This window comes from Vibrio sp. 2-Bac 85, assembly GCF_037546705.1.
Classification (GTDB): Bacteria; Pseudomonadota; Gammaproteobacteria; order Enterobacterales; family Psychromonadaceae; genus Psychromonas.
Genome location: NZ_JALAAB010000009.1, coordinates 1 through 57671 on the forward strand (window position 1 = coordinate 1; position 57671 = coordinate 57671).

Below are 57671 nucleotides of genomic sequence, written 5' to 3' on the forward strand. Positions count from 1 at the left end.
TGTGTCCTTGTGGTATCCCGACAGCAATTTTCCCACATCATCAAGCATTCTGCGAAACAGGTAGATACCAAACACAATCACCAAGCTTGTATAATATTTAGAGCAACCCTGTTGACTGACGTTAGCAGGGATTTTTTCGTTTAATGCTTTTAGCGCTTTACATAAGTGCAAATGATAGGGATGATAGCATCGTTTAATAAGTGGGCTAGGCTCTGTCTATGGCGGTTCCAACTGCAATAGTTCGCGAATGGTGGAATGCTGCGGTATCTTTCCGTCGACAATATCCCCTACAAATCTGCTAGATGTCTAATACAATCATTAGCCTTAAATAGTATTGTTAAATCTTCAGTGGATAGTAGTTATAAATACATCCAATTTAATAATAATGAGAGGGTTATCCACATTAATACGACTAAGGGAATACCAATACGTAAAAAATCAGAAAATTGATAACCACCTGCGTTCATCACTAATAGGTTAGTTTTATAAGCCATTGGAGTTGCATAGCTTAAGTTAGCCCCAAATAATACAGCAAGTATAAATGGTTCTGGTGAAAGATTAAGCTGAGTAGCAACAGAAATGGCAATGGGGGTTCCAATAACTGCAGCAGCGTTATTAGAAACAATATTAGTTAAGATCGCTAGCAGTAGCATCAAAGCCGATAAAACTCCGCCTGGTGGAAGATCAGAGGATACTGCGACAAAGACTTGTGCAATATACTCTGCTCCTCCTGTAGACATCATCGCAGCACCAAGTGCTAAAGAGGCGGCGACTATTAAAATGACTTGGGTACTTAAGGCGGAAGAAGCTTCTTCCCAGTTTAAACATTTAGTTATTAATAATACTAGTACGCCACATACTGAGCTAATTTCAATTGGTAATAAATCGAATGCTGAAGAGAGCACGACAGCAAGTAATGTGCCTAACGCTAATGGCGCTTTACTAGTTTGTGGTAATTGCTCTGCACCATCTATGATTAATAAACCTTGTTGAGATTTTAGTCGTTCTATTTGTGTTGTTTTACCCTGTACTAATAACACATCAGCAATTCTTAAAGAGGTATTTGGAATACCACTACGAGCAGTTTCCATGGGTTTTCCTGCTCGATGTAATGCAATTACTGATATATCGTTTCTATTAAGAAAATTCGTTTGTTGTAAAGTTCTTCCTTCTAGCCCAGATCCTGCGATGATCACAATTTCAGCTAGTGTTTGATCTCCTGCTTCCAAAGCAGGTAGCTGCTCAGTCTTATCCGAATCAGAAAATAAAGTCGCCCCCAATACAGATTCATACTCTTTAATATTATCAGGATAATCGTGTATTTTTAAACGGTCACCTGCAATAAGCACTGTATCTGGTAAAGGGATGATATTTTGCTGGTTTTGATTACGTTGGATTCCTCCAATTTTGATCACGCCATCGGTCAGTTTAATTATTTCTGTAATGGTTTTACCATTAGCAGTGCTGTCTTCATTGATATTTAAATACGCCGTAAATAATCGTGGTGAAGTATCTGGCATTGAAGGTGTACGAGTAGGTAATAATTTAGGGGCTATAAGTCCTAAATAAAAAACTGCGACAACGGCAGCGATCAATGCTGGTTGAATAAAATCAAATAACTCAAATTCAATAACCCCCATATTTTTTGCAATACTAACGACTAATAAGTTTGTTGACGTTCCTATGGTTGTTGCCATACCCCCAACTAACGTAGCTAATCCCATTGGTAAAAGTAATGGTGATGAATCTGTTTTAGTACGTAACGAGACACTGATTAAAATGGGCAGTAATAGAACAACAACAGGTGTGTTATTAATAAATGCACTTAGCGCACCCGCTAAGATTAACGTTAATAATAAAGATAATTTTGGGCTTATTCTCCATAGTTTGGCTATGTATCTACCGATAGGCTCTAATGCGCCAGTTCGGACAATACCATGGCCAATAATCATTAATGCGCAAACCGTGACTAAAGCTTCGTGCCCAAATCCTAAAAATAATGAACTTGGTTCAAAGTAATGGGCGACTTTCTCGTCGTAGAAAGGGAAGAAAACAAATAATAGACAGAGGGCCGCTATGATTGAAAGGGAGGATGTTTCTAGAGGGATATCTTCACGACGAAATAAATATAATGCGAGTACGGTGATCAATAACACTGCAAGTGCATGATTATTAGGTAGATCTGGAATATTCAAATGCCATCTCCTTAATAATGTATTGTTACTATTTTATATATTAGATGTATGCAGCTTGTGATGTTTGGGTGGCATTGATATGAAATACACATCTCGACTAGAGTAAAAACGATATCATCAATATTTTAACATAATGCTTTTGTTTTTTTGCGGTGTGAATCATGATTGTGAAATATCGCTATTTTATTGTTCTTTATTGTTAGAAACAAAAAATATGGATTTAAAAAAACCGCAATTAAGCGGTTTTTTATTGTTGTATTATTATACGATTAACGCGTACCAAATACTACGATTGTTTTACCATGTGCAGAGATAAGGCCTTGTTCTTCTAACATTTTCAAAATACGTCCAACAGTCTCACGTGAACAACCCACGATTTGACCAATTTCTTGTCGTGTAATTTTGATTTGCATACCATCTGGATGTGTCATTGCATCAGGTTGCTTAGCTAAATCTAATAATGTGTTTGCGATACGACCTGTTACATCTAAAAATGCTAAGTTACCTACTTTTTGACTAGTAACTTGTAGTCTGTTCGCCATTTGACGAGAAAGACGCATTAGAATTTCAGGGTTTACTGTAATTAGCTGAGTAAATTTTTTGTAAGAAATTTCAGCTACTTCACATGCTGATTTGGCTTTTACAGAAGCACTACGAATTGGTTCTTCTTCTTTGTCGAATAAACCTAATTCACCGATGAAATCACCTTGGTTTAGATAAGATAGGATCATTTCTTTTCCATCTTCATCTTTAATTACAACAGCAACAGATCCTTTCACAATAAAGTACAGCGTGTCAGCTTTTTCACCTGCATGAATTAACATACTTTTTGCCGGATATTTGTGCGTATGACAATGTGATAAAAACCATTCTAAAGTAGGATCGGTTTGAGGTTTGGTAATGATCATAAACTTCCCTTTATCTGTATTGAATAGCTAATGGCTATTTCTTTTCATTTGTTGCACGAATAGACTTGTATATGAATTGTATCGCTTTTTTTTCAAACTCTATAATGTTTCTCAACATTAGTTGTGCAATAAATTAGATCTTGGTCATAAACAAGATTTATTTATTATGGTTTTGATTCGTTTTGCACTTTTGCTCTCGGAATTTACCAAAGATCTATGATTTATTTATCTATTTTGAGTCTGTTGGAACTCTTGCTTACTAATTAAAGTAACACTCTCATTTAGCTCCGAATACATGATAAATATTTCTTCATTTTTTATTTGAGCTAAAATTTGTTGTGTTTTTTGTTGTAATGAAAACTCTACTTCTCCGTAATCAGTACCCTCACGTAAAATATATTGTTCTATTAAATTGTTTAATGTCATTGCATCAAGTTGTTGGTAAGGTATTAACATAAAAGGGCTCATCTAGGCTTTTCTTTAACAATACATTAATTTAAAGGTGAAGTATGAGTTTGTTAAATGATTTACTTAAAAATAATAAGCAATGGGCTGAGGATATCTTAAAAGAAGATCCTGAGTTTTTTACACATTTAGCTGAGCAGCAATCACCAGAGTATTTATGGATTGGTTGTTCCGATAGCAGAGTGCCTGCCAATCAATTATTAGGTCTGATGCCGGGTGATGTTTTTGTACATCGTAATATTGCTAATTTAGTGATTCATACCGACTTGAACTGTATGTCTGTGATTAAATATGCTGTTGATGTATTAAAGGTAAAGCATATCATAGTAACTGGTCATTATGACTGTGGTGGAATACGCGCAGCGATGGAAAAACAATCTTTTGAATTGATAGATGGCTGGTTAAGAAACATTAAAGATGTGTATGTAAATCATCGTCATGAATTTTTAGAGTCAATGACTGATAAGCAGAAATTAGATCACCTTACTGAGCTTAATATTATTGAACAAGTCAAAAACGTTTGCCATACCACCTGTGTCCAAAACGCATGGCTTAAAGGTCAAGATCTAACGGTGCACGGATTGATTTATTCTGTAAAAAACGGACGTTTAAAAGATTTACAAGTGAATTTTGATAATATCGACAGTATTAATGATTTATATCATATTAATTAATAGCCCTGTAGTAATAGGCTAGTTGTACAAAAATAAATAGTGAAATTCAAATGGAGTGGAATATGAACAAAAAATTAATTGGTTTGTTGTTAGTTGGCCTGCCTTTTTTTGCAAGTGCTGCGGATATTGAGGCTGGTAAAGCAAAATCGGCAGTTTGTGTAGCTTGTCATGGTGCAGAAGGTATTTCTGCTGTACCTATTTATCCTAACCTCAAAGGGCAAAAAGAAGTGTATTTAGCTTCTTCTTTAAAAGCGTATAAAGCTTCACAACGACAAGGGGGGATGTCTGCATTGATGATACCGCAGGCTGCAGCTTTAAGTGATACTGATATCGCTAACCTAGCTGCTTATTATTCTTCGTTGAAATAAATATATTCATGTTACACCTCGATTAAAAATGGCCTCAATGAGGCCATTTTTATTCATAATAAAAGATAGTTAAATATCAATATTATAGGTCGTCAGAGTGACCTGATAAGTATTTTGCTACGCCTTCTGGAGTCGCTTCCATACCTGCTTTGTCTTTAGCCCATTGCGCAGGACAAACTTCACCGTGCTCTTCGTGGAATTGTAATGCATCAACCATACGTAACATTTCATCAATATTACGACCTAAAGGTAGATCGTTAACTACTTGATGACGAACAACGCCGTTTTTGTCAATTAAGAAAGAACCACGTAATGCAACGCCAGCTTCTTCTAATTCAACATCGTACGCTTTACAAATTTCGTGCTTAACGTCTGCTACTAGTGGATATTGAACTGCACCGATACCGCCATCATTGATAGCAGTGTTACGCCATGCGTTGTGAGTGAATTGTGAATCAATTGATACACCAATAACTTCAACACCACGTGCTTGGAAATCACCAAAACGTTTGTCGAAAGCAATTAGTTCTGAAGGACATACAAAAGTGAAATCTAATGGGTAAAAGAAGATAACTGTTTCTTTACCGTTTGCGAATTCTTTTAGGTTAAAACTATCAACAATTTCACCGTTTCCTAATACTGCTGCTGCTGTAAAATCAGGAGCTTGCTTACCTACTAATACCATGAGATTTTCCTTTATATAGATTTAAATGAAGCCATGCACAATTTTTATCAGGCATAACTTCTGTAGAATGCGTTAAATGGAATAAATATGCGAATTGTTTATAGCGATTAATTTGATAGTTTTTAGCTATTGAAATGTTGTTTTTATGTTCTGAATGAATAAACCCGCTTATTAAGGCGGGTTTATTCAGATATTTATTTGTGCTTGTACTAGTTGCTTAGTCTAAGCATTAAGGGTTTCGTCCATATTTACTGAAGTCAGGTTTACGTTTTTCATTAAAGGCATTTCTTCCTTCTTGTCCTTCTTCACTCATATAAAATAACATGGTTGCGTTGCCAGCTAATTCTTGTAATCCAGCTTGACCATCACAATCCGCGTTCAGTGCTGCTTTTAAACAACGTAATGCCATTGGGCTGTTTTGTAATATTTCTCGGCACCATTTCACGGTTTCTTTTTCAAGGTCAATCAATGGAACGACTGTATTCACTAAGCCCATATCAACTGCTTCTTGAGCATCATACATACGACAAAGAAACCAGATTTCACGTGCTTTTTTCTGCCCTACAATACGTGCCATATAACTGGCTCCCCAACCACCATCAAAAGATCCTACTTTCGGGCCTGTTTGACCAAACTTTGCATTATCCGCTGCAATCGTTAAATCACACATCATGTGTAATACATGACCTCCCCCGACAGCATAACCAGCAATCATTGCGATAACAGGTTTGGGGCAAGTCCGGATCTGACGTTGAAAGTCTAAAACATTAAGATGATGGCCGCCTTCTTCATCTTTATAACCTGAATCACCACGGACACTTTGATCACCACCTGAACAAAATGCTAAATCTCCAGCGCCAGTCAGAATAATTACGCCAATCTTTTGATCATATCGTGCGTCATGTAAAGCTTGCATCATTTCATTGACCGTTTGAGGACGAAAGGCGTTCCGAACTTGTGGTCGATTGATGGTTATTTTCGCAATACCTTCGGTCTTGTGATAAATAATATCTTCAAATGGTAAAGAACTTTCGTTCCACGTTATCGCTGCATAGAAATCTGCATCAGTCATATAGGCTCCAACTTAATGTTTAAAAATGCTCTGTTAAGAATAGTTGTTTAATATTATTGGCGTAGTTTATGGGATCTTGTTGGTGAGTGTTATGACCTAAACCATTAAAACAGTGGGTTTTTATATTGTTTGTTTGTGGAATAAGTTTGGCTATCTGCGTGAATTTGGTGTCTTTTTGCCCATAAAAATAACTAATCGCTAACGTTGTTTTGCTTAGAAAGTATTGTGCACAGTATTGTTGGGATAAACTGGTTGAAAGCAACATGTTCGCTAAGAAAACACCATAATTGTGGCTTCTTTTCTTTATTATTGTTTGTTTTTGTTGCTCACTTAAATCATTAAAAATGGCCTGTGTATACCATTGTTGTAAACTCTCTTCGATAGATTGAGTTGAAAATTTTTCTGCCCAGGCTAGATCAAATTGATAGCGACTTTGCTTGGATGCTTGATCCGTTAATCCGATATGACATGATTCCAAAATCAAATGCTTTAAACGAGGGTCCTGTTGGCTTCGAGCGTAATCTAATGCAATCCGCCCACCCAGTGAGTATCCGACTAGACAAAACGAGTTAATGTTAAGTGATGCCAAGGTGAATTTGATTAATTGATGGCAGTGTTCAAAGCCGCCTTCTAAAGGCGCTACATTAGCAACTGATGAACCATGACCTGGCAAATCGATGGTGACACAATGAAAGTCATTTTTAAGATGTTCAATGGTCCTTTTCCAATCTTTTCTATTGCCTAAAAAACCATGTAAAAAAACCAAAGTAGGGTGGTCTGGTGAGCCTTGCTGTTCACTATATAATGGCATTTTGTAGTTGCTCCTTGATCTCTTGTAACTGCGTCGGTGTTATCAAATTACTAATACAGATCTCAATCAGTGTCGCTTTATTTTCTGTGTTTATTGAAGCCGCATGTTGGTAATTCTGTTTAAAGTCTGACAACGTTTTAGGCTGTTGATAAGCTATTGCAAATTGCGCACAGGTTTGGGCAAACGTTAAACCATGTGGTAATTGATAAAATGCTTGCTGTTGTGCTTTAGGGACGGGCAATAGATTGAAAATACCCCCACCATCATTATTTAAAAGTACGATCACAAATGGCTGATTTAATTGTGTTAATAAAGCTAAGGAATTTAAGTCATATAAAAAAGAGGTATCGCCAATTAATAGCGTCGTTGCCCCTTGTCTCTTTTTTGCAATACCCACTGCCGTTGCAATCACTCCATCTATACCACTTGCACCACGATTGCTATAAATCGTTGCATTTGTATTGGCAAACATATCAGCTAAGCGGATCGCGAGGCTGTTTCCTAGCATAATATTATCTTTGCTGTGATTTAATACATGGGCAGTACTATTTGCTTCACTAATCTGATCATCTAGTAAATACGGATTAATAATGTCTGGTAATCGATCTTGATATATTTTTACTTTTTCAAGCCAATTTTTATCTGTTTTTTTATTATTGTAGGTTTTTTTTATGAAGTTTTTTGCGTTGCTTACAAAACGTTGAGTGACACAATGTGCGGGATCTATGCGTTGTGTATATTCAGAAACCACCCAAATAGGAACGACTGTTGAGCCGATATATTGTGTTAGCCTTTTGCTTACTAAGTGATCTGAAAATTGTATAATCAGATCTGCTTCATCAATGTGTTGCTTAAATGATGGACTGCACAGTAATAAATCGTAGCCGATTATATTATTTATTGCTCCCTGCAACTGAGATTGAACATCTGCGAACATTAAGAGATCAAATTGTTGGCAAAACTGTGCGATTGCCATTGCCTGCTGCTTATTACTGATGCGCCCTACAACCACTAAAACTTTCTCTGCATTCAAGTTAATATTTTTATCTACAACTTTATCGTGTTGTGTTGAATGGTAAGTCGTGTAAAGACGATGATGACTATCCCATCCCTTTAAACTACTGAGATAATTTTTGAAGTTAATGGTTTTGTGTTCGGGATAAAAAGGTTCAGCAATTGCCATATTAAAGTGAATAGGGCCTTTATCTATATGTTGCTGAAATAAACCTTGGTTGAGCGTTGTTAATAAATAATTACTTTTAATAGATTCCGTCGGCGTTGGGATTTGTGCAAAAAATATTGGGTAATCGGCAAAAATTTTATACTGATCTATTGCTTGATTTGCTGCGCAATTAATTAGTTCAGGAGGCCTATCTGCAGAAATAATGATCAGTGGAATATGGCTTTGTTTTGCTTCTATCACTGCTGGATATAAATTAGCCACTGCGGTGCCTGATGTAGTGATGATTACAACCGGCTTTGATGAAGCTTGGCTCAAACCTAATGCAAGAAACCCTAAGCCTCGTTCGTCAAAATGAACATGTGTTATTGCTTTGGGGTGATTAGCAACAGCCAGCGTCAATGGGGTTGAGCGAGACCCCGGTGCAATACAAAAGTCACTGATACCATATCGAGTTAACTCTTCAATAAACAGGCTAGACCATAATAAATTAATATTATGATGCTGATGGGGAAAGGTATATTGGTGATCTACCTGTGTCATTGCATGCCCTCTAATATGTTCCCAATATGGTTAATATTGTTCGAATCTTATTATCTAACTCTTGCCACTCTTGTTCTGCAATAGAGCCGGTGACAATGCCTGCCCCTGCAAATAATTTAATACAGTTTTGAGTCACCAATGCGCTTCTTATGGCAACACTAAAATCACTTTCATGTTCAGTTATACAACCAACAGCACCTGCGTACCAACCTCGTTGATAGGGCTCATTATCATTAATGAATTGTAATGCGGGTAATTTAGGTGTGCCACCCACTGCAGGAGTAGGGTGTAATTTGTATAACAGATCCCTATCTTCAGTTTCATCAAGTAGTTGAGCTGTGATCGGCACACATAAGTGTTGTACATTGTGTAGTTGCATAACCTGAGCTGGTGCGCAATTTACTTGTGCTTTGAGTTGCTTTAAATTAGCAATAATAAATTCTTGGACAATATGATTTTCACGGTCTATTTTTTTATCATTTAATAAACTTTGTAATAAAAGATCATCTTCACGTTTATTTATACCCCTATTCACTGTGCCTGCTAAAGCTTCAGTTGTTACCGTTCGCTGCCGACGAGAGAAAAGGCGCTCCGGAGAGCAGCTAATAAAACTCTGCTTATTAGATAGTTTTAAAACATAATGGAAACTATTAGGGTTAGCTTGCTGCCAAAGTGCCATCATATCCCAGGTATTGATGGGGGTATCAAAGCATAATTCAGTTTCTCTTGATAACACGACTTTGGGTAATAAAGCTTTATATTCTATGGCAAGTTCAACTAATTTAGCCCATTGTTGCTGGTTAGGGCTATCTTGACGTTTCAGAAATTGTGAATTAAATGCGACTAAAGGCACTGTAGGTTGTAATAATTTAACACTATCAATTGTTTTTATAATGCTATTGGTTCCATTAAAATGGAAAGTGACTTGTGTTTGTTCTTTGTCTTCGTCAGTCGCTCTTAATTGTTCAAATGCCATTAACGGCCTGATGAATAGAATGGCTGGAAAGTCAGGCCATTGTTGACCTTGCTGTTGGAAAGCTAAACCACCTATATAAAATGCTTGTTCAGTGGCTTTGGGGATATGATGTAACGTTTCAATAGCGCCAAAACAGGCAAGAGTTTTACTTTTTTCTTTATTTTGCCAATAGATATGCGGTAATAAAGGTAAGTTTTCTTGGCCAGCCAATCTTTGTCCTTTTAATAAAGGTAATAAACTGATTGGTTCAATAGTTACTGTTAAATTGGTACTCGGAAAGTGTCCGTGAATAAGACTAAATGATTGTAATTGCTGTATTAATGTTTTTTGTAGTTGTTGAAGTTGGTTCATATCTTCGACTATAACCCAGTGCTATATTTATCTATTCATGTTTGCTAATGTAGCGCGATATTAACCTTATTCCTAGTGCCGTTATCAATTATCACCATTTTTATAGGACTTTTAGTGAAATCATTTCAAGTTTGGATTCAAGCGTGTCGATTACGTACCTTACCGCTAGCTGTTGCTTCTATTATTGTTGCCGCTGGCTTAGCGGTACAGCATCAAGTTTTTAGTGCGAGTATTTTTTTATTATCTATATTAACTGCTTTATTACTACAAATATTGTCTAATCTAGCCAATGATTACGGTGATGCGTTAACGGGTGCAGATGATCAGAGGACGGGCCCAGAAAGGGCGATGCAAAGTGGTTTGATTAGTGCCGCATCGATGAAAAAGGCAATAGTACTGGTCACAGGGTTATGCCTCATTTCTGGACTTTCATTATTAAGCGTTTCGTTTGCCGGCGATTTAACTCGTTGGCTGGTTTTCTTAGGGTTAGGTGTAGCTGCTATTATTGCTGCAATTACTTATACCATGGGTAAATTACCCTATGGTTATCGTGCCATGGGCGATATTGCTGTTTTCTTATTCTTTGGGTTATTAGGTGTACTCGGGAGCTTTTATTTACAAGCGTTAACGCTGCCTATTTCTTTAATATTACCTGCTATCAGTGTTGGTTTATTAAGTGCAGCTGTTTTAAATATTAACAACATGCGTGATGTTTATAGTGATAAAGCGGCTAATAAAATCACTTTAGTGGTTTTATTAGGGCGTAAAAAAGCATTTGTTTATCACTTAATGCTTATCAGTACTGCAATGTTATGTAGTTCACTTTATATTTATCAGCTTGAGGGAAGCCAATTTTGGCAATATCTATTTTTATTAATTACTAGCCCATTAGCGAAAAGCTGCATTCAAATTGCTGAAGCAATCAAGAAAGATGATCGAGAAGGTTCGATTTTTAATGAACAACTGAAAAACACTGCAATCAGTGCTTTTGTATTTTCATTATTATTTGCAATTGTTCTTATCGCTTAAAATCGATTAATTATTATTCTAATCACTGGTTTTAAAACCAGTTATTAGGGTTTATTTTGCTATTTTCATAAAAGATGACAAAATAAAGTCGAAAAAAACAACATATTTCCGCTTTTTTCTAAATACTGTGTTCTGTTTAACTACAAAGATTGTATAATGCCGCGGGAATATAGCCTCCAATTTTTTAAATACAGAGTATAAAAAATGACAGATTTAAGTAAATACAGAAACATTGGTATTTTCGCGCACGTTGATGCGGGTAAAACTACTACTACAGAGCGTATCTTGAAACTTACTGGACAGATCCACAAAACTGGTGAAGTACATGATGGCGAATCTACAACTGACTTCATGGAACAGGAAGCTGAGCGCGGTATTACTATACAATCTGCTGCTGTAACTTGTTTCTGGAAAGATCATCGTTTTAACGTAATCGATACTCCTGGACACGTTGACTTCACTGTTGAAGTTTACCGTTCACTTAAAGTATTGGATGGCGGCATCGGTGTATTCTGTGGTTCTGGTGGTGTTGAACCACAATCAGAAACTAACTGGCGTTACGCGAATGACTCAAAAGTTGCACGTATTATCTTCGTAAATAAATTAGACCGTATGGGTGCTGATTTTTACCGTGTAGTTAAACAAACTAAAGACGTTTTAGGTGCTAACCCACTAGTTATGGTTCTACCTATCGGCATAGAAGATGACTTCTGTGGTGTTGTAGATCTATTAACTCGTCAAGCATTCGTTTGGGATGAAACAGGTCTTCCTGAAAACTACTCTATCCAAGATGTTCCTGCGGACATGGTTGATAAAGTAGAAGAGTACCGTGAAATGTTGCTTGAAGAAGCACTAGGTCAAGACGATGACTTACTTGAAGCTTACCTTGAAGGTGAAGAGCCATCTCTAGAAGACATTAAACGTTGTATCCGTAAAGGTACGCGCACAATGGAATTCTTCCCTACTTACTGTGGTTCTGCGTTTAAAAACAAAGGTATGCAAAACATCCTTGACGCTGTTGTTGATTACCTACCTTCACCTACAGAAGTTGATCCACAACCTCTTACAGATGAAGAAGGCGAGCCTAACGGTAAATTCGCACTTGTTTCTGCTGAAGAAAGCTTTAAAGCACTAGCATTTAAAATTACAGATGACCGTTTTGGTTCATTAACTTTCGTACGTATCTACTCAGGTACATTGAAGAAAGGCGATACCATCATGAACGCTGCTACAGGTAAAACTGAGCGTGTTGGTCGTATGTGTGAAATGCAAGCTGATGATCGTAACGAACTTACTTCTGCACAAGCGGGCGATATCATCGCTATCGTTGGTATGAAAGGTAACGTTCAAACTGGTCACACATTATGTGATCCAAAAGATCCAATCATTCTAGAAGCAATGGTTTTTCCTAACCCAGTAATCTCTATCTCTGTTACACCAAAAGATAAAGGTTCTACTGAGAAAATGGGTATTGCGATTGGTAAAATGGTTGCAGAAGATCCTACATTTAAAGTTGAAACTGATATCGACTCTGGTGAAACAATCCTGTCTGGTATGGGTGAGCTTCACTTAGATATCAAAGTTGATATCCTTAAACGTACATACGGTGTTGATTTAGTTGTTGGTGAACCTCAAGTTGCTTACCGTGAAACAATCACACAAGCAATCGAAGATTCTTACACACATAAGAAACAATCTGGTGGTTCTGGTCAATTCGGTAAAATTGATTACCGTATCAAGCCTGGCGAACCTGGTTCTGGTTTTGCGTTTAAATCAATTGTTGTTGGTGGTAACGTACCTAAAGAATTCTTCCCAGCTATCGAGAAAGGCTTTAAAAGCATGATGGATACTGGTGTACTTGCTGGTTTCCCTGTACTTGATGTTGAAGTTGAACTTTTTGATGGTGGTTTCCATGCCGTGGATTCATCTGCAGTAGCATTTGAATTAGCAGCTCGTGGTGCATTCCGTCAGTCTATCCCTAAAGCAGGCGCACAACTTCTTGAGCCTATGATGGCTGTAGACGTGTTCACTCCTGATGATCATGTTGGTGATGTAATCGGTGACCTTAGTCGTCGTCGTGGCATGATCGCTGGTCAAGAGCCTAGTGCTTCTGGTGTTCGTATTAAAGCTGACGTACCTCTTTCAGAAATGTTTGGTTACATCGGTTCACTACGTACAATGACTTCAGGTCGTGGTCAGTTCTCTATGGAGTTCAAAAACTACATGCCTTGTCCTGCTTCAGTATCTGATGCTGTGATTGAAAAAGTTAAAGCTGATAAAGCAGCGGCTAAAAAATAATTTCTGTCCTAAATTAGGATAAAGAAATATTTTTAAGTTGATAAACCCTTGCTATGAAAATAGTGAGGGTTTTTTTATGCTTATTGTTTTAATTAAGTAATAAAAAGATTCGACTGAAACAGTCCGATAAATACTATCCAGTAGTGACTTCTATATCGAGTTCAAAATACCATGCCCTTGTGCGTCAACTGTATCTGATGCCCTAATACCCAGAGTAAGTCGGATAAGTCGAGGAAGTTGATAAAGTCTATTAAAGTAAGGCAGGCAAGGACTAATTAATATTAGTGTGCTTTGCTTTTAGCAAATCCTTTTGTCATGAAACGCGCACTACTTTTTGCCATCAATAGGCCATCTACATATAACTCACCTTCTACTTTATAAAGAGGAGGACGAGAAGGCAGAACTTTAGCTGTCATCAAAATATCACTATTGATCTTCATTTCATGTAAAAAACGAATATTCATATCCGCTGTTACAGCTTCAATATCTTGATTGAAAACTGCTTGGCACATGCTGCTATCTAATAATGCCGCTAAAAAACCACCATGCAATATACTTTCATAACCCTGTTGGTGAATTGAGCTTTTAAAATGAGCCCAGACTTGCTGATTAGGATCACTGTAAAAATCTAATTTCAAACCTAATACGGCATTTGGCCCACACAACATGCAACCTTGATGACTTTTTTTCTTGCGTACTAAGGTTAGTGGCTGAGGGATATTATTGTTATTAAGTGACTGTAATTCTTTTAATAATTGTGTTTTTTCTGAGTCATGAGTAGCAGACATATTGACCTCTATCATTCATTATTGACAATAAAGTAATTGGCATATGCTAATTACTTGGTTAAGATAACATATCAAAAGGTAATTGATAACTGATAACTGAAATTTAGAACTAAGGATTGATAACTGTAAATGAGACCTAAAATAAAGCGACATATCTGTGCTGAAAAATTTGCTAAATGCAGTCTATTTAAACCCAATGGCATTCCAGTAACTAAGCTAATCAAAATCAGCATTGAAAGTGATGAATTGGAAGCTGTCCGCTTGGTAGATATTGAAGGGCTTTCGCAACAGGATGCAGCCAAAAGAATGCAAGTTTCACGACAAACCTTTGCCAATATTTTAAAAAAGTCACGTTTTAAGATAAGTAATGCATTGATTAACGGTCATGCATTAGTGTTACCCAATGAATTAGTCAACCTAGATAATTAAGGAAAATACCATGATTTATGCTGTCGCAATGAGTAATAATAAGCTCTCTCACCAGTTTTCAAAATCTGAGAACTTCGCCTTTTATAATGAAAACAATCAGATAATAGCTGTGCATGATAATCCAGCTTTAGGCCTTAGCGGTTGTTCTGCAAAGTTATTGATTATTCAACTCTTACAAGAAATGCACTGCGATGTTGTGATTGTTAGAAAAGTAGGTGAGAAAACCTTAGCAAAACTACTGAATGCAGGTTTAAAAGTAGAGCAAGGTAATACAAGGGATGATATTGAAACATTATTGGAAAGTGCTAAATTACTTCGTCGTTCTTTAAATACACCTGAGCAAGGGGTGTTGAAAAAAGCATCACATAAAAATGCTGGTGGTCGATGCTGTAGTCATCATTAGATAATATATTCGTTATTCATCAATTTTATAGCTTAGATCTACATGCTTCAGGCCTTGAGGATTTTTGCATTTTGAATGCTAAAATGTTGAGTTAGCTTTAAATAATAAGTGGTTTAGTTTATTGGTTTAAATCACTTAATTACTTCCTGCCCATTACTAAATAGAAACACGATTAAAGGGTTAAGGTCTTTTTTGCTTAATTCTCTTCACCTGTTTAACTTGATTGCTTTTTCTTCTATACTGCCTGCATCTTGTCGGAGTGCTAATGGGAATGTCCCAAAGGCTGAGACCACATTAAATAATTTTTTAATACATGGTACTAATCAGTGTTAACAAAATTATGTGGGATCCGTGGAACCTGATTGGGCTAATACCTACGAAGGGAACAAGTAGAAAATTTCATTCCATTGATCTTTTTTAACTTCCACACAAATTCGACAAGCACTCTTCTAATTTTTTATAAGCTTTTTATAATAAACAGGTAAAGAATGCTATGTCTAAAGATATTAACTCAACATTAAAAACAACCGATCGTAAAGGTCTATCACGCCGAGAATCACGCCAAGCTGCACAAGACTATATTCAAAATTTGAATAATGAGTCTTACCCCAACTCTGAAAAAATCTTTATCGATGGGGATATCCATCCTATCAAGGTCGCGATGCGTCAGATCCACCAAACCGATACGTTTGTTGGCGGCAGTGAAGATAATCCAGTTTATGAACAAAATGAGCCCATTCCTGTTTACGATACGTCAGGCCCTTATACTGATCCGAATACTAAAATAGATGTTCATGCGGGGTTACCAAAACTACGTCAAAGCTGGATAGAAGCGCGTGATGATGTTGAAAAACTTGACGGAGTGACGTCTGCGTTTGCACAAACACGTTTAGCGGATGATTCATTAGATGAATTACGCTTCGCAAATTTACCTAAGCCTTTGCGTGCGAAAAAAGGGCAGTGCGTAACACAAATGCACTATGCTCGTCAGGGTATTATCACACCAGAAATGGAATATATTGCGATTCGTGAAAACCAAGGCCGTGAGCGTATTAAATGTGAAGCATTACATTCACAACATGCAGGGCAAAGTTACGGGGCGAATTTACAGGAATCGATCACACCTGAATTTGTACGTTCAGAAGTGGCGAGAGGCCGTGCAATCATCCCATCAAATATCAACCATCCAGAATTAGAGCCGATGATCATTGGCCGTAACTTTTTAGTTAAAGTTAATTCTAATATCGGTAACTCTTCTGTCTCATCTTCCATCGAAGAAGAAGTGGAAAAATTAGTGTGGTCAACGCTGTGGGGCGGAGACACGGTAATGGACTTATCAACGGGTCGTAACATTCATGAAACACGTGAATGGATCATGCGTAATTCTCCAGTACCAATTGGCACTGTCCCTATCTATCAAGCTCTAGAAAAAGTGAATGGGGTGGTCGAAGATTTAAGTTGGGAAGTGTTTCGCGATACGTTAATTGAGCAAGCAGAGCAAGGGGTGGATTATTTCACTATTCATGCCGGTGTATTGTTACGCTTTGTTCCGATGACGGCTAAACGTGTGACTGGTATTGTGTCTCGTGGTGGTTCAATCATGGCGAAATGGTGTTTGACCTATCACAAAGAAAACTTTGCTTACGAATACTTCCGTGAAATCTGTGAAATTTGTCAGCAGTATGATGTGTCGTTATCACTCGGTGATGGCTTGCGTCCAGGTTCGGTTGCTGATGCAAATGATCAAGCACAATTTTCTGAATTAGAAATATTAGGTGAGCTGACTAAAGTAGCGTGGGAATATGATGTGCAAGTGATCATCGAAGGCCCAGGTCATATACCGATGCAGATGATCAAAGAAAACATGGATAAACAGTTAACAGAATGTTTTGAAGCCCCATTTTATACCTTAGGTCCATTAACCACGGATATTGCACCGGGTTACGACCATATTACTTCTGGTATTGGCGCTGCCCAAATCGGCTGGTATGGCTGTGCAATGCTCTGTTATGTGACGCCTAAAGAGCACTTAGGGTTACCGAATAAAGATGATGTAAAAGTGGGTTTGATTACTTACAAAATCGCTGCACATGCTGCTGATTTAGCAAAAGGTCATCCTGGTGCACAAATTCGTGATAATGCACTATCAAAATCACGTTTTGAATTCCGTTGGGAAGATCAGTTCAATCTAGGTTTAGATCCCGTAACATCACGTGAGTATCATGACGAAACCCTACCGCAAGAATCGGGGAAAGTTGCGCATTTCTGCTCTATGTGTGGTCCTAAATTTTGCTCAATGAAAATTACCCAAGATGTACGCGACTTTACTGCGAAGTTAGATTCAGGTGAAATATCGATCAAAATATTAGGTGAAACCATTGTTATGACTACAGAAATGACAGTGGAACAAGGTATGGCGCTTAAAGCTAAAGAATTTAATGACAATGGTGCTGAAATTTATCAACCAGCTTTTGTGGATAAAATATAAAGCTTAGATAAAGTATGATGGCAAAAATTATCGGCGATTAGTCCTTTACTGATCGCCGGTTTACAAACAAGTTTAAGGTTAAATATGAATAACATAGTGTGGACAATAGCTGGATCAGACTCTAGTGCCGGTGCAGGGATCCAAGCCGATCTCTGTACATTTCATGATTTAGGGGCTGATGGTTGCTCTGTGATCACCGCTGTGACTGCACAAAATTCTCAAGCCGTGCAGTTAGTTGAAAGTGTTTCAGAAAAAATGTTCACACAACAGTTAGCTAGCTTAGCGGAAGATATGCCCGCTAAAATCATTAAAATAGGTTTGGTTGCAAGTGTTGAGCACGTCAAAATACTAGCTCAACAGTTAGCTTTATATAAGCAAACTTGGGCGCATAAGCCCTTTGTTATTTACGACCCTGTCGCCGTCGCTTCAACGGGTGATGAAATGGCTGAAGAGGGAATTCTTGAGGTCATTAAAAAACAATTATTACCGCAAATTGATCTTCTAACACCTAATGCAAATGAAGTCCTTACGTTATCTGGTCATGCATTAATTTCTGGTGAATCCTTTAAACCGGCAGCGGATAAGTTAATCAGCATGGGTTGCGCTAGTGTTCTGATTAAAGGGGGGCACTTTGAGCTGGTGGATGATATTGCACTTGATTATTGGAGTGATGGAAGCAGAGAAATCGCATTAACCAGCCCACGTTTAGATAATGTTCATACACACGGGACAGGTTGCACCTTAGCCAGTGCGATTGCTGCAGCAATGGCACTCGATTATTTTATTGAGGATGCTCTCGTTATTGCAAAAGCTTATTTAAACCAAGGTTTAAAAGCATCTAAAGCCCTGGGTGCTGGTGAAGGCTCTGTTGCTCATTGTGGCTGGCCAACACTAAGAGAAAACTTTCCTGAAGTCGTTTTACCTGAATCCTCTATTGGTTACGAACTTGACCTACCTGGTAACTTAGAAGCGGGTCCTGGTTTCGAGCCTTGTGATACGACTAAGCTAGGTTTATATCCTGTTTTAGACTCTGTGGAGTGGGTCGAGCGAGCTTTAAAAATGGGGGTGAAAACACTACAGTTGCGTATTAAAGATAAACAGCCTGAGCAAGTAGAACAACAAATTATTGATGCTATTGCGTTAGGTAAAAAGTATGACGCAAGATTATTTATCAATGATTATTGGCAGTTAGCGATTAAACATAATGCTTATGGAGTACACCTAGGCCAAGAAGATATGGATGTGGCTGATTTGCCTTTAATTGCCGATGCAGGATTGCGTTTAGGACTTAGTACACACGGTTATTATGAAATGTTACGTGCAAGACAACTCAAGCCAAGTTATATCGCACTAGGTCATATTTTCCCAACACAAACGAAAGATATGCCTTCCGATCCACAAGGGTTAACACGTTTGTCTAAGTATGCGAACTTGATGTCAGATATGGCAACCGTTGCAATCGGAGGCATTAGTTTAGAACGTGCTCCAGCAGTATGGCAGACGGGAATTGGTAGTATTGCGGTTGTAACAGCAATTACATTAGCAGATGACCCTAAACAGGTGATTAATCAGTTTAATGAGATCATGTGCTAGTAGTGAATAAAGGATAAAAATATGTTGAATGACGACGAATTATTACGTTATAGCCGCCATCTTTTATTAGAAGATGTTGGAGAAACGGGTCAACAGGCTCTCAAGAATGCCAAAGTACTGATTATTGGGATGGGTGGGTTAGGTGCACCTGCTTCACTATATCTTGCGGCTGCAGGTATTGGGCATATTGTGTTGAATGATTTTGACCATATTGAAGTCAGTAATTTACAGCGTCAAATCGCATATCAAAGTTCAGATATTGGTGAGTCCAAGGTTGAAGTGACTAAGCGTAAATTACAACAAATCAACCCAGAAATTAAAGTTCGAAGTATCAATAAAGAAATGCACGAGATGCAATTGACCATGGAATTGACCATGGCGGATTTAGTGTTGGATTGCACTGACAACATGGCGAGTCGACAGTTGATTAATAAAGCCTGTGTTAATGCAAAAGTGCCTTTAATTGTCGGCGCCGCGATCCGCTTTGAAGGTCAACTAATGTTCTTTGATCATAGTGAAGTAAATTCACCTTGTTACCATTGTTTATTTCCAAGTTCAGAAGAGCAAGCACTCAATTGTAGTAACTCAGGCATTATTGGCCCTGTGGTTGGTACCATTGGGACACTACAAGCATTAGAAGCGATTAAATACTTTGTGGGTTTGCCTTCAGGGATTAAAAATAAATTAAAGTTATTCGATGGAAAGTCACTAGATTGGCAAACTTTTACGGTTAATAAAGATCCAAAATGCAAAGTATGTGGACAGCATTAATCTGGTTACGCTCATTAAATTGCACTGATAGAAAAAGATTAATTGGACGGTAAGTAATGAAAATACAAATTAATGAACAAGTAGTAGAGCTCGCAGAGAATACCAATATCGAGCAATTATTAGCACATTTAAATAAACCTCTTATGGGCAGTGCTGTTGCGGTTAATCAAGACATTATCAGTCGCTCTCATTGGGCCGACACTATTCTTAACGAGGGTGACAATATCTCTCTATTCCAAGCGATTGCAGGTGGGTAAATCATGTTATTTGATGAAATGAATAAAAATGACCAATTAATCATTGGTGATAAAACGTTTTCTTCTCGTTTATTTACAGGGACTGGAAAATTTAACGACCAAAAAACTATGGTGGCAGCCTTAAAAGCATCGCAATCAGAATTAGTCACAATGGCGTTAAAACGTGTGGATATGCAACATCGAGATGATGACATTCTTGCGCCGCTCATTAAAAATGGCATGAACCTATTACCAAATACCTCTGGTGCCCGTAATGCCAAAGAAGCCGTATTTGCTGCAGAGCTAGCCCGTGAAGCATTGCAAACGAATTGGGTTAAATTAGAAATTCATCCCGATCCAAAGTATTTACTACCCGATCCAATTGAAACCTTAAAAGCAGCCGAAATGTTAGCTAATAAAGGTTTTGTTGTTTTGCCCTATGTTCATGCTGACCCTGTTTTGTGTAAGCACTTAGAGGCAGCAGGTTGTGCTGCTGTGATGCCATTAGGCGCTCCGATTGGCTCAAATAAAGGCATTAAAACTGGTGATTTTTTAGAAATTATCATTGAACAAGCCAATATTCCTGTGATTGTTGATGCCGGATTAGGTAGCCCATCTCATGCGGCTTTAGCGATGGAAATGGGCGCTGATGCGGTATTAGTGAATACGGCAATTGCCGTGGCTGGCAATCCAGTTGCTATGAGTGAAGCGTTTGCTAGAGCGGTTCAAGCTGGTCGTCAAGGCTATTTAGCTGGCTTAGGCGGACAAAGCTCACAAGCTATTGCTTCAAGCCCGTTAACGGCATTTCTTGAGGCAAGTCTATGAATTTCAGTGACAAAATAAAAGAGTATCAATGGGACGATATTCGCTTATCTATCTACGCTAAAACAGATACAGATGTACAACGTGCCTTATCAAAGCCGCGTTTAGATTTAGAAGATTTTAAAGCGTTAATAAGTCCAGCTGCTGAACCTTATCTAGAGCAAATGGCGCAAAAATCACAGCAGTTAACTTTGCAACGTTTTGGTAAAACGCAGCAGTTTTATATTCCACTTTACCTGTCTAACATGTGCAGTAACATTTGTACTTATTGTGGTTTTTCAATGCACAATGCATTGCGTCGTAAAACTCTCGACATGCAAGAAATTGAGAATGAATGCCTCGCCATTAAAAAAATGGGGTTTGATCATATCTTAATTGTGACCGGGGAATCTGAACGTAAAGTAGGTATGGATTATTTCAAGCAAGCTTTACCTGTTATCAAAAAACACTTTGCAAACATCACCATCGAAGTACAACCACTTGATCAAAACGAATACAGTGAATTGATTGAATATGGAGTCAACGCAGTATTGGTGTACCAAGAAACTTACAATCCAGTCACCTATGCTGAGCACCATCTTAAAGGTAAAAAATCTGATTTTATCTACAGATTGGATACGCATGATCGACTAGGTAAAGCGGGTATTCATAAAATGGGATTAGGAAGTCTGATTGGCCTAGAAGAATGGCGTACGGACTGTTTTTATGTAGCGGCGCATTTAAGTTATTTGGAGAAAAAATATTGGCAAAGTCGTTATACTATTTCATTTCCGCGTTTGCGCCCCTGTGAAGGTGGAATGGAAATAAAGTCAGTGATGAACGATAAAGAGCTAGTACAGTTAATCTGTGCCTATCGTTTATTTAACCCCGAAGTTGAATTGTCATTATCAACACGTGAATCTGAACACTTTCGCAACCATGTTTTACCCTTAGGTATTACCTCTCTAAGCGCTGGTTCAAGTACTCAACCAGGCGGTTATGCAGAGCAATCAGAGGTGGCATTAGAGCAATTTGAGATCAGTGATGAGCGTTCACCTGCTATGATGGCGGAGATTGTTAAAAAACAAGGTTATGAAGTGGTCTGGAAAGATTGGGATCATAGTTTAACTGCAAAATAATGGCTATTCCCGTTACCATTCAAGTGCAAAAATAATGTATTTTGATGAGTAACGGATATAAGGAAAATAAAGATGACAGAGTTCGAACAAGAAGAAGAGATTTATGCGACGTTAGTAGAAATTAAGCGTGAACCGATCGAGTTATATAAAATATTAAAAATTGAAAACCTTGTTTCCGGTGGTGGCGAAGCGAAGCAAGTGATCGCAGAAGGTTATGTTTCATTGAATGGAGAAGTCGAAACTCAAAAGCGTAAAAAAGTTTATGCGGGCGATCTAATTTACTTTAATGAGCAATATTTTCAGATTGCCGTACAAGGTGAAACAGCTGATTATGAGTTTGTAGAGCAGGAGCAGCCGATTACGAATAATAATGGCAAACAAGATAAGCAATCAGAATTACCACAAGCTGCTAAAAAAAATCGAAAACCAATTAGCTTTTAAGGATTACAATAGTTAATTGTCGTTGATAAAAATTACACTTTTTTATTTATATTTCAATAGTTTAAATTTGAACCTTTTTATTTGTGTGATGCCGATCACCATTTTGGTTTTTTATATCATTTTTTCATGAATTTCTTTGGAAACTTATATAAGTTAGGGGCGTTACTTAACAGGGACACGGATCGTCTACATTTTTGACTAAAGTAATGGTGCTTATTCGAGCACTTATCTCTCAAAATCATCAATAAAAATGATTCTAAACTATAGGAAAATGAATATATGACATTCAATAAATATTTAATTGCCGTTGCCTCTGGTGCTATTCTCTCTGCTCCGCTTTCTGCTGCTACTATTTACAAAAACGATGCCCAAGAATTCAATGTAGGTGGACGTGTAGAAGTACGTGGTAACCTAACTGATGGCGAATACACTGATAAATCTCGTGTACGTTTGAATGTAAACGGTAAAAACAAGTTAAATGAAGATTTGACTGTTTTTGGTCGTTATGAATTTGAAATTAAAGAAAACAAAGATGACAATGAAGCAAACCTAACAACACGTCATCTTTATGTGGGTGGCGATACTCAATTTGGTACTGTTATTTACGGTCATCAAAGCAATGCGGTTACCTACCTAACTGACTTTACCGATGTAGCTGAAACGTTTGGTGGTTATATTAATGACAACACAGAAACATCAGCTGACCGTTCAAAGAACACATTACGTTACATCTATGAAGCTGATAAGTTAACTTTTCAGGCATCTGGCACTCAAAATGCAAATAATAACGCAGATGGTTTTGGTGTAATGGCAGCGTATAAAATCTCGCCTGAAGTAGAATTAGCTGCAGGTGTAGCAAGCAGCGACCAAGAATATGATAATGGTGTGGAAAAAAGACAATCTGATTCTTATATGCTCGGTGCACGATACTCAAAAGATAATGTTTACCTAGCAGCGACAGGCATGACAGGTAATATCTCTGCTGCTGGTATTGCAGATTCTGATTTTGTTGCTGCGGACGCTTATGCAGGTTACTACTTTGGTGAAGATAATGGTAACTTGGTCAATATTGGTTATAGCTACTATTCAGCCGATGACATCGCGTCGTTAGAGACTAACTTTGTTGCTGTTGAATATGCACGTTACGTCGGTAACTTTGCTGTATACGGTAGTTATAAATTAGCACTAAATAACGATATGTCTGCTGGTAACGACAAACGTGAAAATGAACTACAACTAGGTGCTCGTTACGGCTTCTAAGTTATTGTTCACGATATAGTTCATTCAGAAAAGCACTCTTTTTGAGTGCTTTTTTAGTTTTAGTTGGAGATAATTAAAGATGAAATTTTGGAATGTTTTGAGCATCGCAATGGCCTGTTGCATAAGTTCACAGGTGTTAGCGGATATCCAGTTAACCATACCTTCACAAGTTAAATTACAGCTTGTTAATGGTGAAAAGTCATCTAGTGCCTCACCGGTATTATTAAAAAATGGTCAAAATCAAATCGCATTTCGCTATCAAGATCGTTATCGCGTAGGGGGGGATGATGTATTTTATTCTTCTGATATTATCATTATGAACTTTGCGGGAAAGGATGATAATTATGTGATGGCTATACCTAAATTAACATCACAAGCTGAACGTGATGCTTTTAATGAAAAGCCCAGTATTAGCTTAAAAGATAGCCAGTCACAGGACGTATTATTTGAGCAGGGCAAACTATTGAAAAACGGTATGCAGTTTGACCGTGATTTAGTGGCAGAAATGAAAGATTATAATCTGACCTCTCAACCTGCTTCATTACAACAGCGTGTGACCATTATTACCACTCCAGGTACTCAGTCTGAAGTAGATGTTGCGGGTAAAATGTTAGATTATTGGTACCAGAAAGCAGATCAAAAAACGCGTGAACAATTCAAACTACGTATTAGTCAATAATATACCGTTTATGCACTCAGCTTGAATACGAACGGTCATCGTAGATTAGGACTGCTTAAAGAATAAGAAAGATAAGCTTGTTAAGCTGCGCTTTATTACCTTATCTTTTATGTGTTTAATATTCTCTTTTATCTGCCCAACACTGCTATAAATTGTGTTTATAATATTGATAAAACGTCAGCACCTTGGAAACATACTTTTGTGTCTCCGGATAAGGTGGAATCTGACGTTTATATCGTCTTACAGCCCCTTCCCCTGCGTTATAAGCCGCTAATGCTAAATCCTTACTACGAAATTCTTTTAGTAATGTTTTTAAATAAAGCGCCCCAGCAAAAATACTTTGCGTGGGATCGAATGGATCGTTAACACCAAATCGCTTTGCTGTTTCAGGCATTAGTTGCATTAACCCTTGAGCACCTGCTGATGATATTGCTTTTCGTTGATAAGCAGACTCCGCAGTGATCACTGCATGTAAAAATGCCGGCTCCAGTTGATGCTTGTTGGCTGCATTAACAATAATCGGATGATATTTTCTCTGTAGCGTTTTATTACGTGGAATGGCGATATTGGTATAACTCTTAGCTTTCCAGTTTTTAAAACTAGGTGGCGCTCTATTGCTATCACTGCGAAGTAATAACTTATAATTTTTGTTTTCCTTCCGCTCGGAGAAAAATTTGTTACCACTTTTGTCCGTATACATATAAATATCGGCGCTTGCAGTGGATACAAATACACTTGTAATTAAGCTCAATAAGCAGATAAATGAAGGTAATATCAGCTTTAACTTTATCTTCATTTGAGAGAGTAATCGTGACTTTAAGAGATTTCTCAACATATTACTGAGAAACCTCATTATCACTATTGATTGGGTCAGAAGCCATCTTGTTAATACTGAGCTCATTACTACTTACATCTGCTTTTTGTGAATGTGTTGTTAAAGCCGTTGAAACTGGGCTTGAAGCTGATTTTTGTACTACATCTGCATTTTTTAAACCTTTATCTTTGGGATATAAAAATCGAGCATATTGTAATGTTTGAAGTGCTTTTTCTGGTTGTTCGTTGTGTTTATAAGCGAGATATAAAATATGAAAGTAAAAAGGTTTTGGAGAGCGATAAACAGTTGTCTCTAATTCGTTAATAATTTGTTTTATTTCTGCTTCATTACCACTTTGTATGGCGCCATTTAAGCGAAAGTTATAAAGGTGGAAAGTGAAATTCGTATCAAAAACTAATGGGTTAACAATATGCATTAAGATTCTAATATCTGGATTTTGACTACGTTCAAATGCGGTTATTTTTGCAATAGTAAATAAATTGGTCACCATAAAAATAGCAGTGAAAAGCGGAATCAAGGTGCCAGTAACACGCAGGAAAAAAGTCGGGGTAAAGCGTTTTTGATGCGTTGTTTCGGATTCGTAATCGACATAAAAAACCAATACTATCAATACCAACCAGTGTAAGGCGGAATGATAGAGGGGGTATTCTGTTTGAGTATGTACTGCAATCGGCACGACTAAAGCCAATAATGCTAAAGCTTTGTTTAACTTAAATGAGCACAATAAAAGTATAAAAGTGAATACTAGCAGTAATATACCCAGTATAGGGGCAACACCACCTTCAATTGCCCAAAAAAGTAGATCATTGTGTGGATGTGTCAGTACTGCACTTTCAGGTTTTGATTGGCCATTCTTTACTTTTTCAGCAGTTGTCACTAAATATGATTTTTCAAAACTACCATATCCATAACCGAGTAAAGGTTTTTCTTTGATCATGTCCCAGCTATTACTGTAGTGAACTAGACGTTGGCCTCCTTCTGCAAGGCTACTTACATTACGAGCGCCTAATGCATCACCTTTCATTGAAGCAAAGCCTGTACCTAATATAATCGCCAGTAAAAATAAGCCTAAGCGCTTTTTGTTAGTTTGCCATGCCCACGGTGCAATCAATACAAGCGCAATTGCAGTACCTAAATAACCAGTGCGAGACATGGCAACGGTGATCACCCAAATATTCAGCATTGCAGTGAGTAATAAGAATATATGAAGCTTTTTATTGTCTATTCTCTGCAGTAAATAGCCACTTAAGATAAGCGTTGTCGCCATAAAGCTAGCTAACACATTCGGTTGTTGGAAAATGCCATAGGGGCGCCCATAACCTACGTTGTAACCAAAGTAGTTATCGGCGGATAATAAATAGTCCTGCATCAGGCTATAACAAGCTTGTATTAAACCTGCTAATACAACTAACAATAAGATCTTTTCAACTTGTTGCCGAGTGAAGTTAAATTGCTGCAGACTGAGAAACAGTAAAATGCCTGCAAATAGACCCAATAAACGCGTATAACTTTGATCTGCTAAGACATTGTTGGGGTAGAAAACAGGTACAAAGAATAATCCTAAGGCAATAAAAATAATGGCAGTATATTTAGAGTAAATTATTTTTTGTTGTGCACTTATTTTCCATAGTCCTAATCCGATTAACAGAGAGAAAAATATCCAAACGACATTATTAACCGCAAGTTCTAAGCCACTTCCCCCTTGATTATGTTGAAAGTAATGCGCTCCGAATCCCATTAAAAGTGTAAAGCTAATAAAAAACGTACGTGTTAATTTTTGTTGTAAATCCATTTATCTCTCATGTTTATTTAGGATTGTTTGTGATGCGATTATTTATTGAATCCAAATAATAAATAATCGCTATTGAGTTACTTCTTCTTGTCTAAAAGCGCTTTTAAGAATTGTCCCGTATAACTGCCTTTTACTTTTACTACCTCTTCCGGTGTGCCCGTTGCAATTATTTCGCCGCCGCCATTACCGCCTTCAGGGCCTAAATCGATGATCCAATCTGCCGTTTTAATAACATCCAAATTGTGTTCTATTATCACTAAAGTGTTACCTTTGTCGCGCAGAGTATGGATCACTTTTAGCAGTTGAGCAATGTCATGGAAGTGTAATCCTGTGGTTGGCTCATCTAGAATATACAGCGTTTTGCCGGTATCTCGCTTAGACAGCTCCCTAGCTAACTTAATACGTTGCGCTTCACCACCCGATAAAGTCGTCGCTGCTTGTCCTAATCGAATATAGGATAGACCAACATCCATTAATGTTTGTAATTTTCGTGCGATAACAGGCACCGGCTCAAAGAATTTAAATGCATCTTCAACAGTCATATCTAAGGTTTCATGAATATTTTTACCTTTGTATTTCACTGATAAGGTTTCACGGTTATAACGTTGTCCTTTACAGGCGTCACAAGGCACATAAACATCAGGTAAAAAGTGCATCTCTACTTTGATCATGCCATCGCCTTGACATGCTTCACAGCGTCCGCCTCTAACATTAAAACTGAAACGACCTGGTTTATAACCTCTAGATCGAGATTCAGGTGTGGCTGCAAATAGCTCTCTAATTGGTGTGAAAATACCAGTATAAGTCGCAGGATTTGAGCGTGGTGTTCTACCGATTGGACTCTGATTGATATCAACCACTTTATCTAGTTGTGATAAGCCACTAATACTCTTATGCTTAGCGGCTTGTATTGTGGTCGCTTTATTGAGCTTGGTTTGCGCTAATGGAAATAGAGTATCGTTAATCAATGTCGACTTACCAGATCCTGATACGCCCGTTACGCAGGTTAAAACACCAATAGGTAACGCTAAATCCACAGATTTTAAGTTATTTGCACTTGCAGCATTAAGTTTTACCCATTTACCAGTGAGTGGCGTTCGTTGCGCTGGGATCTCAATGGCTTTACGGCCACTCAAGTAATCGGCAGTTAGTGAGTTTTTAGCTTTTAATATTTTTTGATAATTACCCTGCGCAATTATTTCTCCCCCGTGGATACCAGCACCAGGGCCAATATCAATAATATGATCCGCTTGACGAATTGCATCCTCATCGTGCTCTACAACAATCACGGTATTACCTAAGTCACGTAAATGGGTGAGTGTTTTTAATAAGCGTTCGTTATCACGTTGATGTAACCCAATGGAAGGTTCATCTAATACGTACATCACTCCCATTAAACCCGCACCTATTTGACTCGCCAAACGGATACGTTGTGCTTCGCCGCCTGATAAGGTTTCTGCGCTTCGCTCTAGGCTGAGGTAATTAAGGCCGACATTTACCAAAAAGCTGAGACGTTCTAAAATCTCTTTTAATATTTTTTCTGCTATTTGCGCTTTCTGACCTTGCAGTTGGATGTTTCTGAAAAATTGCTCTGCATCTGAAATAGAAAGCTCGGAAATATAAGCAAGATTGACGTCATTGATAAATACATTTCGTGATGACTCTTTTAAGCGAGAGCCATGGCAACTTGAACAAGGTTGACGGTTCATGTATTTGCTTAAATACTCACGCATGGCAGAAGATTCTGTTTCTTTATAGCGACGCGAACGATTAGGAATAACACCTTCAAAGGAATGCAGGCGAGAGACTTTATCACCTCTGTCATTGCTATAAGTGAAGGAAATTTTATCTGCGCCAGAACCATTCAAAACGATTTGTTGTTGCTTTTTGGTAAGCGATTTAAAAGGAATTTTTACTGAAAAATCATAATGTGCTGCGACTGCTTGTATTATTTGATAATAGTAATTAGATTTACTGCTCCATCCTTCAATGGCACCATCTGCTAAGCTGAGTGAGCTGTCGGTCACCACTCGTGCTTCATCAAAATACTGCTCGACCCCTAAACCATCACAGGTTTCACAAGCGCCAGCAGGACTATTGAATGAAAAGATACGAGGTTCTAATTCTGCAATGCTATAACCACAATGCGGGCACGAAAAGTTTGCAGAAAAGAGTTGTTCTGGGTGGTTATTATCCATGTCAGCTAATATCACAGACCCATGACTTAAGTCTAATGTGGTTTCAACGGATTCAGCTAGTCGCTGTTTAAGGTCACCTCGTACTTTAAAGCGATCCACAACGACTTCTATATTATGTTTTTTATGCAATGCTAATTTTGGTGGATCGCTTAAATCACAAATATCGCCATCAATGCGAGCCCGTAAAAAGCCTTGAGCCGCTAAGCTTTCAAATATTTTTGCATGCTCGCCCTTACGATCTTTGACAATCGGAGCGAGAAGCATCATTTTACTTCCTTCTGGGTGCTCCAAAATAGCATCTACCATTTGGCTCACGGTTTGCGCATGTAATGTGACGCCGTGAGTTGGACAACGAGGGTCGCCAATACGCGCAAATAATAAACGTAAATAATCTGATATCTCGGTAATAGTGCCGACCGTGGAACGAGGATTATGAGAAGTTGATTTTTGCTCAATTGAAATCGCCGGTGATAAACCTTCTATATGTTCTACATCTGGTTTTTCCATTAATGATAAAAATTGGCGAGCATAAGCGGATAATGATTCAACATAGCGACGTTGACCTTCTGCATATAAAGTATCAAAAGCTAATGAGGATTTTCCTGAGCCTGAAAGACCGGTGATCACAACTAACTTATCGCGAGGAATGGAAAGGCTAATATTTTTTAAGTTATGCGTTTTTGCGCCGCGGATTTCAATGTTGTTCATTACTTCTCACTCGCTAATTATGTTGAATAATAGATATATTCTAGTGGGTTGAGGGTGTTATTTGTTAACCGATTTTCTTATTTAAATCATAATACACTGTGAATTATTACAGTGGTAGTCAAGATTGAGTCGGAGCAAACGCATATTTTTGAAAATATATTACTTGTTACTAAATTTTTACTTTAAAATCATCTTTTTATTTTGTATTTTGAAGTTTAAAGCAAACCGGATGGTTTTTTATGTTACGTATTTTTTTGATTATATACTCACTTTTTTTGAGTTCTGTTTCTTTAGCCCATAACTACCAACCACTGCAAGTTGCACAAGCTAATTATCTAGCTGAGAATTTCCCATTACATTTATATATTGATTACTCTAAATCAATGACCATTGATGATATCAGTGAGCTTAATCTAGATGGAAATAACAGCACTTCACGCATTAATATATCCGTTGAACGTGCCAATTATTGGTTTGTATTTCAAATGCACAACCAAAGCGAGCAAGCGATAGAGCGGATCGTTAAGTTTGATGAAACCTTTCTCTATCAAGCAGATATTTACTATCGGGTTAAAGATTCGAGCTCAACTAAAAAGAAACATAAGAATACGCGATGGTTTCATGATCAAAGTGGTTTAGCTATCCCTGTTGCGGAGCGTAATATTCATAATCGGCTACCGAGTTTTAGTGTGCCATTACAGCCTGGCGAAATAAAAACGATATATGCCAAGATCAATACCGAGATTAATTTGGTGACTGTCGGGCTTGAGGTAAAGTCTCCCTATCAATATGCGCAGGATGAGCAAATAGAGATTGCCGGATACTGGTTATTTTTTGGTATGTCCTTGGCTATGTTTATTTATAATTTGTTCTTATTGATATCATTAAGGGACAAATTATATTTTCATTATGTACTGTACTGCGTTACTTTTATTATTTTTGTCTTTATGTACAGTGGCTTTGATCTATACGTCATTGAATCTGCATCAGTGCATTATTTATATATAATTTCAATTTCCGTCTCGTTTGTTTTTCTATTGCAGTTTGTTCGAACATTATTACAGACCAGTAGTAATTTGCCAAAAATAGACTTTTGTTTACAGTTCTTGATGGCATTGTTTATCCTGCAAAGTGTGGTTAGTGGTATTAACACTCATTATTATTATTTAATTATCTATATCGCCATGCCAAGCACTTTATTTCTATTATTAGTAAATATCATTGCATACTTTAAGAAAGTACCACTCGCTAATTATGCTCTGTTTGGGTTGAGTTGGTATGCATTAGGTGTGTTTGCTGTTGCAGGCGTTAATGCTGGGGTTTTACCCTTTAATTTCTTTACTCGTTATGGCTTTATGCTTGGATCGTTGATTGAATTAGTTGTCTTCTCATTAGCCTTAGCTTATCGAGTACATGATTTACAAGTCAATAAAAGCACACTGTATTTGAATTTGTACAAAGCTAAATATCAATTAGAAAAAACGGTTAAATCACGTACCGCTGAACTAATTGCTGTTAATAAATCATTGCAACAATTATCGCAGGAGGATGGTCTTACTGGATTATTTAATCGTCGTTTCTTCGATCAAACTATTGCCAAAGAATGGATGCGTCTACAACGAGAAAAAGGCTCACTTTGTTTAATTCTTGCTGATATCGACTTTTTTAAGCAGTTTAACGATATTTATGGGCATCAACATGGCGACCACTGCTTGCGTATTACCAGTGCCTTGATCAAACAATCAACAACACGTAGTGCCGATTTAAGTGCGCGTTACGGAGGTGAAGAGTTTGTGATTTTATTACCCAATAGTAATGCAGAAGATGGCCGGAAAATTGCCAATAAAATAAAACAAGCGTTAAAAGAAAGTCACATTATTCATTCTCATAATCCAGGGGGAATTATCACCATGAGTTTTGGCATTAGCGCTGTAATACCAGATCAAAATAGCTCAGTAGAGCAACTTATTAAGCAGGCGGATGATGCCTTGTATCAGAGTAAAGAGAACGGTAGAAACTGTATTACTATTCATAACGAAAGCGTATAAATGGCTGATATTAAAGTCAAAGAAAAACTCACCTTGATCGATAAGGTTAGCATCATTAGTTATCGTGCTGGCATGATCTTTTTCACTATTAGCTTATTAATAATAGCGTTGCAGCAATTGTACTATCCAGTATGGTACAAACATGGCTTAGTGTGGATGGCTTTTTCGGTGTTCTTAATGGCGGCTAATCTACATATCTATGATAAAAATATTCGTTATATTCTAGTCACTAGTGCTTGGTTAGGTGTGTGGTTAGTTTCTTTAAGCTTTATTAGTAGCGGACAAGTCGCCACTCATTTAAGCCTAGGGGCGCTATTAATTTGTTGTGCAGGTGTGAGTTACAAAGAAAGCTTTTGTTTTTCATTAATGATAGTGAAAATAAATCCCTTATTATTGTGTGTTTTCTATTATGGGGTGGTTTTTTCAAAACCTATAATTGCAGCCACTTTTGCAATAGTGAGCGCATTGATCAGCGCTTACATGGCCTACAAAAAACTACGTATGCCGTTGCATTATGACCTTGGTGATCGCAGTAAATATCAACACTAAACACCAACATTAAACACTGCGGTCATTTATCCTAAAATATAGATTTTGGCTGTTACTTACTTTTAGTCTGCTTTTTAGAGTTTTGCAGAGAAGATAACAAAAAAGTCGCAAAAGCGACTTTTTATGAATAACTGTAAAACAATAAAGGATTTATTCAGTAAGTAATATAACAGCATTCTTACCGCCATCATTCATACCATTATCAACGTAGTTATCAGCACCATCAGGTAGCAGTATTGATTCTTCACCTGCTTCAGAAGTTACTTTGTAAATAAACTGTAAACCTTCACGTTCTTCAGTTGAAATATTCTCAGCAACCTTGAATTTACCATTTTTAAACTTTTTCAGTTCAATGGCTTGCCATTGATTATGCTCAGACAACAAATCGATACTTGCTGCCCCGTTTGCGATCTCTTTTGTTACTTCAAAGGTCACTTTAACGATTGGTTTATTTTTTAAAAATTGTTTTTTAATGCTCATACTTGTTGCTCCCTAAAGGTATTATCCTGTATTTAATTTACTTTAAACACTGTATAAATTCTAGTCATCTATTCGATGAAAGTTAATTTAGATTAAATTGATGGTTAATAATGTCCTGCGTAAACGCTTTCTTGAGGTAAAAACCACGAGGGCGGACTTTAATGAGTTGTCCTTGTGCACCATATGCATCGGTAACACATTGACCATTTGCTGCTTTTGGACGTAATTGTAATACTTGTCCATCCCGAGCACTAATCGTCTCTATCTGACCCAATGCTATTTTTTCCATTAACTCGTCCCAGTCCTGCTGCATTAATTGCTCTTGTAATGTTGAGGCTGTCCATAAAAAACCGTTACCAACAATACGTTCTGAAAGAGGGATTTTTCGTTCACCTTGTACAGGAAGCCATAATACTTTGCTTAACTTATTACGTATATTACTGTTATGCCAAGTTAAGTGTGTTGTGTGTAGAATGGGAGTACTACAAACAAAAGTTGTTTCTAAAACTTTACCCTGACTATCAATGGGGATTGTTTTTAATTCAATCCCTAAGTGTTTGAAATCTTGTTCTGGTTTGCTGCCTGCCGCCGCACCCAAGTGCCATTCAATAAGTTGTCCAACCCAACCTTTATTTTTACGCAAGTTTTCAGGCACAATAACATTCGCAATGTCAGCTAATTCCGATAATGAATAACCAGCAATAGCTTCGCAATAGGCTAATAGTTCAGCTTCTGATTGGGGTGTTGGCCTCATAGGTACTCTCTTAACCGCTTAAAAACATAGACCCATTTATTATACGTGTTTTTTTTATTTGGGGTTATTCATAGTTGTAAAATGAACTTACACAGAGTTATGCACAATTTTAGTGGATAACTGAATAGATCATAAGATCCTAAGATTTATTTTAAAAAAGAACTTAAAGTAGGCTAATAAATTGTTTTAGTGTTTATTTTTTAAACAAAAAATGGCACTCAAATAGATAATGACTATTTTTTAAACGTGTAAGATATTCACATTGGGTTGTGAATTAAAAACACTGGATCTAATGACAGGGTCAAAAGGTGGTAGTTTATCTTTAAAAGATAACTTATTGTTTTATATTGAAAATTTTGTTGGTAAAATAATTAAATAAAGATCTTGAAGTTTATGTTGTTTTCTAGATCTTTTATCAAATTTTAATTGTGCACATAGTTATGCACAGATTTAGTGGATATATTTCACAGTACACTTTCCGTAAACGTGATGCAGGTAGTATCGATTAATTTTTTTAGCGTTTATCGGTTTGATGGTAAAGGGTTTCTGTGAAAGAATGCATCCATAATTATAATTTCATCCATCCCGTGTTATCGCCTATTTACTTGTGTATAAATGAAGATGGATCTTAACCTTATTAAGGTTTTTAATGATTGATGCTGATGGTTATCGTTCCAATGTAGGTATCATCATTTGTAATAAAAATGGTCAAGTTTTATGGGCTAAGCGCTTCGGTCAACATTCATGGCAGTTTCCACAAGGTGGAATTAAAGAAGGTGAAACACCTGAACAAGCTATGTATCGAGAGTTATATGAAGAGGTCGGCTTAAAACCTGAGCATGTAAAAGTAGTCGTAAGTAGCCGTCAGTGGCTACGTTATAAGTTACCTAAACGTTTAGTACGCTGGGAGTCTCCCGCGCCTATATGCATTGGCCAAAAACAACGCTGGTTTTTATTACAATTGATAACAGAAGAAGAGCAAATTGGATTTGACACATGCGGCCATCCCGAATTTGATGATTGGCGATGGGTTACTTATTGGTACCCGGTTCGTCAAGTGGTTTCATTTAAACGCGATGTATACCGAAGAGCACTCGCTGAATTTTGTCATGCAGCATTTTCGTTAATGCACAAATCAGATAAAAAGAGAAATAAACGACCTCGCCGAGGTTCCTTCAAGTAATTGCTTCTTCCCTTATTAATAGGAGAGTTTTATGTTCAGCCAACTTCGTCAAATCGTAGAGCAATTCGGTGAGGCAAGTACACTTTCTGATGCTATGAACTTATTAGTAGAACAAACCAAAAGTACAATGATCTTGGATTGTTGTTCTATTTTTATTACTAATAAAGAAACTCAAAAGCTGACATTGATGGCAAGTGAAGGTCTAGATAGCCAAGTCGTTGGTGCAACGCATTTTAATTTTAATGAAGGTATTGTTGGTCTGGTTTATCAAAAAGGTGAACCGATTAATTTAGCAAATGTTTCAGAACATCCTCAGTTTAAATATCTACCATCAAGTAATGAAGAACAATTTAGTTCATTTCTCGGCGTCCCTATTATTCATAAACGTCAAGTTTTAGGTGTATTAGTTGCTCAGCAGCGATTACCACGATTGTTTAATGAGTTAGAAGAATCATTTTTAGTGACCTTAGCTGTCCACCTGGGCAGTGTATTAGGTGGGACTTTATTAGATTTACCCGATGAAAAAGCACCCAAAAATCGCTCGGTGCATTTACAAGGTAGCCCTGCGAGTTCCGGCATATCGATCAATAAAGCACATGTTTTACAAGCTCATTTATTACTGAGTGATGTTAGTATCGAGTTAAGTCAAGATCCTGATTTGGAGATGCAATCTTTTAGTAATGCGGTACAAGCTTGTGCAGATGAATTTTCTAAAGTTTCGATTACACTTAAAGAACAAGTGTCTAAAGATGCTTTTATGTTATTTGATGTATACGGCCATTTATTAAAAGATAAAGCATTACTAACGGCAGTTGAAGTGCAAATCAGGGAACAACATTTAACCGCTAAAAGTGCCGTTAAAACCGTAGCAGAAACTTATATTCAACAGTTTGAGAGCATGAGCGATCCGTACTTAAGAGAACGGGCTGTTGAGATTAGAGATGTTGGCCAGCGATTATTATACCATCTTTCAAATCGTGATGATGAAAAGCAAGACTTTACTGAAGAGATTATACTCGTTGCTGAAGAAGTCACTATTTCGATGCTAGCAATGATCCCACCTGATAAACTAAAAGGTATCGTCTCGGTACGAGGTGGTTTGAGTTCTCATGTCGCCATTTTATCCCGAGCATTAGGGATCCCTGCTGTATTGGGTGTGTCTTTAAGGGTTAAAAATCTAGCGCATAAAAATATTATTATTAATGGCTATGCCGGCACTATTATTATTGAGCCAGAGCCTTCTTTAATTGCAGAATATCAAATACTGCTTGATGAAGAAAATGAGATGAAAGCGCTGGTTGAACTCGTTGCAAATCAAGCGGCAATTACCCAAGATGGCTGTGAGATTGAAGTGCTTCTGAATACGGGACTCAACACCACACCGGACGTGTTTATAGAACAAAATTTTTCTGGTATTGGTTTATACCGTAGTGAGCTACCTTTTATGCTCAGTAACGCTTTCCCGACTGAACAAGAGCAAGTCAGCACTTATCAACTTTTATTTGAACAATACAAAAATCTACCGGTAACCATGCGTACTTTGGATATCGGTGGCGATAAGCAACTTAGTTATTTCCCAATCACTGAAGAAAATCCATTTTTAGGTTGGCGTGGTATTCGTTTAACACTGGATCACCCTGAGATATTTCTGATTCAAATCCGTGCTATGTTACGTGCCAGTATTAATACACAGAATTTGCGCATTATGTTACCGATGGTCGGGTCTGTAGGGGAAGTGGAAGAATCGAAGCGTTTAATTGAACAAGCATGGCAAGAGATTTGTTGGGAGCAACATTTAACCGCCGAACAATTTCCTCTACCTGATATTGGTGTAATGATTGAAGTGCCTTCGGCTATCTTTATTATTGATCAATTAGCTCCGCTGGTGGACTTTTTATCCATTGGGACCAATGATTTAACACAATATTTATTGGCTGTTGACCGAAATAACAGCCGTGTTGCAGACCTGTTTGATAGTTATCATCCTGCAGTACTACAAGCAATGCAGTTTATTTTAAAGCAGAGCCAAAAAAATAACATTGAAGTGAGTATTTGTGGTGAGCTTGCTGGGGATCCGATCGGTTTATTAATGTTGTTAGGTTTAGGGTATCGCAAACTAAGTATGAATGCTTTTAATATTAATAAGGTTAAATATTTACTTAATAAAGTGACCATTCCAGAGTTAGAAGCATGCACGCAAGTTGCTCTAAAAGGACATGATGGTGCATTTATTAAAAAAACCTTTATTGATTATTTAGATACCAAAGGTTTGGGTGGTTTTGTTCGAGCAGGTAAAAAGTAAACTTTAATATTGAAGGTTCACTAACACCTTAAGTCAGCAAAAAAGTATATAACAAAAACAAAAAACCGAGCATTGCTCGGTTTTTTTATTTGAAGCCAATTATTTTAAATTAACTTTTGATGCGATTAAAACTTAACTATTTGCAGCTAACTCTCTTGCTTCTTCGGCGCGACAAGCAGCTGTAGTGAAAATAACATCCGTTGAACTGTTTAATGCAGTTTCAGCTGAATCTTGTACCACACCAATGATGAAACCAATTGCAACCACTTGCATTGCGACTTCATTAGGAACACCAAATAAGCTACAAGCTAACGGTATTAATAATAAAGAACCACCGGCAACACCTGATGCACCACATGCAGAAATAGCCGCTACAACACTTAATAAAATAGCAGTTAGAATATCAAACTCAATACCTAGGGTATTTACTGCTGCAAGTGTCAATACTGTAATAGTGATCGCAGCACCCGCCATATTAATAGTTGCACCTAATGGGATAGATACAGAGTAGGTATCTTCATGCAGTTTTAATTTGTGACATAAAGCCATATTAACCGGAATATTAGCCGCAGAGCTACGTGTAAAGAATGCAGTCACACCTGATTCACGTAAACATTGAAAGACTAATGGGTAAGGATTCGTGCCTAATTTGATATACACAATAATGGGGTTTACAACTAACGCAATAAACAACATTGAACCGATTAATACGGCTAATAAATGTGAATAACCAATTAACGAATCAAAGCCTGTTTCTGCAAAAGTTGCTGCCACTAAACCAAAGATACCGATCGGAGCTAAGCGAATAACCAGCTGTACTATTCTTGAAACACCGTGTGCTAGGTCATGTAATATATCTTTAGTCGATTGGTTAGCATGTCGTAGTGCTAATCCTAAGCCTACAGCCCAAGCTAAAATACCAATGAAGTTACCTGTTAATAACGCATTAACAGGGTTATCTACTATTTTAAATAGCAGTGTATTTAATACTTCTAAAATACCTTCTGGCGGAGTGGCGTTAATATCAGTAGTAATCAGTACTAACTCTGTTGGAAAAGCGTAACTAAATAAAACTGCTGTAATTGCTGCTAATAGAGTGCCTACTAAATATAGGTGAATAACAGGCTTAAGATTAGTATGTGTACCTTTAGTCTGGTTGGCAATTGATGATGCAACCAAAATAAAAACAAGGATAGGAGCAACAGCTTTTAATGCACTAACAAAAAAGCCACCAAGAAAAGACACTGAAGTTGCGGTGCTTGGTGAAATAGATGCAAGGCAAACACCTGCGATAATGCCGACAACAATCTGTAAAACTAAGCTGCCATTCATCATACGTTGGATGAGAGTGGGGGTTGAACTCATAAATATTCCTATTTTTATTTTAAAAGCGATTAAGGCATAAATGCTTAATTTAGACATTCAGCGATAAGTAATACCAACCACACTTATTAAATTAATTGGTATAACGTTATTTTTATAATGATTGATTTAGGGTGATTGTAACAACTCATATATGTCAGGAATTATTACAGATCAGAATTTGGCAAAGAAAATAGCATAATTAACGGCGATATAGTGCTGTAATTACTAATTTTTAATTAATAAGGTGATAGAGGTAGTAATACGCTTAATTGCTGAAGTCCTTATGAAGAAATGTTGCAATAAATTTATCTGTCGATTGCTTTATTTTTATACAAGTGAAGAAAGAACACTTAAAATTTTTGCTGAATAGACCTTGAATTTAGATAACCGTTAAATAGCTATCTCATATCAGTGTTACAACTATGAGCACAATATATAAGTCAACAATAAGATCTAGGGCAATAAAAGGGTTTGAGTCAATATTATTGGTAGCAGTGGATTTAATGATAGCAAGTGGATTTAAAACTGCAGCGTTGGACATTGACTTTACCTTTCAAAATATCATAGACAAAAACGGCTTAATGTAGAGAGAGGATTACGTTATGATATCGTCATTAAAATCACTAACCAGAGTATAAAATGTCATCATCTCATTATGTATTACCCCATATCGACCCGATCGCTATTAGTCTTGGCCCCTTAGATATTCGTTGGTATGGCCTGATGTACCTAGTTGGATTTGCTTATGCCTTTTGGATGGCGAATAGAGTTTGTGATAACTCCAATGGTGTATGGACTCGTGAACAAGCAAGTGATCTTTTATTTGCTGGTTTCATGGGGGTTATTCTCGGCGGACGTATTGGCTATGTTTTCTTTTATCAATTGCCTAGCTTCTTAGATAACCCATTATACCTATTTAGGATTTGGGAAGGTGGCATGTCATTCCATGGTGGCGTAATCGGTGTGGTTACTGCGATCATTATTTATGCTAAACGTCATCAACGTTCAATTTTATCCGTTGGCGATTTTATAGTGCCATTACTACCAGTCGGCCTAGGAGCTGGTCGTATTGGTAACTTTATTAACTCTGAACTATGGGGAAGAGTAACCGATTCACCTTTTGGTGTCATTTTCCCAAATGCAGGGCCTTTAGCACGCCACCCCTCACAGCTTTATGAGTTTGCATTAGAAGGTGTATTACTTTTAATTATCTTATTATTATTTATTCGCAAACCAAAACCCGCAGGTTCTGTCGCTGGTTTATTCCTATTAGGTTACGGTATATTCCGCTTCATTATTGAATTTGCTCGCGAACCAGATGCACAGCTTGGTTTATTAACGTTAGGATTGAGTATGGGGCAAATTCTGTCTTTACCTATGATCGTGATTGGGTCTTGTTTGATGGTTTATGCTTACAAAACCAATCCAGTTGAAGTAGCGCAAAAGCAACCTAAAAAAAATAAAGGTAAGAAATAATGAAACAGTATTTAGCGTTATGCCAACGCATTATTGATCAAGGTACTTGGATTGAAAACGAGCGCACTGGGAAACGTTGCTTAACGGTGATCAATGCAGATTTAGAGTATGACGTTGGTAATAATCAATTACCCATGATCACCACTCGTAAGAGTTTTTATAAATCTGCTATTGCGGAGTTTTTGGGTTATATCCGTGGTTATGATAATGCTGCAGATTTCCGTGCTTTAGGCACAAAAACGTGGGATGCGAATGCTAATTTAAATGAGGCATGGTTAAATAATAAATACCGTAAAGGTGAAGATGATATGGGGAGAGTCTATGGCGTGCAAGGGCGCGCTTGGGCAAAACCCGATGGAACTACCTTAGATCAACTAAGAAAAATTGTTGATAACTTAAGAAACGGTATTGATGACCGTGCTGAGATACTTACTTTTTATAATCCCGGTGAATTTGATATGGGCTGTCTTCGTCCATGTATGCACACGCACACTTTTTCATTATTAGGCGATACGCTGCACCTGACTAGCTATCAGCGTTCGTGTGATGTGCCTTTAGGCCTTAATTTTAACCAAGTACAAGTCTTTGCTTTTTTGGCTTTAATGGCACAAATCACCGGTAAAAAAGCGGGTAAGGCCTATCATAAAATTGTTAATGCACACATTTATGAAGACCAATTAAGCTTGATGCAAGAGGTACAATTAAAAAGAGAGCCTTTTCCATCTCCACAATTAAAGATTAATCCGAATATTAAATCCCTTGAAGACTTAGAAACGTGGGTAACGATGGATGACTTTGAAGTGCTTAATTACCAATGCCATGAGGCGATTAAATATCCTTTCTCAGTATAAGCATTTCAAGACGTTAATCGTGTAATACACGAAACAATAAACTCAAGCTCACTTCATAGTGGGCTTTTTATTAGCTATTTTCTCTTAGCGACTGCCTTGGCAAAACTCATTTAATGAAATTAGGATTTATTTTTTACATTAACGATGGCATTTCTAACTACCTTTAGATTTATACCTGAGTATTAGTTCACAAATACTACAAAACATGAAAGTTATTTACCTACATAAATCACAGAAGACAAATAGCCTTAGTATTTGTGTATATGAAAGGCGCTCTATTTGTATTACTATTAAGTGACTTTATTAAAGGAAGATACCTTATGCATAATGCATTTGAAGAAATCGCTGGAGGGAAACGTAGCCTACATGTGCAAGTTGCACGTGAGATTGCGCGTAAAATCCTTTCAGGAGAAGTAGCTCAAAATGAAATAATTCCAGGTGAAATGATACTATGCGGACAGTTTAAGGTCAGCCGAACCTCACTGCGTGAAGCAATTAAGTTGCTGACATCAAAAGGGCTGTTGGAATCAAAACCTAAAGTTGGAACGCGTGTAACAAGTCGGGAAAACTGGAATTTTTTAGACTCTCAATTGTTAGATTGGTTGACAGGTATTGGTGATAATAATGCTGTTTATCGTGATTTCTTATCACTACGCAATGCATTAGAGCCTGAAGCTGCAGCATTGGCGGCTGAAAACGCAACCGCAGAGCAGCGTATTTTATTGTCTGCTACGTTTCAACAGATGGATTATATATCTAAAAACTTCGACCTTGAGCGTTGGACTGAAGCTGACATGGAATTTCATCGATTGATATTTTTGTCTACGGGAAACAGTTTTTATTTACCGCTTGCAAACGTTCTCTGCACCATGTTTAAAAGCTTTATTGCTCATTCTTCAATTAAAGGCAGCACCTGTATTGGAGAGCATCGAGCTATCTATTCTGCAATAATGGCAGGAGATGCAAACAAAGCGCGGCAAGCAAATGTAGAGCTGTTAAGTAAAAGTAAGCGCCGCTTACCAAGTACTGAATAATAACTTTTTTATTTTTATTTTTATTGTATTACAATATTTTATTAGGATTTTGACTTGTAAGATAAAAGTTAGTTTTTAGTCTTAGCGTACTTTAACGATTACTGAACAGTAATTAGAGGATCTAGTAGGATCTCTAGGCTCTTAGAATAAGTGTCTGTTTAGCTAGATGCCTAAATATTTATATACCCATCGGTCTAGATGTTTATACCTAAACTGTCAAAATTGCTATGCCTGAAAACATTTAGTTCAGTACGCTTGAAAGTAGTTAGTGCGCTGAAGACAGCTAGTATGCTTAATAAGAAGCAGACAATAATTTAATTAAATTTTAAAGCCGCTCTCTTTCGCTGTTTCTTGTAAGCTTGCCATCTGTTTATATAACATTACTTTATATAAACTTACTCAATTACATAGATTGTATCTTATACAAGTCACTTGAAAATAACCTCGGGAAATTCACTGCTCTAGAGATGGTTTTTGGGTTTAATCTATTGATGCCATTTAAAGGACTATTTATGCCTCAAACTTTAATCCCCAATGTTCATGACTTCATCGCAACCATTGACCCCTTTGATAAATTGCCAAAAGATTTACAGCGTAAAATAGCTTGTTGTATAAAAATAACTTATTTGGCGAAAGGTGAGCAAATTCAATTTGGTGGCGATCAGGAGCTGCGTTATCTATATGTGATCCGTACTGGCTCCATGGAACAGCGTAAGCATAATGGTATGTTGCGAGCCAAATTAGGGCCTGAAGATCTGTTTGGTTTTACTTTTTTAGATAAACATAAAGAGTCTCAACAAGATTACAATGCCATTGCCATTGAAAATACCCTGCTTTATTTGGTGCCGCATTCAGACTTGTTACGCTTACTAGAAGAGTATCCTGATTTTGCAGAACACTTTGCTGGTAACGTTCAAGTACGCTTGCATTCTGCACTCGATGTTGTCTGGTCAGATAGTGAGAAGGGCATTTTTGTTAAAAAAGTCTCTGAAGTCGCCAGTGATAAAATTGTAGTCGCAGACTCCAGTACACCAATCAGAAAAGTCGCTGAAGAGATCATGGCAGTGTGCTCACCAACGGCGGTGATCACCGAAAACGGTGAAATTGTTGGTTTGATAACTGACCGTGATATGACTAAACGGGTAATTGTCGCTGGATTAGATTATAACCGCCCAGTCAAAGAGATCATGACTCCGAATCCCCTAACTATTGGACCAAATGACTTAGTACTTAAGGCATCATCAATCATGATGCAAAATAATGTACGTAGTTTACCCGTGGTTGAGGGGAATAAAGTACTTGGTGTACTGACAACAACACATTTAGTTCGAAATAATAGAATACAGGCAGTATTCTTAATTGAAAAAATTAAATACGCCAATAGTGTCGCAGACCTGACAAAACTGACACCCGAGCGACAAGCTATTTTTGAAGCATTAGTGGAAGGTAAAGTTAGTGGCGATATTATTGGTCATGTTATGACCATGATCATGGATGCTTATAATCGCCGCTTATTACAAATAGCAGAAGGCCATTTTGGCAAACCCCCCTGTGAATTTGCTTGGATTGTGGCAGGTTCCCATGCGCGTAATGAAGTGCATATGTTGTCAGATCAAGATAATGCAATTATTTTGGCTGATGATGCAACGGCGGCAGATCGTATTTATTTTCAAGGAGTTGCAATGTGGGTATGTAATGCGTTAGATGCCTGTGCTTATCCTTTGTGTAGTGGTAAATTTATGGCCGTTAATCCTAAATGGTGTGTGCCATTAAAAGTGTGGAAAGCCTCTTATAGTAAGTGGGTAGCTAATCCAGAGTACGAGAGTCTTTTGAATGTCACTGTTTTTTTAGAAACACGTTGGTTATATGGCAATGAAAGCTTCAACAAAGAACTTCAAGCACATCTATTTTCCAGTATTAAGGCTTCAAATGTTTTTCTATCTTCAATGGTGAGAGACTCAGTATCAGTGAGTCCACCACTAGGTATTTTTAACTCATTAGTATTAGAGAAAAGCGGTGAAAATTCTAAAACCTTAAATATCAAAAAGTTTGCGATTAATTTGTTGGTTGATTTAGCGCGTATTTACGGATTGTCATCTGGCTCAGAAAAAGCAGAAACAATGGCTCGTTTTGAACATGCTCATGAACATAATTTATTAAGCGAAGATATGCTTAAAAATGTACAAGGTTCATTTCAATTCCTGACACAAGTACGTTTGTCACATCAGTTAAGTGCCTTACAGGAAGGTAAAGTACCTGATAATAATATTGTTCCTGAAACTTTTGGTAGTTTTGAAAGAAAGCACTTAAAAGATGCCTTTAGGATCATTGCAGACTTGCAAGATTACACCAAGCTAAAGTTTAATGGTTAGTAAAAAGACTTATGTTAGGGTTATTGATTAATAAAAGGAAACTATGCGTCTGATTTTAAAACATTTTCATCCACTCAATAAATTAAAGCGAGAGCGTGAACGTTATCTCAATAAACACCAAGTGCCTGATAATATAAAAGCGCTATTATCCGCACCTTTACCTGATTTAGACGAAGATATTTTTTCGCTTGATTACCTCTCTGTGGATTTTGAAACCTCGGGTTTTGACCCTAAATATGACTCTTTATTGAGTGTTGGTTACTTACCATTAATTAATCAACAATTGTTACTATCTGAAGCTGTAGAAACCTTAATTAACAGTGCAGAAAATATTAAAGCTGAAACCGCAGTGATTAACCATATTGTCCCTGAAATGCTTGAACAAGGTAAACCTTGGGCTGAGGTGCTTGATACATTATTAGATGAACTGGTAGGAAAAGTGCTTATCGTGCATGGTAGTGTCGTGGAAAAGCGTTTTCTAAACTACTACATTGCGCAACAATATCAATTACCGCCTTTACCTTTGTTATGGGTTGATACCTTACAGATGGAGAAATCCTTACATGCTTATAAAGATAGCTCTGGTGCTGATGACTTTAGATTAGGGTCTATTCGTGCTCGACACAATTTACCCGAATATTCAGCACATGGTGCACTGGTAGATTCTTTAGCCACAGGGGAGTTGTACTTAGCATTATTAAAAAAATGTTTTGAAGGTGCAGATTCGAGGGTACGTCATATGAAATTTGATTACAGCAGAGTATTTTAACTTTTTCATACACTTAATGAAATGAGGTGTGATACTTGCTCACTTAACAATATGCTCGAAACACTTAACTACATGCTCGAAACACTTAACAACATGTTGAAACAACTGAGTACACATTAATAAGTTGATATTTATAATTTGCAAAAAAGGCGACTCACTTTACGTAAGCCGCCTTTTAAGGACCCAAATCATTTTATTGCTTTAGAACTTATATTTAATACCAGCGCGATACTTAGCTTGTCTTTTACTTGAACTTGAACCTTCATCTATACTCCAAATTTCTGCAAATGGACGCCAGTTGCCGAATTGGTAGCCGACAACAATACCTGCATCGTATTCCCAATCTTTATTATCAAATTGTTTAACTTTATCCCATGACTTAATGTAGTTAGCTTCGTAACTTAACTTTAAGTTAGGTAAAGATTCAAATTTATAAGAACCCGTTAATGTCACTTTAGACTTAGTTGGATCGTTTACCTTTAAACCTGTTTCAACGTTGGTATCACCATCCGTAGGATCTGAATAGTTTGCAAATTCATGGCGGTAACGTAATGCAGTGGTTAAACCAAAATCAGATTTATAAACAACACGAATTTGTGGTTTAAATGTTGTTTTACGATCTGTTAAAGCAATGGGCATACCTGGTTTAATTTGCCACTTACCCATTTTGTAAGTTAAACCTAAGTCTAACTCTGTTTCCGTCAATTCTGTATTGCTCAGCGTTTTAGTTCTGTCAAAGCTGGCAAACTTCATCTCAATACCAACGTTTGCTTTTAGGTTATCAACACTCTCAATATTGAAGCCAGTGCCTAATTTTACGCGACTTGCTTCTTTATTATCATGCGAACGCCATTCATGACGGAAATCGATTTGTGCAGCAGAAGCTGCACCTGATAATAAGGTTGTTGCAACAGCAAATATTAATTTATTTTGTAATTTCATTGTTATCATCCATGTTGATGTTGATATGTTAAATTTATGTTTTAGTTTTATTGCTAATAAGTCGATTGTTGTTACATTCAATTAAAACCAAATAGGTTTTGTTACATCTTGAGCAGTAAAACTTAAATCTCTTATTCCATACCGATTCTTAATTAGCATTTCATAATACAAATAGGATACATAATTTTTGTTGTTTTGTTCTGTGATAGGGCTCTTGTTTTTATGGTTAAATTATTTTCTGTATTTCAACTTATTTTAAATTTGTTTTATATCAATGACTTGTGTTTAATTTCTTTGTTTTTAAATGTAAGGTATTGGTATTTATAGAGAGGTGTATAACATTTATTGGATTTAATTTGTGTTACTTTTGGGTGGTGTGTTGTTTTTGTGTTTTTTATGTGGCAAAGCCTTCTTATTGTTAATGACATTATTATAAATACTTCTTTTCTTCTTTTTTTATTCATATGCCGCAAACTATCCAAACTTTATTTTTAGCCTTTTATATTTAAATTCCATTAGCGTAAGGTTAATAAAAATTAGCTTTAACATTCTTTAATTATAATTAGTCATTGTTTTTTAATGTTATTTTTATTTTTTCATTAAAATAATTGCAGCAATTATTTTTAAGCTTTTGCTTTGTCATTGGATTTATTTCATTTATTAAGAAGCCGCTTGAATTTGATCTAAGTTAGGTTATTTGTAAACAGTCATCATTAAACATGATTCTAATCACATACTTCTACTATTGTAATACAAATAAGCATAACTCTGTTATATGGTCTACATAATCTTATTAACTCTAAAGGACATCAATATGGATTTTAATTTATTAGTAGTAGGAGTTTATTTCCTATTTCTCATTGCCATTGGCTGGATGTTTAGAACATTTACAACCAATACAAGTGATTACTTTCGTGGGGGCGGTAACATGCTCTGGTGGATGGTAGGTTCAACTGCCTTCATGACACAATTTAGTGCTTGGACATTTACTGGTGCAGCCGGTAAGGCATATAACGATGGTTTTACCGTAGCGATTATCTTCATGGCTAACGCATTCGGTTACTTTATGAATTTCGCCTATTTTGCTCCTAAATTCCGCCAACTACGTGTTGTAACGGTAATTCAAGCAGTTCGCCAACGTTTTGGTAGTAAAAATGAGCAAGTGTTTACTTGGACTAGCATGCCAACCAGTGTTATTAATGCTGGTATTTGGTTAAACGCACTCGCTATCATTGCTTCTGGTCTATTCAACGTTGATATCGAATATACTATATGGGCTACTGGACTTGTAGTATTAGCAATGTCTGTAACAGGTGGCTCATGGGCGGTTATCGCATCTGACTTTATGCAGATGGTTATCATCATGGCAGTAACTATTACTTGTGCGATTGTGGCGCTTAATCTTGGTGGTGGTATTTCAAATATCATTGATGGTTTTGAGCAAACACGTGAAGTAACCTTCCTTGTTGGTACGCAGATTAACTACTTAAGTATCTTTGCTATATGGTCATTCTTTATTTTTGTTAAGCAGTTCAGTATTACTAATAACATGCTTAACTCATACCGTTACCTTGCAGCAAAAGATTCAAAAAATGCTCGTAAAGCTGCACTATTAGCTTGTGTCTTAATGACTATGGGTCCATTAATTTGGTTCCTACCAAGTTGGTTCCTTGCATCTACTGGTGTTGATTTATCAGCTATGTACCCTGACGCGGGCAAAAAAGCAGCTGATTACGCTTACCTATACTTTGTTGATGAGTACATGCCTGCTGGTATGGTTGGTTTACTTATTTCAGCAATGTTTGCGGCGACAATGTCTTCAATGGATTCAGGTCTAAATCGTAACTCAGGTATCTTTGTTAAAAACTTCTATCAAGTTGTAGTTCGTCCTAAAGCAACTGAGAAAGAGTTAGTAACTTGTTCTAAAATCACCTCGACTGTGTTTGGTTTAATTATCATTGGTGTTGCATTATTCATCAACTCTCTTAAAGGTTTGAGCTTATTTGATACGATGATGTATGTAGGAGCCTTGATCAGTTTCCCTATGACAGTACCTACGTTCCTAGGTTTCTTCATTCGTAAAACACCGGACTGGGCTGCATGGGCAACACTACTAGTGGGCGCTTGTGTATCTTACTACGTTGGTTTAGTTATCACTGCAGGAGATATTCAAAACTGGTTTAATCTAGATACTGCTTTAACGGGTCGTGAATGGAAAGATCTTAAAGTTGCTCTTGGTCTAATCGGTCATATTGTTATTACTGGTGGTTTCTTCATCTGTACGATGGCGTTCTACAAACCTTTAGCAGAGCATCGTGAAAAAGATATCGATACTTTCTTTAATAACTTAGCAACACCTTTACATAATACGTCTAGTGCTCAAGCTCACCTTGATAACAAACAACGTACAATGCTAGGTAAATTAATTGCGATTGCTGGTATTGGTATTATGGGAATGTTCTTCTTGCCAAATACATTTAGCGAAAGTTTAATCTTTGTTTTATGTGGCGGTATCGTGTTCGCTATAGGTCTACTACTAGTGAAAGCTGTTAGTGTTGTTAATGAAGATGATGATGACGATAATAACGATAAATTGCCTGAATTGAGCTAATTTCATTCGTATATAATTTTAATCTTACTTTCTAATATAAAGCGGTTAGTTTATCTAACCGCTTTTTTTTTGCGTTAAATAAACGCTGCTTTAACTTCAGTTTTACATCCGCTATCACCTTAAATCACTCGTTTGCTGTTATTTGAAACAAACCTCATGCCTCTATTTATATCGGTCTCCATCAAGATACAAAAATTAGTTAACGCTTCGGTGAGTCGGTTCAATAAACATAAAGATCTAACGGATTAAATTGTTGCTTTATTACCCTTTTATAATAGGAATAAGGATGTGTGCATCACGGCTTGCCCTGTGGAACACTAACTCTTATTTTAAATATAGGATGACGTTGTAATATTCGATAAGCACTAAGTAAGCATTAAGCACTGAGAATTAGGTATTTAAATAAAATACCTGTTTTACACTTTCAGATGGAAAGTTAATGCACCAAATGCCCAAGGCACATCATGCCACATCGCATGATGTTAGAATTGATGATTGAATCATGCCTATTGATTGGTAACCGGTATATAAGTTATGGGAGGGCTAAAAGCTTAATAATCTTTATGAAAATGTATGCAGTAGATTAAAGTTTTGCTAATTATCAACATCTTGAGTACTTTGATACAGTCGAGAAGAGGGGGGATAAAACCTGTTACTGATACTCTATGTGTAACTAGCTCAATAACAGGTTGTTCATTTCAATATAATAAATATTTTTTAGCTTAAAGTAAGTGACTTATCCTGAAAATCTTGTTATTAATTAAGGGTTTAATGCTGATTATCTAAATAATAAAAAGTGGCCTGAACAAACTCATCATTCTCACCGGTATTATTTTGGTTGTAGACACCCGCTTTAAAATACATGTATTGACCAGCTTGATCATAACCGCTATTTGTCATATTAATAGAGGCTGTTACCTCTGCTTTATCTTCTCGCATAATAGTCACGGTTAAGTTATTACCAACGGCTTTAATTTGATAAAAGAATTTTTCATTGAGTTCGATACCATTACTTGGTTCGCTAGCGTTGTCACTTCTACTACCAATCATTTCCACCCAAACTTCGTCGCCTGTTCTTGGCTCATGGGCAAAATAGATAGCACCTTTGCTATGTCCTGGCAATAAACGATAATATAGTCGCACCGGTTCGTCATCATTGGCGTGTATTTGCCCAATGACAACTCGGCCAACTTGATAATCAGCTCCCGTTGTAGTGACGTTATTAACCGCTAAAGTAGCATTTAATATACCATCGACCGCACCCGCTTTAGCTTGCTCGCTATTAGGAGCCGTTGAGAAAACCCAATTATTTTTATTAACACCTTGGGTATCAATATCGGTATTTTCTTCACGCAACATCTCACGTAATTCGGTACGCGTATAAGATGTGTTGGTAGAGGTTTTAAAACCATTAATATAATCTTTAAAGACCATGCCACCATCGATGCCGGTATAAAAATAGTCGCTCGACTCGTAACCATCGCTTAATTCACCTTCTTTAATCGAGTCCGCCGTACCACTGTTGTCATCATCAATGGGCACACTCAAATACCAATCATTTAAGATGAAGTTATCAGAGGGTGGTAAAGAGGGGTTTAAGGTTGCTATTGGTAACTTGTTATTATAAATCAGGCTTTTAAATTGCACGATACTATTACCATTTTGATATTGGTTGTAGACACCTGCTTTAAAATAACTGTAAAAGTCAGACCAGTAACTAATATCAAAATCTACTTTTTGATAGTCATCAACGTTGATGATTAATTTACTGTCACCTACTTCTATTCCAAACTTAGTTGGGCTATTAGCATTGTAATCAGCTAGATAATAATAGTTATATGAATCGGGGCAGTTAGCATTGTAATTCGGGTTGTCTTGATTTTTACATTCTAATGCATTGGTTTTAATGATCGCCCAATATGCATTCTTGTAAGAATCACCTGTACTATCGTCGCTACGGTTTTCTCCATCCCAAATTATGCGCAACAAAGGATGCGATAAAACGGTATCATCGGTGTCCCCATTTTTACCTTTATTATGCACTTGTAATAAAGTTATCTCTTGCCCGTCATTACTTTCTATTACCGACTGAGTGGGATTAATGGGCAGTATTTCGGCACTTAATGTATAAGTCTCACTGTTGTCACTTTTAAAGTTGTCTATAAAGCGTAATTCCGAACGGTTACTTTCACCATTCATTTCAAAAGTAAGCCAGCCTGATTTTTTATCAATATAAAAGTAATCATTATCGTAGTATTGATATTGGCCTGCTTTTACTACATCACTTTTTGTTCCATCGGATGGTTCACTCTGTTGTAAGTTTGCCATTTTAAGTGCATTGATATATTGCGGGTAATCATAAGGGACGCCGGTATATGAGGCATTATTACCTGAACTAACAGAAGTGGTTTTTGTGCTACCTCCACTTCCACCTCCTCCACACGCGACAAGGAATACAGAGAATAAAGCGGTACTGACTAATTTATGTTTCATTGTGGAATTCCATGTTCATGATAATCGATAGAGAGGTATATATTTTGAGGAAGAATATTTTTATTTTTGCATCTGATTAATAAAGCTAGGCTTTATATTTATACATTTCATGCATATAAAAGATGCTGTATTTTTAATTGTGAGCTTATGCCCCCTAATTAGGAGGGCATAAGCTAAGCCTTATAAACCGAACAAAGCTGCTCGTTCTATAACTTGTGCTTCAGTTAATGCAACGTTCCAAGTTGCAATATTGTCTAGATCTCCATCTAAGTTTTTATCTGAACTGCCAGAACCACCGCCAACGATAAATTTATCAGTTGCTTCATTTTCGACTGGGACAAAGTTAACATCTTTAGTCACTTGCTCTACACCATTAATATAAATAGTTAAAGAACCATATGTCCCTGAATCTGCCGCATCTGCATCATATACTGTGACGATATGGCTCCAAGAATTTGTTGCTAATGGTGATGATGTAACGGCCTCTGTGGATTGATTTTGTCCATCGATAACACCACCATATATTTTAAACTTAACGACACCCTCATCGGCATCAGAGCTTTCTATGTAAGTTTTGAATCCTAAATAGTTACTGGTATTAGCGTAATCAATTAAAGCTACATCGCTCGCAATCGCACGGCTTGAAAGATTTATAACCGCTTCTAAAGTAAATGAGCCTGTAATTTGATCTGCACCAGAGCCTTCTGTGCTTGTGTAAGATAAATATGCATAAGGTTCTGAGCTTTCTTCTTCAAAAACTGAACTACCTTGAGCAAGATTTAGCGCCATATTTTCAGCTGAAGTTGCACCTGCTGTGTTTGATATTACATTTGTATCATTACCTGACCCTTTAAGTGGAGTGGTTGCTGAACCGCTGTTAGCATATGATCCTGACGTAAAACTAAATTCATCCAGTGCAGTAGGGAAATCTCCTGCTTCCTCTTCATTCTCTTCATCTGCTTCAGACCCTGCAACAACTGCTTGTAATCCACTATAAACATCGCCATCACCATCAAGTGATTCGCCAACGATATAACCTGATTCGAAGTCATCTTCAAAGACGGTCGTTGCCATGGCTGTATCAGAATAAATTACAATATTGTCAACAATTGAGGTTTTAGCTGCTACTTTAGTATTTGACCCAAGTTTAACGCCGAAATAGGCAACACCCGATGCAGTAGTATTGTTATAATCACCCGTATAAATCTCTGTATTATTTAAAGATAGGGCGTACTGATTCGTTGTCGCATCCCAAGTTATTTTGAAATTGTTTGTATCACCTAATGTGTGCTTCACTGTTAATGTGTTAGAAGCCGAACCTGCAACTCTCGTCACAATTCTGCCATCAGACTTTAAAATTACGTCAGCAACCATGTTTGATGTGGAATTAGTCGAGTCATATAGACCAATTGAGAAGTCTTGATCTTGACCCGTTGGATAAATCACATCAATACTTATAGCGCCACTAGTAAGTTCATTGGTAAGATTATCAACAATGCTATATTTCAAGAAACCCGCACCATCATCTGAAATACTTAGTGTATCTGTAATTGCTGCATAAAGGTTTGCCCCACTTTCACCATTGCCTTCATTACCTTCACTAGCTTCGCCATTATCAGCAATAGTAGAGCCTTTGAACTTTAGATCTTCACCACAACCAAAAACTAAAGCTGCACTTAAGGTAACGACTGCTATTTTAGATAATTTGAATTTTTTTCCATTTTTATTGATGTTCATATTTAATCCTTTAAATCATTTAATATTATTTTTAACCTGCTTATTGTTCGATAATTAGACTAGAGGGGCAATTTTTCCTTATTGATAAAATGATCTCGCTCTCATTAGTCGCTTTTTATCAGCGGTAAAGTCGATCTATACAGCATTTCTCATTCTCTATTTGTATGTTTAATAGGGTGGGTTTTAGGCATTTTAAATTGTTAATAATTTTTTAAGTTAGTTTTTATAACTAATTATTTCAAAAAAACTTTACGAATTATTTTATTTTTATTGTTTATATTCATTTGCTTATGAGTATGTTTTTTATTTTCCTTCAAATAAATAGAAAAATAGAGCTATTTGTCCTTTATTCATTATTTATCGTTTTGTATTAATAATTGCTCGGGTGGGTGGAGTTAAAGGTGGGGTAATGGATATCAGTAATTATTTTAGTTATCGGTTGTCGACTATCGGTTATGGATGAGGCTGATGGTGCTCAGCTATATTGATAAAAGTTATGTTTAAAAAAGTAAAAATGAATAAGGATTCAACTGAACATTACTTAATCTCTATCTTCATTTTGTCTCTAACTTCTAATATTTTTAACTGGTTACACAATTCAGCCTGACATACGTGGTTAAGCCCTTTTTAAAGCTGAATAGTTTTTAGTGAGATAGCGCGAATATTTAAAGTGCTAGATAGCTGCTATCAATAGAGATTGGGGCATATTCTTGAGGTGTGTGTTGAGGTATCTATTAAGGTGTAACATTAATGAATGATAATAAAACGGTATCGATTAAAATAAAATTGTATAGATACCGTTTTAATTTATAAGTTTTTTAACTCATGTCTATGAAGTGTAACCATGAACTATGTGTTTAACGCATAGTAACAAACTCTTCTGAGCCCGTAGGGTGTATTGCAACGACACTATCAAAATCTGCTTTAGTCGCGCCCATCTTCATTGCAACAGAAAAGCCTTGTATCATTTCATCAACCGCAAAACCGATGCCGTGTAAGCCAACAACAACTTCATTCTCTCCCGCACAAACTAGTTTCATTTTACAAGGTTGACGATGTTGAGTGACGGCTGTGTACATAGCAGTAAAGCCTGACTGGTAAACTTTCACATTTTTCTGGCCATATTGTTCAATGGCTTGTTGCTCGGTTAGCCCAATAGTACCAATCGGAGGGTGACTAAATACCACTGTTGGAATTAAATCATAATCCATTTTTGCATCGGGTTTGTTGTTAAATAAACGCTCGGATAATTGACGCCCAGCTTTTACTGCAACAGGTGTTAACTCAACACCGCCTTCCATGATATCTCCGACACAATAAATGCCAGGAATATTAGTTTCTTGGTATTGGTCAACTTTAATGTATCCAGCTGCATTAGTTTCAACGCCAGTTACTTCAAGGTTAAGCGTGTCAGTAGCAGGGTGGCGACCAATCGCCCAAATTAAAGTATCTACATTGTGGCTTTGACCATTTTCTAGTTCAAGTGTCAGGCTACCATCTGCTTCTTTGGTGATCTGTTTTGGCGTAGAGTGGGTATGTAATGTAGGACCTTCAGCGGCCATTACTTCAACTAAGGTATCAACAATAAGCGGATCAAAACTGCGCAATGGCGATTCTTTACGTACAAAAAGATGTGTTTCTGTACCTAATGCACTTAATACACCGGCTATTTCAACGGCAATGTAACCTGCACCAACAACGGCTACGCGTTTAGGTTGTTCGGTAATATCAAAAAAGCCATTAGAATCAATACCTAGCTCAGCACCTGGTACATTAGGAATGCTAGGGCGGCCACCAGTTGCAATAGTAATATGTTTGGCAGTAATTTTTTCACCATTAACTTCAACGGTGTTTTTATCTACAAAAGTAGCAAAGCCTTTAATGACTTCTATTTTATTATTACCTAATACACGGTCATAAGACTCATGGATTCGACCAATATAAGCTTGACGATTTTCAACCATTTTAGCCCAATTAAAGCCTTTTACATCAAGATCAAAGCCGTAATCAGCAGAATATAAGTTAATGGCTTCAGCGACTTGTGCGCCATGCCACATGACTTTTTTCGGTACACAACCAACATTGACACAGGTGCCACCTAAATCTTTAGCTTCAATTATCGCTACTTTTGCACCATACATTGAAGCGCGATTAGCTGAAGCAATACCGCCACTGCCGCCGCCGATACAGATGTAATCAAAATCGAATTGTTTGTTGCTCATGGAGTACCTCATTAATTGTTCAGGAGTAATATGGTTAGGTAGTAAGACTTATTTTATTACCTTTTTATGAATAGTAAGTTACAGCATTGCAGCAAAAAACTATACCGCTTGTATTGAATTTTGCGTTTTATGAAGACAAATTTTTGTATGTTAAATATGTATTTCCAGTATTCGTGGTTAAATTGTGTTTGGCTTAAAAGCTAATAATGAAAAAACTATTTTATGGTTTTTAGCTTTTAACCTTAACTTCTTTACCCTTCGTGACTTCGTGGTTAAACGGTTTTGATTTAAAAAAACAAACGACCACGAAGCGCTACGCTTCACGAAGGACACGAAGAAAATCTAATGATTAAGAATAAGTTTTTTATATTTTTAGCCGTTGTCTTTAACTTTTTTATTCTTCGTGTCTTCGTGGTTAAATAGTTTTGATTTAAAAAAACGACCACGAAGCGCTACGCTTCACGAAGGACACGAAGAAAATCTAATAATAAAAAAGCTCTTTTATGTCTTTTACTTTTTTCTTAAAAACTAAGCGTCAGTAACCGTTTGATAAGCCCATGTTAGCCAAGGCGTTAAAGCTGCTAAATCGCTTTGCTCAACGGTACTACCACACCAAATACGTAATCCACTTGGTGCATCTTTATAAGCTCCAATATCAAAAGCGACTTCTTGGTCGGCAAGTAACTTAATAAACTGTTTCAACTGCTTATCAGATAGATCTACCGAGAAACAGACACTAGTATTAGAGCGAATGCTCTCTTTTTCTGCTAAAAAATGAATCCATTCATGGGTCGCTACAAATTCACTTAATACGGCTAAATTCGCTTGAGACTTTTTAATGCAAGCATCAACACCACCAATCGATTTAACCCAGTTTAATGCATCTTGATAATCTGCTACGCATAACATTGATGGAGTATTAATGGTCGCGCCTGTGAAGATACCATCAATTAACTTTCCACCTGCTGTCATTCTAAATATCTTAGGTAATGGCCAACTCGGAGTGTAACTTTCTAAACGTTCAACAGCACGAGGGCTTAAAATAATTACACCGTGAGCTCCTTCACCGCCTAATACTTTTTGCCAACTAAAGGTCGTTACATCTAATTTTTCCCAGGGCATTTCCATTGCAAATACAGCAGAAGTTGCATCACATATAGTTAAACCTTCTCGTGCATCGCTAATAAAGTCTGCATTATCAACCTTGACACCTGAAGTGGTGCCGTTCCAAGTAAAGATGCAATCATTTTCAGCTTTCACTTGGCTTAAATCAGGCAACTGTCCGTAATCTGCTTTAATTTCATTTACGTTTTCTAGCTTTAGTTGTTTAGTGATATCTGCATACCAACCTTGTCCAAAAGACTCCCAGTAACAAATGTCCACTGCTCGAGGGCCTAGCATCGACCACATGATCATTTCCATTGCACCAGTGTCTGATGCTGGCACAATCCCTACACGATAGCCTGCTGGTAAGTTTAATAGCTCAGCAGTATCGGTGATCACTTGCTGTAAGGCCTTTTTTCCAATATCGGAGCGATGTGAGCGGCCTAGTGTTGACTGGTCTAATTTCCCTAGGTCATATCCTGGTCTTTTAGCGCAAGGCCCTGAAGAGAAGTTAGGAGTGACGGGTTTAATCAGTGGTTTGGTGCTCATGTCGTTAGGTCCTTTTAAAGAAAATATCTTGAAGGCTATAAAAAGTAATGCTATTTGTTGAAGCTGTACAGTATTATTTTCGTTAATGTTTATTTAATGACCGCTGAAGTGAAATAATAAGGTAGGTGCTTATGCGCTGTTTGATGAAGGCTTGGCATGATAATGAATACGCAATAAAAAGTGGCAATAAAAAACTGGTTGATAAAGCAAACTGGTAATCAAGATCAAGCCCAAGATCTATTACAAGATACCTTCATCAAAGCCCTGCAACACAAACAAGTATTTTGTACTATTGACGATGCAAAAAGCTGGTTATAAAAACGGTGTTGCAACTGCTGAAGTATTAGAAAAAATAGCGACCACGATGGGAGTTGCGATTAAATTATAAAAATCATGGGTTTACAAGAAATTATGAAAGCGGGAGTGATCACTACACCTGCTATTTCCATTGATGGTAAGTTAGTACATTCTGGTTCTGTTCCTGATCAGAAAACGACGGCAGCTTTTTTGAGTTAAATTAATAGCAATGCTTGTTATGTTGATTGCTTTAAAGGTTAAGTATTTTAATTATTGATTGTTTTACAGTCAGTTGGTTGATATTCATGAAAAATTACTTTACTTTAAAATTTGCTTAGGTATTATCCGTCTCGTCTGCAGGGGTGTAGTTCCAACGGCAGAACGACGGATTCCAAATCCGTATGTTGGGAGTTCGAA

Annotated in this window: 46 protein-coding genes, 1 tRNA gene, 1 pseudogene and 1 riboswitch (1 of these 49 running past the window's edge); of the genes and pseudogenes, 28 read left to right on the forward strand and 20 right to left on the reverse strand. The window is 37.1% G+C overall.

What is annotated here, in order from left to right; translation table 11 throughout:
- Nucleotides 1-359: 359 nt before the first annotated feature.
- From MT390_RS10905 to MT390_RS10915, 3 genes are all read right to left on the reverse strand, one after another.
- Nucleotides 360-2195: an SLC13 family permease gene (locus tag MT390_RS10905; RefSeq protein ID WP_499441103.1), complete on the reverse strand. Its 1836-nt coding sequence runs from the start codon at nucleotides 2193-2195 to the stop codon at nucleotides 360-362.
- 269 nt (nucleotides 2196-2464) lie between these two features.
- Nucleotides 2465-3103, reverse strand: a complete 639-nt coding sequence (gene crp / locus MT390_RS10910) for a cAMP-activated global transcriptional regulator CRP (RefSeq protein ID WP_028868783.1) — start codon at nucleotides 3101-3103, stop codon at nucleotides 2465-2467.
- Between the two features lie 225 nt (nucleotides 3104-3328).
- On the reverse strand, nucleotides 3329-3559 hold the full coding sequence (locus MT390_RS10915) for a YheU family protein (protein WP_499441257.1): 231 nt from the start codon (nucleotides 3557-3559) through the stop codon (nucleotides 3329-3331).
- A gap of 53 nt (nucleotides 3560-3612) precedes the next feature.
- Between MT390_RS10915 and can the strand changes: the two genes are divergently transcribed.
- Both can and MT390_RS10925 read left to right on the forward strand, forming a co-directional pair.
- Nucleotides 3613-4242, forward strand: coding sequence for a carbonate dehydratase (gene can / locus MT390_RS10920; protein WP_166371678.1), 630 nt, complete (start codon nucleotides 3613-3615; stop codon nucleotides 4240-4242).
- A 62-nt stretch (nucleotides 4243-4304) separates the two neighbouring features.
- Nucleotides 4305-4610, forward strand: coding sequence for a c-type cytochrome (locus tag MT390_RS10925; RefSeq protein WP_166371679.1), 306 nt, complete (start codon nucleotides 4305-4307; stop codon nucleotides 4608-4610).
- 82 nt (nucleotides 4611-4692) lie between these two features.
- On the opposite strand, the gene MT390_RS10930 is transcribed toward MT390_RS10925, so the two are convergent.
- The 5 genes from MT390_RS10930 to MT390_RS10950 form a co-directional block, all read right to left on the reverse strand.
- Nucleotides 4693-5295 (reverse strand): peroxiredoxin C, encoded by a 603-nt coding sequence (locus MT390_RS10930; protein WP_166371680.1) that lies wholly within the window; start codon nucleotides 5293-5295, stop codon nucleotides 4693-4695.
- Between the two features lie 229 nt (nucleotides 5296-5524).
- A complete protein-coding gene (gene menB / locus MT390_RS10935) occupies nucleotides 5525-6367 on the reverse strand; it encodes a 1,4-dihydroxy-2-naphthoyl-CoA synthase (protein ID WP_499441106.1) in 843 nt (280 codons plus the stop codon).
- A 19-nt stretch (nucleotides 6368-6386) separates the two neighbouring features.
- Nucleotides 6387-7178 carry a 2-succinyl-6-hydroxy-2,4-cyclohexadiene-1-carboxylate synthase gene (menH, locus tag MT390_RS10940; RefSeq protein ID WP_499441108.1) on the reverse strand — a complete coding sequence of 264 codons (792 nt, stop codon included), beginning with the start codon at nucleotides 7176-7178 and terminating at the stop codon, nucleotides 6387-6389.
- Nucleotides 7165-8901 carry a 2-succinyl-5-enolpyruvyl-6-hydroxy-3-cyclohexene-1-carboxylic-acid synthase gene (menD, locus tag MT390_RS10945; protein ID WP_499441110.1) on the reverse strand — a complete coding sequence of 579 codons (1737 nt, stop codon included), beginning with the start codon at nucleotides 8899-8901 and terminating at the stop codon, nucleotides 7165-7167. Before menD ends, menH begins: the two co-directional genes overlap by 14 nt.
- Before the next feature lie 10 nt (nucleotides 8902-8911).
- A complete protein-coding gene (locus MT390_RS10950; RefSeq protein WP_499441112.1) occupies nucleotides 8912-10228 on the reverse strand; it encodes an isochorismate synthase in 1317 nt (438 codons plus the stop codon).
- A gap of 114 nt (nucleotides 10229-10342) precedes the next feature.
- On the opposite strand from MT390_RS10950, the gene menA reads away from it, so the two are divergent.
- The gene (gene menA / locus MT390_RS10955; RefSeq protein WP_166371685.1) at nucleotides 10343-11257 is read left to right on the forward strand and encodes a 1,4-dihydroxy-2-naphthoate octaprenyltransferase; all 915 of its coding nucleotides are present in this window, start codon (nucleotides 10343-10345) and stop codon (nucleotides 11255-11257) included.
- A gap of 204 nt (nucleotides 11258-11461) precedes the next feature.
- Nucleotides 11462-13555, forward strand: a complete 2094-nt coding sequence (gene fusA, locus MT390_RS10960) for an elongation factor G (RefSeq protein ID WP_166371686.1) — start codon at nucleotides 11462-11464, stop codon at nucleotides 13553-13555.
- Nucleotides 13556-13836: 281 nt separating this feature from the next.
- Here the strand turns inward: fusA and MT390_RS10965 are convergent, their stop codons facing one another.
- Entirely contained in the window at nucleotides 13837-14343 is a 507-nt protein-coding gene (locus MT390_RS10965) for a PaaI family thioesterase (protein WP_499441115.1), read from the reverse strand.
- Between the two features lie 129 nt (nucleotides 14344-14472).
- Between MT390_RS10965 and MT390_RS10970 the strand changes: the two genes are divergently transcribed.
- The 11 genes and pseudogenes from MT390_RS10970 (at nucleotide 14473) to MT390_RS11020 (ending at nucleotide 24583) form a co-directional block, all read left to right on the forward strand.
- Nucleotides 14473-14772: a DUF134 domain-containing protein gene (locus MT390_RS10970; protein WP_499441117.1), complete on the forward strand. Its 300-nt coding sequence runs from the start codon at nucleotides 14473-14475 to the stop codon at nucleotides 14770-14772.
- A gap of 10 nt (nucleotides 14773-14782) precedes the next feature.
- Complete coding sequence (locus MT390_RS10975) at nucleotides 14783-15175, forward strand: NifB/NifX family molybdenum-iron cluster-binding protein (RefSeq protein ID WP_166371690.1); 393 nt, start codon at nucleotides 14783-14785, stop codon at nucleotides 15173-15175.
- A gap of 245 nt (nucleotides 15176-15420) precedes the next feature.
- Nucleotides 15421-15577, forward strand: a riboswitch (TPP riboswitch).
- A 91-nt stretch (nucleotides 15578-15668) separates the two neighbouring features.
- Nucleotides 15669-17663: a phosphomethylpyrimidine synthase ThiC gene (gene thiC / locus MT390_RS10980; protein WP_499441119.1), complete on the forward strand. Its 1995-nt coding sequence runs from the start codon at nucleotides 15669-15671 to the stop codon at nucleotides 17661-17663.
- Between the two features lie 84 nt (nucleotides 17664-17747).
- Entirely contained in the window at nucleotides 17748-19256 is a 1509-nt protein-coding gene (thiE, locus tag MT390_RS10985) for a thiamine phosphate synthase (RefSeq protein WP_499441121.1), read from the forward strand.
- A 21-nt stretch (nucleotides 19257-19277) separates the two neighbouring features.
- Complete coding sequence (locus MT390_RS10990; protein ID WP_166371692.1) at nucleotides 19278-20027, forward strand: HesA/MoeB/ThiF family protein; 750 nt, start codon at nucleotides 19278-19280, stop codon at nucleotides 20025-20027.
- Between the two features lie 56 nt (nucleotides 20028-20083).
- The gene (gene thiS, locus MT390_RS10995) at nucleotides 20084-20284 is read left to right on the forward strand and encodes a sulfur carrier protein ThiS (protein ID WP_499441123.1); all 201 of its coding nucleotides are present in this window, start codon (nucleotides 20084-20086) and stop codon (nucleotides 20282-20284) included.
- Between the two features lie 18 nt (nucleotides 20285-20302).
- Nucleotides 20303-21088: a thiazole synthase gene (locus MT390_RS11000; RefSeq protein ID WP_499441258.1), complete on the forward strand. Its 786-nt coding sequence runs from the start codon at nucleotides 20303-20305 to the stop codon at nucleotides 21086-21088.
- Nucleotides 21085-22203, forward strand: a complete 1119-nt coding sequence (thiH, locus tag MT390_RS11005) for a 2-iminoacetate synthase ThiH (protein WP_166371694.1) — start codon at nucleotides 21085-21087, stop codon at nucleotides 22201-22203. Before MT390_RS11000 ends, thiH begins: the two co-directional genes overlap by 4 nt.
- Nucleotides 22204-22275: 72 nt before the next feature.
- Nucleotides 22276-22492: pseudogene (locus tag MT390_RS11010) on the forward strand (RNA-binding S4 domain-containing protein); the annotation flags it as partial.
- Nucleotides 22493-22923: 431 nt separating this feature from the next.
- Nucleotides 22924-23904 (forward strand): porin, encoded by a 981-nt coding sequence (locus MT390_RS11015; protein ID WP_499441126.1) that lies wholly within the window; start codon nucleotides 22924-22926, stop codon nucleotides 23902-23904.
- Nucleotides 23905-23983: 79 nt separating this feature from the next.
- Nucleotides 23984-24583 carry a YccT family protein gene (locus tag MT390_RS11020; protein WP_499441128.1) on the forward strand — a complete coding sequence of 200 codons (600 nt, stop codon included), beginning with the start codon at nucleotides 23984-23986 and terminating at the stop codon, nucleotides 24581-24583.
- Between the two features lie 145 nt (nucleotides 24584-24728).
- Here MT390_RS11020 and MT390_RS11025 read toward each other — a convergent pair whose 3' ends face one another.
- From MT390_RS11025 to uvrA, 3 genes are all read right to left on the reverse strand, one after another.
- Nucleotides 24729-25418, reverse strand: coding sequence for a lytic transglycosylase domain-containing protein (locus MT390_RS11025; protein WP_499441130.1), 690 nt, complete (start codon nucleotides 25416-25418; stop codon nucleotides 24729-24731).
- A 1-nt stretch (nucleotide 25419) separates the two neighbouring features.
- A complete protein-coding gene (locus MT390_RS11030) occupies nucleotides 25420-27210 on the reverse strand; it encodes a PglL family O-oligosaccharyltransferase (protein WP_499441132.1) in 1791 nt (596 codons plus the stop codon).
- Between the two features lie 77 nt (nucleotides 27211-27287).
- The gene (gene uvrA, locus MT390_RS11035; RefSeq protein WP_299664315.1) at nucleotides 27288-30116 is read right to left on the reverse strand and encodes an excinuclease ABC subunit UvrA; all 2829 of its coding nucleotides are present in this window, start codon (nucleotides 30114-30116) and stop codon (nucleotides 27288-27290) included.
- Nucleotides 30117-30355: 239 nt separating this feature from the next.
- Between uvrA and MT390_RS11040 the strand changes: the two genes are divergently transcribed.
- Entirely contained in the window at nucleotides 30356-32164 is a 1809-nt protein-coding gene (locus tag MT390_RS11040) for a sensor domain-containing diguanylate cyclase (RefSeq protein WP_499441134.1), read from the forward strand.
- Nucleotides 32165-32713 carry a DUF2301 domain-containing membrane protein gene (locus tag MT390_RS11045; protein WP_499441136.1) on the forward strand — a complete coding sequence of 183 codons (549 nt, stop codon included), beginning with the start codon at nucleotides 32165-32167 and terminating at the stop codon, nucleotides 32711-32713.
- A 150-nt stretch (nucleotides 32714-32863) separates the two neighbouring features.
- Here the strand turns inward: MT390_RS11045 and MT390_RS11050 are convergent, their stop codons facing one another.
- Nucleotides 32864-33193 (reverse strand): early set domain-containing protein, encoded by a 330-nt coding sequence (locus tag MT390_RS11050; RefSeq protein ID WP_499441138.1) that lies wholly within the window; start codon nucleotides 33191-33193, stop codon nucleotides 32864-32866.
- Nucleotides 33194-33275: 82 nt separating this feature from the next.
- On the reverse strand, nucleotides 33276-33947 hold the full coding sequence (mutH, locus tag MT390_RS11055; protein WP_166371703.1) for a DNA mismatch repair endonuclease MutH: 672 nt from the start codon (nucleotides 33945-33947) through the stop codon (nucleotides 33276-33278).
- 649 nt (nucleotides 33948-34596) lie between these two features.
- Between mutH and rppH the strand changes: the two genes are divergently transcribed.
- Together rppH and ptsP are read left to right on the forward strand one after the other, a co-directional pair.
- Nucleotides 34597-35130: an RNA pyrophosphohydrolase gene (gene rppH, locus MT390_RS11060; RefSeq protein WP_028868637.1), complete on the forward strand. Its 534-nt coding sequence runs from the start codon at nucleotides 34597-34599 to the stop codon at nucleotides 35128-35130.
- A gap of 31 nt (nucleotides 35131-35161) precedes the next feature.
- Nucleotides 35162-37432: a phosphoenolpyruvate--protein phosphotransferase gene (ptsP, locus tag MT390_RS11065; protein WP_499441141.1), complete on the forward strand. Its 2271-nt coding sequence runs from the start codon at nucleotides 35162-35164 to the stop codon at nucleotides 37430-37432.
- Nucleotides 37433-37564: 132 nt separating this feature from the next.
- Here the strand turns inward: ptsP and sstT are convergent, their stop codons facing one another.
- On the reverse strand, nucleotides 37565-38797 hold the full coding sequence (gene sstT / locus MT390_RS11070) for a serine/threonine transporter SstT (RefSeq protein ID WP_499441143.1): 1233 nt from the start codon (nucleotides 38795-38797) through the stop codon (nucleotides 37565-37567).
- A 639-nt stretch (nucleotides 38798-39436) separates the two neighbouring features.
- On the opposite strand from sstT, the gene lgt reads away from it, so the two are divergent.
- The 5 genes from lgt (at nucleotide 39437) to MT390_RS11095 (ending at nucleotide 45299) form a co-directional block, all read left to right on the forward strand.
- Nucleotides 39437-40273 carry a prolipoprotein diacylglyceryl transferase gene (gene lgt / locus MT390_RS11075; RefSeq protein ID WP_499441145.1) on the forward strand — a complete coding sequence of 279 codons (837 nt, stop codon included), beginning with the start codon at nucleotides 39437-39439 and terminating at the stop codon, nucleotides 40271-40273.
- Nucleotides 40273-41124, forward strand: a complete 852-nt coding sequence (locus tag MT390_RS11080; RefSeq protein WP_499441147.1) for a thymidylate synthase — start codon at nucleotides 40273-40275, stop codon at nucleotides 41122-41124. The genes lgt and MT390_RS11080 overlap by 1 nt, the downstream gene beginning before the upstream one ends.
- A gap of 320 nt (nucleotides 41125-41444) precedes the next feature.
- A complete protein-coding gene (locus MT390_RS11085; RefSeq protein ID WP_166371708.1) occupies nucleotides 41445-42158 on the forward strand; it encodes a FadR/GntR family transcriptional regulator in 714 nt (237 codons plus the stop codon).
- 512 nt (nucleotides 42159-42670) lie between these two features.
- Nucleotides 42671-44530, forward strand: a complete 1860-nt coding sequence (locus MT390_RS11090; protein WP_166371709.1) for a putative nucleotidyltransferase substrate binding domain-containing protein — start codon at nucleotides 42671-42673, stop codon at nucleotides 44528-44530.
- Between the two features lie 43 nt (nucleotides 44531-44573).
- Nucleotides 44574-45299 carry a 3'-5' exonuclease gene (locus tag MT390_RS11095; protein WP_166371710.1) on the forward strand — a complete coding sequence of 242 codons (726 nt, stop codon included), beginning with the start codon at nucleotides 44574-44576 and terminating at the stop codon, nucleotides 45297-45299.
- Nucleotides 45300-45500: 201 nt separating this feature from the next.
- Here the strand turns inward: MT390_RS11095 and MT390_RS11100 are convergent, their stop codons facing one another.
- Complete coding sequence (locus MT390_RS11100) at nucleotides 45501-46241, reverse strand: oligogalacturonate-specific porin KdgM family protein (protein WP_166371711.1); 741 nt, start codon at nucleotides 46239-46241, stop codon at nucleotides 45501-45503.
- A gap of 814 nt (nucleotides 46242-47055) precedes the next feature.
- Here MT390_RS11100 and MT390_RS11105 point away from each other — a divergent pair.
- Nucleotides 47056-48852, forward strand: coding sequence for a sodium:solute symporter family transporter (locus MT390_RS11105; RefSeq protein ID WP_166371712.1), 1797 nt, complete (start codon nucleotides 47056-47058; stop codon nucleotides 48850-48852).
- 768 nt (nucleotides 48853-49620) lie between these two features.
- On the opposite strand, the gene MT390_RS11110 is transcribed toward MT390_RS11105, so the two are convergent.
- The 4 genes from MT390_RS11110 to MT390_RS11125 form a co-directional block, all read right to left on the reverse strand.
- On the reverse strand, nucleotides 49621-51345 hold the full coding sequence (locus MT390_RS11110) for a polysaccharide lyase family 7 protein (RefSeq protein ID WP_499441151.1): 1725 nt from the start codon (nucleotides 51343-51345) through the stop codon (nucleotides 49621-49623).
- 180 nt (nucleotides 51346-51525) lie between these two features.
- Nucleotides 51526-53082, reverse strand: coding sequence for a LamG domain-containing protein (locus MT390_RS11115; RefSeq protein ID WP_499441153.1), 1557 nt, complete (start codon nucleotides 53080-53082; stop codon nucleotides 51526-51528).
- An 857-nt stretch (nucleotides 53083-53939) separates the two neighbouring features.
- A complete protein-coding gene (gorA, locus tag MT390_RS11120; RefSeq protein ID WP_499441155.1) occupies nucleotides 53940-55304 on the reverse strand; it encodes a glutathione-disulfide reductase in 1365 nt (454 codons plus the stop codon).
- Nucleotides 55305-55832: 528 nt separating this feature from the next.
- Entirely contained in the window at nucleotides 55833-56957 is a 1125-nt protein-coding gene (locus tag MT390_RS11125) for a phosphoserine transaminase (RefSeq protein WP_299664393.1), read from the reverse strand.
- 180 nt (nucleotides 56958-57137) lie between these two features.
- Here MT390_RS11125 and MT390_RS11130 point away from each other — a divergent pair, with 180 nt between their 5' ends.
- The 3 genes from MT390_RS11130 to MT390_RS11140 form a co-directional block, all read left to right on the forward strand.
- Entirely contained in the window at nucleotides 57138-57275 is a 138-nt protein-coding gene (locus MT390_RS11130; protein WP_166371717.1) for a sigma factor, read from the forward strand.
- Nucleotides 57276-57350: 75 nt separating this feature from the next.
- A complete protein-coding gene (locus MT390_RS11135) occupies nucleotides 57351-57473 on the forward strand; it encodes a thioredoxin family protein (RefSeq protein WP_499441158.1) in 123 nt (40 codons plus the stop codon).
- 139 nt (nucleotides 57474-57612) lie between these two features.
- Nucleotides 57613-57671, forward strand: a tRNA-Trp gene (locus tag MT390_RS11140) (it continues 17 nt past the right edge of the window).

Bases quoted from the DNA above. Each gene is read 5' to 3' on its own strand.
- crp (WP_028868783.1), bottom strand. From the start codon at position 3,103: ATGATCATTACCAAACCTCAAACCGATCCTACTTTAGAATGGTTTTTA.
- MT390_RS10915 (WP_499441257.1), bottom strand. From the start codon at position 3,559: ATGTTAATACCTTACCAACAACTTGATGCAATGACATTAAACAATTTA.
- can (WP_166371678.1), top strand. From the start codon at position 3,613: ATGAGTTTGTTAAATGATTTACTTAAAAATAATAAGCAATGGGCTGAG.
- MT390_RS10925 (WP_166371679.1), top strand. From the start codon at position 4,305: ATGAACAAAAAATTAATTGGTTTGTTGTTAGTTGGCCTGCCTTTTTTT.
- MT390_RS10930 (WP_166371680.1), bottom strand. From the start codon at position 5,295: ATGGTATTAGTAGGTAAGCAAGCTCCTGATTTTACAGCAGCAGCAGTA.
- menB (WP_499441106.1), bottom strand. From the start codon at position 6,367: ATGACTGATGCAGATTTCTATGCAGCGATAACGTGGAACGAAAGTTCT.
- menH (WP_499441108.1), bottom strand. From the start codon at position 7,178: ATGCCATTATATAGTGAACAGCAAGGCTCACCAGACCACCCTACTTTG.
- menD (WP_499441110.1), bottom strand. From the start codon at position 8,901: ATGACACAGGTAGATCACCAATATACCTTTCCCCATCAGCATCATAAT.
- MT390_RS10950 (WP_499441112.1), bottom strand. From the start codon at position 10,228: ATGAACCAACTTCAACAACTACAAAAAACATTAATACAGCAATTACAA.
- fusA (WP_166371686.1), top strand. From the start codon at position 11,462: ATGACAGATTTAAGTAAATACAGAAACATTGGTATTTTCGCGCACGTT.
- MT390_RS10965 (WP_499441115.1), bottom strand. From the start codon at position 14,343: ATGTCTGCTACTCATGACTCAGAAAAAACACAATTATTAAAAGAATTA.
- MT390_RS10970 (WP_499441117.1), top strand. From the start codon at position 14,473: ATGAGACCTAAAATAAAGCGACATATCTGTGCTGAAAAATTTGCTAAA.
- MT390_RS10975 (WP_166371690.1), top strand. From the start codon at position 14,783: ATGATTTATGCTGTCGCAATGAGTAATAATAAGCTCTCTCACCAGTTT.
- thiC (WP_499441119.1), top strand. From the start codon at position 15,669: ATGTCTAAAGATATTAACTCAACATTAAAAACAACCGATCGTAAAGGT.
- thiE (WP_499441121.1), top strand. From the start codon at position 17,748: ATGAATAACATAGTGTGGACAATAGCTGGATCAGACTCTAGTGCCGGT.
- MT390_RS10990 (WP_166371692.1), top strand. From the start codon at position 19,278: ATGTTGAATGACGACGAATTATTACGTTATAGCCGCCATCTTTTATTA.
- thiS (WP_499441123.1), top strand. From the start codon at position 20,084: ATGAAAATACAAATTAATGAACAAGTAGTAGAGCTCGCAGAGAATACC.
- MT390_RS11000 (WP_499441258.1), top strand. From the start codon at position 20,303: ATGAATAAAAATGACCAATTAATCATTGGTGATAAAACGTTTTCTTCT.
- thiH (WP_166371694.1), top strand. From the start codon at position 21,085: ATGAATTTCAGTGACAAAATAAAAGAGTATCAATGGGACGATATTCGC.
- MT390_RS11015 (WP_499441126.1), top strand. From the start codon at position 22,924: ATGACATTCAATAAATATTTAATTGCCGTTGCCTCTGGTGCTATTCTC.
- MT390_RS11020 (WP_499441128.1), top strand. From the start codon at position 23,984: ATGAAATTTTGGAATGTTTTGAGCATCGCAATGGCCTGTTGCATAAGT.
- MT390_RS11025 (WP_499441130.1), bottom strand. From the start codon at position 25,418: ATGTTGAGAAATCTCTTAAAGTCACGATTACTCTCTCAAATGAAGATA.
- MT390_RS11030 (WP_499441132.1), bottom strand. From the start codon at position 27,210: ATGGATTTACAACAAAAATTAACACGTACGTTTTTTATTAGCTTTACA.
- uvrA (WP_299664315.1), bottom strand. From the start codon at position 30,116: ATGAACAACATTGAAATCCGCGGCGCAAAAACGCATAACTTAAAAAAT.
- MT390_RS11040 (WP_499441134.1), top strand. From the start codon at position 30,356: ATGTTACGTATTTTTTTGATTATATACTCACTTTTTTTGAGTTCTGTT.
- MT390_RS11045 (WP_499441136.1), top strand. From the start codon at position 32,165: ATGGCTGATATTAAAGTCAAAGAAAAACTCACCTTGATCGATAAGGTT.
- MT390_RS11050 (WP_499441138.1), bottom strand. From the start codon at position 33,193: ATGAGCATTAAAAAACAATTTTTAAAAAATAAACCAATCGTTAAAGTG.
- mutH (WP_166371703.1), bottom strand. From the start codon at position 33,947: ATGAGGCCAACACCCCAATCAGAAGCTGAACTATTAGCCTATTGCGAA.
- rppH (WP_028868637.1), top strand. From the start codon at position 34,597: ATGATTGATGCTGATGGTTATCGTTCCAATGTAGGTATCATCATTTGT.
- ptsP (WP_499441141.1), top strand. From the start codon at position 35,162: ATGTTCAGCCAACTTCGTCAAATCGTAGAGCAATTCGGTGAGGCAAGT.
- sstT (WP_499441143.1), bottom strand. From the start codon at position 38,797: ATGAGTTCAACCCCCACTCTCATCCAACGTATGATGAATGGCAGCTTA.
- lgt (WP_499441145.1), top strand. From the start codon at position 39,437: ATGTCATCATCTCATTATGTATTACCCCATATCGACCCGATCGCTATT.
- MT390_RS11080 (WP_499441147.1), top strand. From the start codon at position 40,273: ATGAAACAGTATTTAGCGTTATGCCAACGCATTATTGATCAAGGTACT.
- MT390_RS11085 (WP_166371708.1), top strand. From the start codon at position 41,445: ATGCATAATGCATTTGAAGAAATCGCTGGAGGGAAACGTAGCCTACAT.
- MT390_RS11090 (WP_166371709.1), top strand. From the start codon at position 42,671: ATGCCTCAAACTTTAATCCCCAATGTTCATGACTTCATCGCAACCATT.
- MT390_RS11095 (WP_166371710.1), top strand. From the start codon at position 44,574: ATGCGTCTGATTTTAAAACATTTTCATCCACTCAATAAATTAAAGCGA.
- MT390_RS11100 (WP_166371711.1), bottom strand. From the start codon at position 46,241: ATGAAATTACAAAATAAATTAATATTTGCTGTTGCAACAACCTTATTA.
- MT390_RS11105 (WP_166371712.1), top strand. From the start codon at position 47,056: ATGGATTTTAATTTATTAGTAGTAGGAGTTTATTTCCTATTTCTCATT.
- MT390_RS11110 (WP_499441151.1), bottom strand. From the start codon at position 51,345: ATGAAACATAAATTAGTCAGTACCGCTTTATTCTCTGTATTCCTTGTC.
- MT390_RS11115 (WP_499441153.1), bottom strand. From the start codon at position 53,082: ATGAACATCAATAAAAATGGAAAAAAATTCAAATTATCTAAAATAGCA.
- gorA (WP_499441155.1), bottom strand. From the start codon at position 55,304: ATGAGCAACAAACAATTCGATTTTGATTACATCTGTATCGGCGGCGGC.
- MT390_RS11125 (WP_299664393.1), bottom strand. From the start codon at position 56,957: ATGAGCACCAAACCACTGATTAAACCCGTCACTCCTAACTTCTCTTCA.
- MT390_RS11135 (WP_499441158.1), top strand. From the start codon at position 57,351: ATGGGTTTACAAGAAATTATGAAAGCGGGAGTGATCACTACACCTGCT.